We start from the raw sequence: 55058 nt of genomic DNA on the forward strand, positions 1-55058 counted from the left end.
GCGCCTCGCGCACCTCCCCAACAGATTTGAGTCACAGGGTGCCAGCGGCTGACTAATCCCCCCACCCCCACGGGTGGTGGGTTTTCGCCCCCCGCGGGGGGCCACACACCCCTCTGCGCGTTTTCGTCACACCTGCTCCTGCTCCTGCTCCGCGGGCGGCAGCGGGGGAGTGGAGGTGGGCGGCGCCGCCGGACCGATCTCGCACCAGACGGCCTTGCCTTCGCCGCGAGGCTCGATACCCCAACGGGCGGCGACGGCATCCAGGAGCAGCAGACCTCGCCCCGATGTCGCGGTCTCTCCCGGGCTGCGACGTCTCGGCCACACGCTTGAACGGTCCTGAACCGACAGCCGGACCCGCCGGACGGGCTCAGGCAGCACCTCCAGAGTGAGTACCGCGCCACCTTCCGTGTGCAGAAGTACATTCACCAGCAGTTCCCCGGTCACCAGCTCGGCGTCGTCGGCGAATTCGGCCATGTCCCAGTCGGTCAGGGCCTGGCGCACGATGGTGCGGGCGTCGGACAGTCCCTCCGGGTCCGCCTGGTGGACGTACTGATGCAGCCGCGGAGCCCGAGGCGACCCAGGGTCCGGGCTGCGCCGCAGCACCAGCAGGGCGACATCGTCCCCCGAACCCCAACGCTCCCACAGCCGGTCCGACAGATGATCGGCCAGCGCCTGAGCGCCCGCGGGCCCCGCGCTGACCTCGTTGATCAGAGCCTGCACGCCGGTGTCGACATCGACCCCCGGCTCTTCCACGAGTCCATCGGTGTACAGGACAAGGGTTTCGCCCGGCACCAGGTCGAGACGGGTCTCCGGAAACTCCTCGTCCTCGAAGTCGGTCGAAATGCCCAGGGGCAGACCGCCCCGCACCTGCGGGCTGCTGACCCGGCCGTCCATGTGCCGGATCAGCGGTCCGAAGTGGCCGGCGCGCACCACACGCACGGTCCCCGAGGCGAGATCGACCTGGGCGTACGTACACGTCGCGAAGCGTTCCGTGTCCAGTTCGGCGAGGAAGCGCGAGGCCCGGGCCAGCACCGTCGACGGATGGTGTCCCTCGCCGGCGTACGCGCGAAGGGCGATACGCAACTGGCCCATGATTGCGGCGGCATGCGTGTCATGGCCCTGCACGTCACCCACGACGATGCCGAAGCGGTTCATCGGCAGCGCGATCACGTCGTACCAGTCACCGCCGACCTGGCGTCCGCTCCAGGCCGCGTGATAGCGCACGGCTATCTCGCCGCCCTCGATCTCCTGGACCCGCCGCGGAAGCATGGTCGACTGGAGGCCGGTGGCGAATTCGCGCTCCTCGTCGAAGAGCTTCGCCCGCTGCAGGGACTGGGCCACGATGGCAGCCAGCCCCAGACACAGATTGCGCTCATCAGCGGTGAAACTCGTGTTTTCGTGGTAGAAGAGCGCCAGGGTGCCGAGGGAACGCGCCTGGGCGACGAGCGGCAGATAGGCGGCCGCGCGGAATTCCAGCCGTCCTGCGTAGGGGGTCAGCACGGGATAGCGGTGCATGAGTCCCGAGACCGAGGTCAGGAACCGCGGGCGGCCGCTGAGAATGGTGTCGGCCAGGGGGTACCTCCGGTCCAGACCCGTGGATCCAAGCTCGTCGATCGCCTCCAGTGGGTCGCCGCTCAGGGCGATGACGTTCAGTGCGGTGTTCTCGACCAGACCGAGTGCGAGGCCGTCCGCGCCGAGCCGGTCCAGCCCGCCCGGTCCGGTGAGCGCGGCGGTCACGTCATCCACGGTCACCGCATGTGACAACGCGCTCGTCGTGCGTTCAACAATGCTGGTCTGGCGCTGCCGCCGCTTTTCCAGGTCCCGCACGAAGGCCGAATGGGTTACCTCCGCCGTCGCGTCCCGTACCACCCCGACAACTCGGTGCGCCCGGCCGTCGTCGCTGCGCAGTATCCGCGCCTGGATATGGGTCCACTGGTCCCTGCCGCCGTCGAGCGGTACCCGGAAGTGAACGCTGTACGAGCTGCGCCCACCCTTGATCGCCTCGTCGATGGCCGCATTGAGTCTGGTCCGTTCCGGACGTTCGAGCCGTTCCACCAGGGACTCGGGCCGTGAGTCGAAGGTCAGTGGGTCCAGCCCGAAGACCAGCAGGCCCGCTTCGTCGATGTCGAGCGTGTGGGCATCCAGGTCCCACTCGAAACTACCCGTCCGATTCATGGCAAGCCGCTGCGCCGTCGCGGTCTCGCCGTTGTGCGTCTTCTCGATCAGCAGGCGGGGCGGGACGGATGTGCTCGGTTGCCGGTCGTGATCGGTCATTCCTGCTCCGGAGGTCTTCCGGCGGGGCAGCCGGGCGGCACGGCCCGTACGGGGTGTCTTAATTGTCGAACCGGTTCCGGCAGGCTGCCACAGCGGACACCCGGCCAAAACCGGGCTGAGGGCTGTTCCAGGCGGCCTCCGCACCCCCGCTGCCCGAGCCCGGGACCCGCCCCGCAGAATGGCAGCGGAAGATCGTCCGCGACCGGCGGGCGATACGGCACAGGGGCTGACCGGAGCGCATTCATGAACCACGACGATCCCGTCCTGCTGCACACCGAAGGGCGCGTCCGGCACATCACCCTCAACCGCCCGCGCGCCCTCAACGCGCTGAACCACACCATGGTGCTGCGGATCGACGGAGCACTCGCCGAGGCCGAGCGCGACGACACCGTCACCGCGGTCCTGATCACCGGGGCGGGGGAGCGCGGCCTCTGCGCCGGCGGCGACATCCGCTCGATCCACGAGGACGCCCGCGCGGGCGGCGGCTCATCGATGGACTTCTGGCGTGACGAGTACCGGCTCAATGCCCGTATCGCCCGATTCCCCAAGCCGTATGTCGCGATCATGGACGGCATCGTGATGGGCGGCGGCGTCGGTGTCTCGGCCCACGGCGACGTCCGGATCGTCACCGAGCGCTCGCGCATCGCCATGCCCGAGACCGGCATCGGCTTCGTCCCTGATGTGGGCGGGACGTACTTGCTCGGTGCCGCGCCCGGTGAGCTCGGCACCCATCTGGCGCTCACCGCGGATGCGGTCGGCGCGGGTGATGCGCTGCTGTGCGGGCTCGCCGACCACTTCGTACCGTCGCAGCGCCTCACCGAGCTCACCAGGGCCCTCGCCGACTGCGGTACGGCTGCCGAGATCGAGGTGACGGTGCGGCGGTTCGCCTCGCCCGCGCCGGGCGGCGAACTGGCGGCGCACCGCGAGTGGATCGATTCGTGCTACCGGGCCGACTCCGTCGAGGAGATCCTCGACCGTCTTGACAACAGCGGTGTCCCCGCCGCCAAGCAGGCCGCCGAGACGATCCTGGCCAAGTCGCCCACCGCGCTCAAGGTGACACTCTCCGCCCTGCGCAGGGCCCGCAGGCTCGACAGCCTGGAGGCGGTGCTCGACCAGGAGTACCGGACTTCGTGCACCGCCTTCACCAGGCCCGACCTGGTGGAAGGCGTGCGTGCCCAGATCATTGACAAGGACCGCAATCCCCGGTGGAGCCCGGCGGATCTGGCCGAGGTCTCCGAGGCCGACGTGGCGCTCTTCTTCGCCACGCTGGGCGAACGGGAACTCGGCCTGGACTCCGACTCCCGGGCGACGGACTGATCTGACGAGTACGGACTGAGGCAGGCCGGGGCGGACGAAGACGGAATTGAGACGGACCGGGGACTGCGGAGGCCGGTTCAGAGCTCGTTGGGGCCGGTGACGGTGCGGAACGGGATGCCGAGCAGGTCTGCCGCGGCCTTCAGGTCCTTGGCGCGGTGGCCGGTGCAGAGAGTCCAGTGATGGCCGATGCCGGTTGAGGACCATGCGTCGGTCCATTCGCCGGGGTCGAAGCCGAAGTCGACGCGGGAGGTGGTGTTGCCGATCTCCAGCAGGGGTCCCGGGACGACTTCGCCCTCGGAGGCGATGAACGCAAAGGTGCCGTCCGCCTCCTGACCGATACCGAACGTGGTGACCGGACCGTGTTTGACGTCGAACTCGACGCTGACGCCCCACCCGCGTTTGCCGTGGTACACGCCCAGCCCGCGCAGCAGCGGATCCTTGGCGCTGATCGCGAGGTGGGCGGGGCCGTCGTGGCCCATCTCGACGACCCGGTCGCGGAAGTTGAGGGCCTGGAGCTCGGTGAAGGAGCCGCCGGCGCCGATGGTGTCGGCGATGAGCATGGCGAGGCTGGTGCGCAGCTCGTACTCACCGGCCATCGGGACGCCTCGGGCGGTCAGCAGCGACGCGCCGAGGATCATGCCCGCGCCGAGCCGCTCGTGGATCTCGCCCTCGAGTCCGCGGTGGTAGTAGGCGAGGCTGTCGAGCTCGAAGTCCTCGACGAGCCGGTCGAGTCCGACCGACACCCGGGCGGCCCAGGCGAGATCGTCCTCGTCGACGGAGTCGTCGAGGGTGAAGACCGTACGCGCGAGCGCAACGCGTTCGGCGGCCTCCTCGTCCGTCACGGCGGCGACCCGGACCCGCAGGTCGTCGAATTCGAGGACTTCGACGTGTCCGCCGAACTGGGTGGAGACCAGCGTCATGTCGGTGGAGACATCGAGCATCCCGGGGTAGAGGTGGCCCATCAGCCCGTGCCGGCCGTGACGCATCGTGCCGCGCACCTGCGCGGCCGAGGTCCAGCGGCGGATCCGGTTCCAGGCGTTCTCGTCGTGCAGATGGCCGGAGACGGAGCGGAAGCGGATACCGCTTCGCCGGAACACATTGGCGACTTCCGGAAGCGGGCACTGTCCGCAGTACGCCAGCCACTTGCCCGTGTCGGTGTTCGGGTGGTCCATCGCCTCGGTCGGCTGGAGGTCGATGACCAGTAGAGGAGTGTGGGTGCGCTGAGCGATCGGCAGGACCATCGAGGCCGTGAGATATGTCGTCAGGAACATCACGACGATGTCGCAGTCGGCCCTGCGCAGCTGTTCCGCTGCTTTGGCGGCCTCCTGCGGGTCGGAGATGAAGCCGGCGTCGGCGACCTCGCAGCCCATCTCCTCGAACCGCCCGGTCACGAAGCGCGCCGATTCCTGCAGCTGGTCGAGGAGACCGGGGAACTGCGGCCAGTACGCGCCGAGTCCACCCGAGACCAGACCGACACGGGTACGGCGACGCGTGGTGCGGGCGAGCACGCCGTCGAGCACGGCGGCAGATACATCAGTCATGGGTTTCCTTCCTTCGTCTTCCATCGAGTACCCGGGTTCCCACGGAGAGGGGCCCGGGCTCCCGGTCGAGGTGTCCAGGACTCAGGCCGGCTCCAGCCTTGCGGCAGCCCGGTCCCAGGCCCGTTGATCTCCCTGGGGGGTGTAGTGGCGCAATTCCTGCGTCTGCACGACGAGTCGTCGCATGTCCATGAGGTCGCCGACCAGGCCATGGGCGCGTGCCTGGAGCAGTACGTTGCCGATCGCGGTCGCCTCGGCGGGACCGGCCGTGACCGGGAGGCCGGTGGCATCCGCGGTCCACTGGCACAACAGCTCGTTGCGTGAACCCCCGCCGACGAGATGGATACAGGTCAGCTCCCGCCCCGCAAGACCGGCGGCCTGCCGCAGCGTCCTGCGATGCGCCAGCGCCAGGCTCTCCAGCACACACCGCACATACCCGCCGGGAGTGTCGGGCGGATGCTGTCCGGTTCGTACGAGACGGGTGTCGATGCGCGACGGCATGTCACCCGGAGCGAGGAACATCTCGTCGTCCGGGTCGATCAACGCGGCGAACGGCCGGGCACGGGCCGCCTCTGCCAGCAGTTCGGCCAGGCCCGGAGCCGTACCCCGCCGGCCCCAGGCACGGCGGCACTCCTCCAGCAGCCACATGCCCATGATGTTGCGGAGATAGCGGATGGTGCCGTCCACCCCGCGCTCATTGGTGAAATTCGCCGCCCGGGACTCCTCCGTCAGCACCGGAGCCGCCAGTTCCAGACCTGCCAACGACCAGGTGCCACAGGACACATACGCGAATCCGGGCTCGACCGCGGGCACCGAGGCGACCGCCGACGCCGTGTCGTGCGAAGCGACGGTCGTCACCGGTGTACCGGCCGGCAGCCCGGTGTACTCGGCAACATGCGGCAACAGTGTCCCCGCCGGGTCACCCGGCTCACGCAGGGGCGGAAACCAGGAACGCTCCAGACCCAGTCGGCCGATCAGCGCATCGGACCACGTCCCGGCAGATGCATCGAACAGGCCGGTCGTCGACGCGTTGGTGATTTCCGCGCCCACCGTTCCGGTCAGCCAGTGCACCAGCAGATCGGGGATCAACAGCATCCTCCGTGCCGCACCCCAGTGGGAACTCGCATGATGCGCGGCGAGCTGGAACACCGTATTGAACGGCAGATGCTGCAAGCCGCTGACGGAGTACAGCTCCTGCGCCCCGCATTCGGCCAGCACTTGTTCGGCTACCTGGCCATTACGGCTGTCGCGGTAGTGGAACGGCAGCCCGAGCAGTGCCCCGTCGGCATCGAGAAGGCCGTAGTCGACCGCCCAGGTATCGATGCCGACCGAGGCGATCGGACCGCTGCGCGCAGCGGTCCGCAGACCGTCCAGCATCCCTTGGTACAGGGCGAGCACATCCCACCGCAGCCCGTCCGGCAGCCGGACCGGGGTATTGGGGAAGCGGTGCGCTTCGGTCAGCACGAGCTTCCCGGGACCGGCCCGGCCGGTGATCACCCGGCCGCTGGTGGCACCGAGGTCCACGGCCGCGAAGACCGCGTCGCTGAGTGACGTCACAGACATGGGACTCTCATCCGGGTCATCGCAGGAACGCCGCCGCCACACCGGCGTCGACGGGAATGTGAAGACCGGTGGTGTGCGTGAGGTCCCCGCCGGTCAGTGCGAAGACGGCGTTCGCGACGTGCTCGGGGAGCACCTCGCGCTTGAGGAGGGTCCGCTGGGCGTAGAACTCGCCGAGCTTCTCCTCCTCGATGCCGTACGTCGCCGCACGCTGGGCACCCCAGCCGGCCGCGAAGATCCCCGAACCGCGTACCACACCGTCGGGGTTGATGCCGTTCACCCGGATCCCGTGCTCGCCCAACTCGGCCGCCAGCAGCCGCACCTGGTGAGCCTGATCGGCCTTGGTCGCCGAGTAGGCGATGTTGTTCGGGCCCGCGAACACCGCGTTCTTCGACGCGATGTAGACGATGTCGCCGCCGAGGTTCTGCGCCCGCATCACCCTGGCGGCCTCACGCGAGACCAGGAACGAGCCGCGCGCCATGATGTCGTGCTGAAGATCCCAGTCCCGGGCCGTGGTTTCGAGCAGCGGCTTCGAGATCGAGATCCCGGCATTGTTCACGACGAGATCCACACCACCGAAGGCGAGCACCGCCGCCTTGAGTGCCCCGGCGATCTGCTCCTCACTGGTCACGTCGACCGTCACCGCGACAGCCTTGTCGGGTCCGCCGAGCTCCTGCGCCACCGAGGAGGCGCTCTCCGCATCCAGGTCCGCGACGACGACGCACGCCCCCTCCGCGACCAGCCGGTGCGCGATGGCCTTGCCGATACCGGACCCCGCACCCGTGACCAGCGCCACCCGGGTGGCCAGTGGCTTGGGCTTCGGCATCCGGCGCAGCTTGGCCTCCTCCAGTTCCCAGTACTCGATGCGGAACTTCTCGGACTCCTCGATCGGCGCGTACGAGGAGACGGCCTCGGCGCCGCGCATCACATTGATGGCATTGAGGTAGAACTCCCCGGCGACCCGGGCAGTCTGCTTGTCCTTGCCGAAGGAGAACATGCCGACTCCGGGCACCAGCACGATTGCCGGGTCCGCGCCGCGCATCGCGGGGGAGTCGGGGGTTGCGTGACGCTCGTAGTACGCGCGATACGCCTCCCGGTACTCCCTGTGCAGTTCCTTCAGGCGTGCCGCAGCCTCGTCCAGCGGTGAGTCCGCGGGCAGGTCGAGGACCAGTGGGCTGACCTTCGTACGGAGGAAATGGTCGGGGCACGAGGTACCGAGCGAGGCGAGCCGCGGGTGTTCGGTGCGGGAGAGGAAGTCCAGCACGGGCTGCGTGTCGGTGAAGTGACCCACCTGCGGACGGTCGGTTGAGGCCAGACCGCGGATCAGCGGGGCGAGCGCGGCGGCTCGCTCCCGGCGCCGCTCCTCCAAGAGGGCCTCCCGGCCGGCCCACACGGGGCCGAACGGCTCCGTCCTGCCCCGCTCCTGAAGGAATGCCTCAGCGGTGCGGATCATCCAGAGCGCGTTGTGCTCGCACTCCTCGGACGTCTCGCCCCAGGCCGTGATCCCATGGCCGCCGAGGATCACACCGACGGCCTGTGGGCTGGACTCCTTGACCGCGGCGATGTCCAGACCGAGCTGGAACCCGGGCCTGCGCCAGCCCACCCAGGCCACCTTGTCGCCGAAACACTCCGCCGTGAGCTTCTCACCGTCGGCAGAGCACGCCAGCGCGATCCCCGAGTCCGGATGCAGATGATCGACATGCGCGGCCTCGACCAGGGCGTGCATCGCCGTGTCGATGGACGGAGCGGCGCCGCCCTTGCCATGCAGGCAGTAGTCGAACGCCGACACCATCTCGTCCTCGCGCGCCATCCCGGGATACACGTTCTTGAGCGCGCGCACCCGGTCCAGGCGCAGCACGGCGAGACCGGCCTCGGTCAGCGTGCCGAGATCGCCACCGGACCCCTTGACCCACAGCAGCTCGGTCTCGCCGCCGGTGACCGGGTCGGTGGCGGTGGCCTTGACCGATGCATTGCCACCTGCGTAGTTGGTGTTTCGGGCGTCGGAGCCGATCCGGTGGGCGCGCTCCAGGAGCGCGGCGACTTCGGCGTGGGTCGCGGACGTCATGAGATTCCTTCGATGTCGGGTTCGGGCTGAATCGGTCGGACGGGCGTACGGGGGAGAGGGGGCGGGGCTCAGGCGCCCCAGCCGGCCTGTTCGCCACCGACCCGGGTGGCCGCGATCCGCTCCTGATTGCCCGAGGCCAGATATGCGGCGAACGGATCCCTGGCCAGCCCGATCTCATCACGCACCTCGGCGAGCAGCGGACGGACATCGGTGTTGTACGCGTCCATGAGGACACCGTTCGCGGCCAGCACATCGCCGGACTGCTGCGCGGCGCTCAGCGCGTCCATGTCGATCAGCAATGCCTTGGCGGTCGCTTCCTGCACATTGGCGACCGACCGGATCACGGCAGGGATCTTCGCCTCGATGTTGTGGCACTGGTCGAGCATGAAGTTGACGTTCGTCTCGGGCTTCATGCCGCCGTTCTTGACCACCTCGTGCATGATCCGGAACAACTGGAACGGGTCGGCGGCCCCGACCATCAGATCGTCGTCGGCGTAGAACCGGGAGTTGAAGTCGAACGCGCCGAGCTTTCCCGCACGCAACAGGAACGCCACGATGAACTCGATGTTGGTGCCTGGCGCGTGGTGCCCGGTGTCCACGACCACCTGAGCCTTCGGGCCGAGATTCAGACAGTGCGCGTACGCCGTACCCCAGTCCGGCACATCGGTCGTGTAGAACGCCGGCTCGAACAGCTTGTACTCCAGCAGCACCCGCTGGTCGTCGCCCAGCCGCTCGTACACCTCGGCCAGCGCCTCGGCGAGCCGGTCCTGACGGGCCACGATGTCATCCTGCCCGGGGTAGTTCGTGCCGTCGGAGAACCAGAGCTTGAGATCGGGGGACCCGGTCGCGTCCATGATGTCGACGCACTCCAGCAGATGGTCCGTGGCCTTGCGGCGCACCTTCGGGTCGGGGTGTGTGACCGATCCCAGCTTGAAGTCGTCGTCCTGGAAGACGTTGGAGTTGATCGCGCCGATCCGCAGCCCGAGATCCTCGGCATGCCGGGTCAGCGCTGAGTAGTCCTCGACCTTGTCCCACGGAATGTGCAGCGAAACCTTCGGTGCGACACCCGTGAACGCGTTCACCTGGGCCGCGTCCTCCAGCTTCTCGAACGGGTCGCGCGGCACTCCTGGCTGCGCGAACACCTTGAACCGCGTGCCGGAGTTCCCGTACCCCCACGACGGTGTCTCGATCACCTGCGACTTCAGAGCTGCCTTGACGGCCGACACATCAGACATGAACACCTCACAAGCGGAGTCATCCAGCGACCGACGGTCGGCAGGACAATATGAATCGTTTCATCTTGTCGTACGCTAGGATTTTCACTAGCTTCCAGTCAAGCGGCTAGTCGTGTTCTCTTCTCGACTTGAATCAATTCACCCCATAGGTGGGGGCGGCGCGCTCGCAGAGGGGGTTGACCACGGGACGAGCGATTGGGTTCGGGCCGACAGGAATCGAGTGGGCTCGGGGTGGTCCTGAGAACGCCCTGCACGCCGACTCGTTCAGAGCATGGTGGCGCATCCGAGCGACGAGGTGAAGAGCGACGGCGCGGCGACGGCTATGACCGCTGACCGCCGGACGGGGCGGGACCTTCCGGTCCGGCCGCCCGGCGATGGAGAACACCGCAACCGCGGGATCCTTCAGCGGATTCGTTCAGCGACCGCTGCCGGACATGCTCGGCTGAAGTGAGCGCACGAGATCGAAGAACCGGGACTCGTTGCCGCAGAGCCCCGCGCGCTCCAGCGCGCCATCGGCCTCCGCGATCGGCGAGGCGAGCAATGGCACGTACAAGGGGCCCTCGTCAGGTTCCGCGAGTGCGGCCCGAGTGGCCTCCAGCAGTCGGACATACGCCTGGGCCGCGGCGAGTTCGTCATCGCGCATCTCAGCATCTCCCGGTCAGAGGTGTCGGACCCACCAGCATCCCTCATGGGTCTGACAACGCACTCCCACAGCGGCGCGAGGCCGCCCACTAGTCGCCGTTCGGCCGTCGGACACCGGCCGGTGGTTCGACCTCCAGAAATCTTCTGCGCCGCGGTCCGCGGTACAGCAGCACCGTCCAGCCCAACTCCCGCAGCACAGCCGCGCACCGGGCAAGCTCGCCCTCCTCCGCGTGGGCGGCCCCGCTGCCGGGAGGACCGAGCCACTCGACCCTTACGCTGCCCGGCGCCTCTCCCTGCTCCAGGCGGTACCCGGTCGCCGTACGCAGGCCGGAGTCGTCAACCACCGAGGCGGCCAGACCCGACGCCTCCAGGGCCAGGGCGATGGCCCGTATCGGCCGGTTGGTCTCCCACTGTGCGGGTACGCCCTCCGGGCTCGTGTGCCCGGTGTTCGTCAGCCGCCGGATCTGCAGCATCCCCTCGAACGCCGTCCGTACCGAGGCGTCACGCCTTCCGTCCGGTGCGTGGTTCCTCGGGCCGTCCCCGGTGGCTGGTTCGAAGCCGGTCTCGTGCTCGGTGTCCATCAGCGTCCCCTTCGCCCGTGCCGTACTGCTGCCAGTGTGCGTCGCCCCACTGACAACGGCTCGGGCGCGAGGTGTCGAACGTCCTGACCGGGTCGCCGGCCCCACCACGCCCGACGCATCCTGACTACGCCCGCGGAACGTCCCCTTCACCGGACGGAGACGTCCCGGCCCCGCCGAGCACCTTGCCCGGACCGAGGCTGCCGTGCGGGTCCGGCGCCGCCTTCACCGCGTGATGCATGCCGAGCACCGCGGAGCCCAGCTCCGTGTTCATGCCGCGCATCTTCAGCAGTACCACCCCTTGCTCGCCCGTCACGGTGCCACCGAGCGCGATCGCATCGTCGAGGATGTCCTCGAAGGCCAACTGGGCACGGGATCGCGCGGATTCGTCTCCGGGCGGGGTGATGATCAGCGGGTGCAGGTTTCCGTCCCCGGCGGCGATGTTGGCCACCGGGATGTCGTGCCGGGCCGCTGTCTTCTCGATCCGGGCCGGCATCTCGGGAACCGCGGTCCGCGGCACACAGACGTCCTCGGTCAGACCGTCGTGGACATCGGTGACGCGGCTTCAGACGGGAGCGATCATGAAATCGGTGCGTACGGGTGACGGATCCCGATAGGGTCGACCGTCCGACAGCCCCGTACCCCAGAGGATCCACGCACTGTGCCCGAGAATGCCGAAGGCCCCGGTACCGATCGCACCGATCGTGCTTCGCTGCGCGCCGACTGTGCGAACTGTTTCGGGCTGTGCTGCGTCGCACTGACCCTGACCCGGTCTGCGGACTTCGCCATCAACAAGGATGCCGGTAAGCCCTGTCGCAATCTGCAGGCGGACTTCCGCTGCGGCATCCACACCGAACTACGGACCCAGGGCTTCCCCGGCTGCACCGTCTACGACTGCTTCGGAGCCGGCCAGAAGGTCTCCCACGAGACCTTCGACGGACGGGACTGGCGCCGGGCCCCGCAGACCGCCCAGCAGATGTTCGAGGTGTTCCCGGTCATGCGACAGCTCCATGAACTCCTCTGGTACCTGACGGAAGCGCTGTCCCTGGAACCGGCGCGCTCCCTGCACGGCGAGATCCGCCGCACCCTCGACGAAACGGAACGTCTCACCCATCTCCCGGCGGACGCGTTCACGGACCTGGATGTGGCCGCACACCGTGACGACGTGGCCGCCCTGCTGCTCCGTACCAGCGAACTCGTACGAGCCACGGTGCCCCGCAGCAAGAAGCGTGACCGCCGCGGCGCCGACCTCATCGGAGCCCGGCTCAAAGGCGCCGATCTGCAGGGCGCCGATCTGCGGGGTGCCTACCTCATCGCAGCTGACCTCAAGGGCGCCGATCTGCGTCTGGCCGATGTGATCGGGGCCGACTTCCGGGATGCCGACCTGGCCGGCGCCGATCTCACCGGAAGTCTCTTCCTCACCCAGGCTCAGCTCAATGCGGCCAGGGGCGACGCGACGACGAAAGTCCCGCCCTCGCTCAGCCGCCCCACGCACTGGCACCGGTGATTCCCGGCCCGGACCGCGATTCTGACGGCTCGGACACCGTCTCCGCCGGGCCGGAACGAATCGGCCGGTGCGGCGGGGCACGGCCGACGCCCGTGGTTCGTTGCACAGTGTGGCGTACCCGGAGCGCCTTCGACGACCGGACCGAGGAGTCCCGCACATGCCCAGCAGTACCGACCGCAGCCGCACCGAGCAGAGTCGCGCCGGCGGGAACCGCACCCGCCTGATCGAGCGGCTCATGGAGCAGTTCCCGCACGTGCCCCGGGAAGCCGTCATCAAGGAAGATCTGCTGCGCGGCGGCGTGGCGTTCGACGAGTCCGCCCTCAGCGACAACGAGGGCGGTGATGTCAAGCCGAAGTCGTACTTCATCTTCTCGTTCGACCACGGAACCCTCCCCGAGCTCGGCGCGGCCGCACTCCGCCGTCCGCCGGAGGAGATCGTGCTCACCGGAGGTCCGTACGAACTGCGCAGGACCGTGGTGTCGGTTCGGGTCAACCCGGCGTCCCCGTACCGCGTCGCGGCCGATGACGACGGTGTGCTCGGGCTGTACCTCGACGGCAGGCGGATCTCCGACGTCGGACTGCCGCCGATGCCGGACTACTACCGTCACACCCTTGAGAACGGAAAGTCCGTGATGGAGGTCGCGCCCACCATCCAGTGGGGCTACCTCGTCTATCTGACGGTCTTCCGGGTCTGCCAGTACTTCGGGGCGAAGGAGGAGTGCCAGTACTGCGACATCAACCACAACTGGCGCCAGCACAAGGCGGCGGGACGCCCGTACACCGGTGTGAAGCCGGTCGAGGAGGTCCTGGAGGCACTGGCCATCATCGACAAGTACGACACCGCGAAGACCTCCACCGCCTACACCCTCACCGGCGGTGCCATCACCTCTCACATCGGCGGCCGCGACGAGGCCGATTTCTACGGGCAGTACGCCAAGGCCATCGAGGAGCGCTTCCCCGGTCGTTGGATCGGCAAGGTTGTCGCCCAGGCCCTGCCCAAGGCCGATGTGCAGCGCTTCCACGACTACGGTGTCCAGATCTACCACCCCAACTACGAGGTGTGGGACCGTCGGCTGTTCGAGCTCTACTGCCCCGGCAAGGAACGCTACGTGGGCCGCGACGAGTGGCACCGCCGCATCCTGGACTCCGCCGAGGTCTTCGGTCCCCGCAATGTCATCCCCAACTTCGTGGCGGGCGTGGAGATGGCCGAGCCTTTCGGCTTCACCACGGTGAACGAGGCCATCGACTCGACCACCGAGGGCCTGCGGTTCTTCATGTCGCACGGCATCACTCCGCGATTCACCACCTGGTGCCCGGAGCCCACCACCCCGCTCGGAAAGACCAACCCGGACGGAGCGCCGCTGGAGTACCACATCCGCCTGCTGGACGCCTACCGCGCGACCATGGAGGAGTACGGGCTCAGCTCGCCCCCTGGCTACGGACCGCCCGGCCCGGGGCGCGCAGTCTTCTCCGTCAGCTCGTTCATGGACAGTCTTCCGGCCCGTCCGGACGACGTTCAGTAGTACCGGGCCGTTCGTCGGGCACCACCGGGGCGGCGGAAGCCAGTTCACGTACGACCCGGGCGAAACCCTGCACCAGGACGTTGTCCGTGCCGTCGACCCAGGCGAGCACGGTTCGCAGGGGCTCGACATCGGTCAGTGGCACCCACGAGAGATCGGGCCGGGCGTAGTACCGGGCCATGCTCAGTGGTGCGAAGCAGATGGCGGAGCCCTCCGCGACCTGCTCCAGCATCTCCTCGACGTTGTCGTTGGTCGGCCCCCACTTCGGACTCGATCCGTCCGGGCGGGGGTTGACGGCCCACCAGTCCACCCATTCGCGCGGTGCCCGCTCGGTCCACATCAGCGGCTCGTCACGCACGTCGAGTACGGATATCCCGTCGCGGCCCGCGAGCGCGTGCCCGGACGGGAGCCCAACGACCCGTGGCTCTGTGTGCACCACCTCGGTGCAGAGCCCGGTCAGGTCGTTGGGCAGCCAGACGAAGGCCAGGTCGACCAGCCCTTCACGCAGAGCCGCAGCCTCCTGACCCCAGTCGTACCGCTTCGGTGTCACACGGACTCCGGGGTGGCGCCGTGCGAACTCGGCCCGCGCGCGGGTGGTGAGTTCACCCGCACCGCTCGCCTCGAATCCCACCCGCAGCACACCAGTCTCCGCGCGCCGGTGCCGCTGGGCTGCGGCGGTCACCCGCTCGGACTGACGGACGGTGAGCCGGGCCTCGGCAATCACCTCGCGCCCGGCAGCGGTCGCGGACACACCACCGGCGTGCCGGTCGAAGAGCCGCACACCCAGCTCGGACTCAAGGCTCTTCAGGGCGTAGGACAGGGCCGGCTGACTGACGTACAGCCGTTGCGCGGCCCGTCCGAGGTTCTCCTCTTCGGCGATCACGGTGAGGTAGGTCAGCTGACGCAGCTCCATCCAGCGATCATAAATCGTCCTTATGGAGCGAGAGAGACTCTGTCTTGGACCACCCCGGATGCCGGCTGGCATAACTGAGCGAGGTCAACAACCCCTTTGAACAAGTAGAGTTACGGATGAACGCAGGGGCCGGCGCCGCTGACCGAGACAAGGTGAAAGGCCGCGTCTGGCTGATCACCGGAGCGTCTTCCGGCTTCGGCCGTTCGATCGCGGCCGCCGCTCTGGCCGCCGGGGACACCGTCGTGGCGACGGCCCGCAGGCCCGAAGCCCTCGACGATCTGGTCGCCGTGTACCCCGACCGGGCGGTCGCAGCCCAGCTGGACGTCACCGACACGGCACGCATCGCCGCGGTCGTCGCCGACACGGTGCTCTGGTACGGGCGGATCGATGTGGTCGTGAACAACGCGGGGCTGGGTCTGGTGGGGGCCGTCGAGGAGACCACCGACCGAGAGCTGCGGGATTTGATGGACCTGCACTTCTTCGGCCCCGCAGCGCTGGTCCGCGCGGTACTGCCCCACATGCGCCGTCAGCAGTCCGGCGCCATTGTGCAGATGAGCAGCCAGGGCGGGCGCTTCTCGTTCCCCGGTGTCGGCGCCTACTCGGCGACCAAGTTCGCCCTCGAAGGGCTGTCCGAGGCACTTGCGGCAGAGGTGGCCCCGCACGGAATCAAGGTGCTGATCGTCGAACCCGGGTCGTTCCGGACCGGGTTCGCCGGGGGAGGGGCACTCCGGCAGACCGCCGCGATCCCCGCGTACGAGGCGACTGTCGGCCCCGTCCGGACCGATCTCCCCAGCTCGGACGGCAAGCAGGAGGGCGACCCCGACAAGGCCGCCTCGGCCATACTCACCGCCCTCGCCGCCGAGCAGACGCCGCTCCGGCTGCTGCTCGGCAACGATGCGACCGATGCGGTCCACGCCCACCTCGATGCCGCCCGGGCCGAGACTCTTGAGTGGGAGACAGTCAGCCGCAGCACCGACTTCGGCGATTAGGGGCCGTGGGCGGCGGGACCGGGTTGTGGAGCGCATGGACTGGACCGTCGGGCTCTCGACGGTCCGGTGCATGCGGCGACCGCGCTGGGACGAACCCGTTGATTGCCGGCAATCCGTGCCGTCAGGCGCGCCACTCCGCCGTGCGCTCCGGGGATGCTTCGGCGAGCGCCTTGGCGACGGCTTCGGCATCGCCCTGATGGCCGTAGACCGGCGTGCCGGGCTGCTGCCGCCAGGACTCGTCGAGGCCGCCCGCGTCCACGGTGTCGAAGCCCAGTTCGTCGATGAGGTCGCGTACGACCTGCTTGGCTGCAGCGTCGTCACCGGCCACCGGCAGCGCCTGACGGCCGCGGCTGCCCTTCGGGAGGCCGTTGGCAAGGATGTCCTGCGCGTACGTCCCGTTGAATGCCTTGATCACCGGGTGGCCGATCTGTTCCTCGGTCCACCGGCTCTCCGCCAGACCGTCCTCGATCGCGGCGATGCGGCCGTCGCGTTGCTGCGGGTAGTAGTTGTTTGTGTCGATGACCACGACCCCCTCTGCGGCCTCGTCGAGGAACCCCGAGGGCAGAGCGGGGACGGCCTTGACAGGGACGGTGACGACAACGACCTGGGCTCCCCGAGCAGCTTCCGCGGCGGTGACCGGGGTGGCGCCGGTCTCCTCGGCGAGTGCGGTGAGCGTCTGCGGACCGCGCGAATTGGCGACGGAAACGTCATGGCCCAGCGCCGTGAGGCGCCGGGTGAGGTTACCGCCGATGTTGCCCGCTCCGATGATGCCGATCTTCATGGATCCGACCTTCCGATGGTGCCCGCGGTACTTGATGTGGTCTCGCCGGTTCACCAACTACCCACTGCGGGCCCATATTCCGGCCAGTGGCAAATTGATTCGCCCTTTCACCGGAAGGATGGGACCGGACGACTGCGGGCACGTACAGGAAGAGGAACGGAATCACCGAGCCCGCTTGGAGGCGGTGCCCATGCTGCATGGCGTCGACGTCAGCTCGTATCAGTCGTCCTTCGACACGGACGGACTGGACTTCGTCTTCATCAAGGCCACCGAGGGCCGTTCGTACGTCAATCCGCATCTGACCTCGCAGATCAAGCGTGCCAGGGACGCAGAATGCGTGGTCGGCTTCTACCACTTTCTCTGGCCGGGCAACATCACGGCGCAAGCGGAGTACTTCGTGAGCAAGGCTCCGGAGAATGCGGGTGATCTGCTCGCCGTGGACTGGGAGGAGAACGGCGAGGGCACGCGGGCGAGCAATTCCGAGAAGGACCGCTTCATCCGTGAGGTCAAGCGACTGAGGCCCCATCACAAGGTTCTGCTGTACTGCAACCGCTACTTCTGGCTGAATCACGACACCACGTCGTATGCGGGGGACGGCCTGTGGATAGCCGACTACGTGACCGCGGGGAAGCCCAGGATCAAGGCGTCCTGGCGCATTCATCAGTACACCGACCAGCCGCTCGACAAGGACGTAGCCGCGTTCTCCTCGCGGGCCGCCATGCGTGACTGGGCTCAGGGGTAGCCGCGCGCGGGCGTGCGGCCGGCGATCGGGCAGCGATGTGCGGGCACGCAGCACGTGGCACCGAACATCGGCAGGGGCACGGGAAAGTGAAATCCGGCCATCTGAAATACTCTGTTTCAAGGCTTCTGTCCCTCTCTGTGATGGTGGAGGGTGGCCGCTGAGCCGGACGTGCCCGATCGAAGCGGAGGAGTAATCCATGAAAGCCGCCGTTGTCCGCAGCTTCACCGAGCCGCTGGTGGTCGAGGAGAGGCCCGTGCCGACACCGGCCGGGCACCAGGTCCTGGTGCGGATGGAGACCTCCGGGCTGTGCCACACGGACATTCACGCGGCACGGGGCGACTGGCCGGTCAAGCCCAGCCCGCCGTTCGTGCCGGGTCACGAAGGCATCGGCATCGTGGAAGCGGCCGGTGTACAGGTCAAGCATCTTGCGGTGGGGGATCGAGTGGCCATCCCCTGGCTCGGAGAGGCGTGCGGACACTGCGACTACTGCATCTCCGGCTGGGAGACGCTCTGTCCGAAGCAGCAGAACAGCGGCTACTCCGTGGACGGCAGCCATGCCGAGTACGCGCTGGCGCACGGAACATACGTGGTGCCGGTACCCGTCGGCATCGACCCGCTGGACGCGGCACCGCTGACCTGCGCGGGCGTCACCACGTACAAGGCCGTGAAACTGTCCGGCGCACGCCCGGGCACGCGCGCCCTCGTCTCCGGTATCGGTGGTCTGGGCCACCTCGCCCTGCAGTACGCGCGGATCTTCGGCGCCGAGACGATCGCCGTCGATGTCACCGACGAGAAGCTGGCTCTCGCCCGCGAACTGGGCGCCGACCATGTCATCGATGCCCGGGTCCAGGATGTTGCCGAGGAGACCCACCGGCTCGGTGGAGCCGACGCGGCCATCTCGCTGGCCGTGAGCAACGCATCGTTCGGCGCCGCCTACGGCGCGCTGCGCCGGGGTGGCACGCTGGTCCTGGTGGCGCTCCCCGCCGAGGGCACGCTCGAACTGCCCGTCTTCGACACAGTACTGAACGGTACGAAGATCGTCGGCTCCATCGTCGGAACCCGTGAGGATCTCGCCGAAGTGTTCCAACTGCACAGGCTCGGCCGCACGCGCGTCGTCCGCGAGAGCCGAGGCCTTGAGGACATCAACGCGTCGATCGACGAAGTGCTGAAGGGCAAAGTGTCAGGTCGTCTCGTCTTCGACATGCGTTGAACCTGCGCTGAACCGCAGACGTACAGAGCCGTCGGCGGTGCTTGTCCGGGCTCTCGTCCGTGCCTTGTCCGTGCCTTGGCCGGGTGCGGACCGGCGCCGCCCCGGTCGCTCAGTACGACTGCAACTCGATGAGGTGGCCCTCGGGATCGCGCACATGGGCGGTGCGGAGCGTGGGGCCCCAGTCCGGACGGTCGCACGCACCGGCGACAGGGGAAGCACCGTGTTCCAGGCAGTGCGTCAGCCCGGCATCGACATCGGCGACCCGGCAGACGAACATCGAACGGTCCTGGGCGGGTGGTGCCTCGCTCGGCAGACCTGCGGTCCCGGTGACGGCCGCCATCGCACCGCGGTCGAAGAGCGCCAGTACCCCTTGACCGGTCGACGTCCCAGTGTGCGTACGGGCCGGACTCGCTGCCACTGGCCCGGGTCGCCCCGATCAGAGCGGGCAGCACCGCATCGTAGAAGCGGAGGCAATCCGTGAACCTGCTGACCAGCAGGCGCGGGTGCAAGGCATCCATGACGTGCTCCAATTAGTAGGTGAAGACCCATCATTGGTATAAGCCTAAGATATCGTCAATGAGCGAGACCCCGCCCAGCCTCCTGGGACTCACGACCTATTTGCTGTCCAAGACCGGCAAGACCGCGCGGAGCCGGCTGGCAGCGCGGCTGGCCGAGCGCGATCTGCGGCTCTGGCACATGGCTGTGCTGTCGGCGCTGGTCGATTTCGGCCCTCATGTGCAGCGGGAGCTGGCGTCACGGCTCGGGATCGACCGGAGCGACATGGTCAAGATCGTGGACGATCTGACGGTGGCAGGACTCGTGGACCGGGCTCGCGACACCACCGACCGCCGCCGGGTGACCGTCACGCCCACCCCGGCGGGCCGCGCGATGCTCGCGGATCTGCAGGCCGAGGCCCTGACTGTGCAGCGGGAACTGCTCGCCCCCCTGACCGGCCCCGAACAGGCGCAGCTGGCGGCCCTGTTGAGGCGAGTCCACGCCCATGTCCACGAAGGGCCCGAAGAACCGCGGTCAGGTCGCTGAGCGATTCCCCGAGCCCGGTGCGGCAGACTTTCCCGGGTGACCACAGCCGCGGCTCAGCCGCCTCGTGACCGTGCGCTCGGGCGCGGAATCTCCACCCTCATTCCGCAGGCCGCGACCGCAACCGCGGCCGAACACGCGGCGGCCGTACTGGCGGCCATGCAGAGCGTTCCGGTCCGGGTGGGAGTCCTCCAAGCCGCCGCGGTGCTCCTGGAGGAGCGGGTACGCGCGACGGATGACGGCGCGGAGCGCGCGGCGGCGGCGACGACGGTCGCCATGCTGCGCAGCGCGATCGGTCAGGCCCGCTGAACCAAGCAGCCCTGCCGGTTGCCGGCCAGGTGAAAGACCTGGGGAGCCGCTCATCGGCGCAGTACGTCGAGAGCCCGGACGCACGCGTCCGGATTCTCCCGCCAGTAGTGCCAGCTGTCCTCATGGGACAGAACAGTGGCGAGGGCGTCCTCCAGCCCGAGACTGCGAGACCCGGCGAGCTCCCGTACGACCACGACCGCTGCCGCCAGTCCGGCATCTCCCCCTTCGGTGAGGTACCCGAGGCCGGCTGCACGTCGCTCGGCGACCACCGTGCGCGAGGACTCCACCAGTGGTTTCAGCCACCGGGCCCACCGACTGTAGGAGTCCTCCCCCGGTCGCACCGCCATCTCCAACAGCGGTGCCAGCGCCCGAGCCAGACGTTCGCGATAGCTCGCGGCACTTTCTGTGACCCACGGGTGTTCGGTGATGAAGTGCCCCCAACCGGTCTCCACGTCCAACCGGTCGAGCCACCAGGTACCGGCGGGCCGCAGCCCCTCAGTACCTCCGAGGACGAAGGTGTCCCGCACCAGTTCGTACCGTGGTGGTCCGGCTTCCGCCAACAGGACGGCGTCGTACAGGTCCTTGCCCTGCGGGTAGGCGTCAGTGACCAGCCAGAGCAGCTTCCAGGCCAGTGACAGTTCGGGGGATGCGGCGAGTGCGCGACACCCGGGACCGTCCCCCAGGGGCTGAAGTTCAGTGACTGCTGCAGGGGCAGGCAGGGTTTCGTTGAACACCACATCGAGTTGTACGGTGCCGCCGGGCACCCCGGGCGCAGTCCAGGGCAGCAGCATACGGCGGCCCGGAACACGGTCATACGTCCAGATGTCCTCTGTCACCATGCCGGCGGCGTCGATACGGACAGAGCCACGGGCGGCGGCTGCCGCGTCCCGGGCGATCGTGTCGAACAGACCCGAGGTCCGGGGGTCGTCCATGGCCCATTCCTGAGGCACGACGAGGAAGTCCAGGTCGCCCGGTTCACGAGCGGCTTCGCCGAACCAGGTGGCCATCAACACGCTGCCACGCAGCACAAGATGCCTGCCCCACGGGCCATCCGCTACAGCCGCGAGCACCGTATCCAGAGCAGTGCGCCGCGCCCCGTGCCAGGCCCGGCCCAACTCTTCGTCCTCACTGTCGAATTCGGGCTCCCCTGCCCGGTAGGCGTTGGCGAACTGCTTCAGGGCGGGATCGAAGATCACCGGGTGATTCATGCCCGCAGGGGCGGGCAGCAGCGTCCCGGGGAGGTCGGAGCTGCGTCGTGTCTCGTCGTCGAGGGGCATATGCGGGATTCGTGGGGAGCCGTGCCAAAGCCCCGGCCAGGAAGAGGAGTTGTCGGCGGGGGGTGTCATGGCGGGGCTCCTGGGGGGAAGTTTGCTGCTTCTCGCGTGATTCGCGGCGGCGGTTTCTGCGCCGGACACGCGCGAGCGCCTGACAAGAGGATAGGTCCAGAAGCATCCATTGGCATGGACCTGATAGACGCTCTGAGTTACAGTCCGTTGCGGCACACTCTGAGAGCGCTCTCAGATGAAACCTCTCGGACGCCTGCTGTTCCTCCCCACGATGTCGGAACAACAGAAGGGCCATTCCCATGAGACGTATGACAGCCTTGCGCGCGAGCCTTGCCGCCACTCTGGTCGTCGGAGCCTGGGCGACCGTAGGTCTCGCCTCCGCCTCTGCCTCTGACTCTGCCGTGAACTCGCCGTCCGCTGCTCCCCGTACCGATACCGCCGAGGCGCCGGCGTCCGCCGGACTGATCTCCGCCATGCGGAGAGATCTCGGCCTGACGGAAAGCCAGGCCAGGGCACGTCTGGCTGCGGAGAAGACGGCAACAGCCGTGCAGGACAAGGCGCAACGGGCCGCCGGATCGTCGTACGCAGGCTCCTGGTTCGACCCGGCCACGGGCAAACTCGCCGTAGCCGTCACCGACGGCAAGAGGGTCGAGGCCGTAGGAGCGGCCGGTGCGAGCGTCCGGCTGGTGAGCCACAGTGCACGGCAGCTCGACGCGACGAAGGCGCAGCTCGACAGGCTCTCCGCGCCGGACGGCATCAGCAGCTGGCACGTCGACCCGAAGGCCAACCGGGTTGTCGTGAACGTCGTCGCATCGGCAGAAGGTGACAACGATGTCCGCGAGTTCGTCGAACAGGCCCGCAAGGCCGGCCCCGTCCAGGTGAAGCAGGTGCCCGAGGCTCCCAGGACCTTCTCTGCCGGGACGGTGGGCGGCGACCCGTACTACACGGGCAACGTCCGGTGCTCCATCGGCTTCTCCGTGTACGGCGGCTTCGTCACGGCGGGGCATTGCGGTCAGGCAGGCGCGGCGGTCAGCGGATGGGACGGCTCGGCCATCGGTAACTTCCAGGGATCGTCCTTCCCCGGTGACGACTACGCCTGGGTCGGCGTGGGCAACGGCTGGTGGACGGTCCCCGTGGTCCTCGGCTGGGGCACCGTCTCCGACCAACTGGTCCGGGGCTCCGCAGAGGCACCCATCGGTGCCTCCATCTGCCGCTCCGGCTCCACGTCCCACTGGCACTGCGGCAACGTGCTGGCCACGAACGAGACCGTGAACTACAGCCAAGGTGCCGTCTACCAGATGACCAAGACGAGCGTCTGCGCCGAGCCGGGTGACTCGGGCGGATCCTTTATCAGCGGGGACCAGGCCCAGGGGGTCACGTCGGGCGGCTGGGGCGACTGCAGCAGCGGTGGTGAAACCTGGCATCAGCCGATCAACGAGATCCTGAACCGGTACGGACTGACGCTGCACACGGCCTGACGGTACGCAGGCGGGCTGGATCGGTCTTCCCGTCGACTGTTCTTGAAAGGGCCTGTCGCGACAGGAGGTTCGTCACTCCAGCGCGACAGGCCTTTCGGGGCCGAGAGCGCCCGGATTCAGGACAGGACGGCGAGGGTGTCCCGGAAGGGCGGAGGTGGGCGATCGGGGTGTTCCGGCTGTCCTGAGCGCTGAAAAGCATGGGGCGAGGCGGTCGGCCAGGGAACTCGGGCCTCGATCATCTGGCCGTGGGCGGTCGGCGAGCGGACGTGGATGTGGGCCGACGTCGTCGTCTTCCCGTTTACCGTGCGGATTGCGTTTTCCGTCATCCTCGGCGATTGCACACCCGACGGTTCAACGGACTTCTGGAGCAGGGTCTGACAGTCGGCGGAGTGCGCTGAGCGCGTCCCAGCCGGCGTCGGGCGGAAACAGGTCGATGGCGGTGCTTCGGTCGGGGTCCAGGATCACGTAGTGCTCAGGGAGACAGGACAGGTCGCCCCAGGTCCCACGGGTATGGGCGCGCGTCAGCAAGTGACCGGATTCGGTGCACGCGATCCACGGGACCAGGAGGAGTTCAGGGGCGAGTCCGACCGTGGGTCCGGTCATGGGGGCGTCACCGTCGTGCTCCACCAGACGCAGGAGCGAATCGCATCCATCGCCCTGACACTGGACAATTCCCGGCCCCAGCGGCGAGGGCCACAGCCCCCAGGCTTCCGCCAACACGGCGAGTTCCGCTCTCATGGTCTCTTCGATGACGACTTGTTGTCGGACAAGCAAGGAAACGAGCTGGCTGAGGCCGCCCTCCTGCTCACCGATGTTCCCGGCGTCCATGACCTGCAGAGCATCGTCGCGAGGCAGGAGAGCAGCGAGGCGTTGCCATGTGGCGGCTTCGTCGATCACGTGCGAAAGGTTACCGATTGCCGCCACACCAGGGAACTGACACGGAGTCGAGTCAGGCGGTGGCGAGAGCCATGGACAGGCCGGTCGGTGGAGTGGGAGTCGTGCAGTCCGGGGCGGGGGTGTTGTGACTTCGATATCGACGCCGGACCTGGCCCGAATTTCTCCGTACCTGGCCGAGCACATCCGTCGGTTCGGCGAATACTCCACCACGAACTCGGCCTCCAGCCCGAGGTATACGACCCGGACCTGGATATCGGCTCAGCCCGCTTCGCGGCGACAGTCCGCCGGCCCCGGACGGCGATGCCCAGGCGGCCTGACCGCCAACTCACATGAAGATTTGGCCATGCCAGTGTCTCCGAGACGGAAAGCACCGCGCGGGGCGTCATGTCCGGTCGGTGAGTGTTCCGGGCATCTCTGCGCAGTTCAGGGTGACGGTGTCGGCGAAGGCGCGGGCCAGCGGGCTCAGGGAGTCCCAGCGGCGTGCGGCCCAGCCGACGGACAGGGCCGGCAGGTCCGGAAGCGGGATCATGCGGAGGCTGTTGTGGCCGGCGCCGTGGCGGCCGGACAGGGCGGGTACGACGGCGTGGCCGAGGCCGAGTTCCGCGAGGAGGATGGCGGTGTCCCAGTCGGCGACGCCGGTGTGGGCAGTCCACCGGATTCCCGCCTCCGCGAAGTGCGCGTCGAGATGGGCGCGGGAGGTCGAGTTCTCGGGCAGGCGGATCAGCTGCAGGTCGGCCAGGTCTGTGGGGTTGATATGGCTTCTGTCGGCCAGGGGGTCGTCGGCTTTGACGGCCAGTACCCAGGGCAGTTCGAGGACGGGGCGCTGTTCGATCCCGCGGACCGGGGCCCCGATGGTGATCCAGGCCAGGTCCAGGTCGTGCGCGGCGAGGGCGTCGAAACAGCTGCGGCTGGAGTTCTCAGTCTCGAATTCCAGGCTCACCCGGGGGTAGCGCCGGCGGAAATCGACGATGGCCTCGGCCATGAAGTGCCGTACGGTCGTTCCTCCCGTGGTGACACGCACCGAACCGCCGTCCCCGCGCACCAGGTCCTGCAGACGGCGTACGGCGAGGTCGATGCCGCCGATACCGTCGGCGGCGGCCGCCTGGAGGATTCGCCCTGCCTCAGTGGGCACGACACCCCGCGCATGCCGTTCGAGCAGGCTCACGTCAAGCTCCCGTTCCAGGCGCTTGACGTGCTGGCTCACCGCGGACTGAGTGCACGAAAGGTCGCGGGCCACGGCGCTCAGGCTTCCTGCTCTGCACACCGCAACGAAGACACGTAGATCATCAAGGGTCACGCGACTTAAGGTATCGCTTGGGTATCTCTAAGAAAACCTGAGGATTGACTTGGGTTTCTGTTGTGGCAGAAGATCCTTGCCGGGCCCAGGGCTGCAGCTTGTTCGGGGGCCGACCCGATCGGCTCGGAACGAAGACTGTCCGCTCATCCGAGCAACCTGCCCCTGTGCGCGTCTTCGGAAGGTGAGTTGTGCAAGCAATCGAGATGGTGGTCATCGGAGCCGCCGGCATCGCCGCCGGGGGGATCAACGCGGTGGTCGGGTCCGGGACGCTCATCACCTTCCCCACCCTGCTCGCCTTCGGATATCCGCCGGTGCTGGCCAATGTGTCCAACAACATCGGCCTGGTGCCGGGCGTGCTCAGTGCGGCGTACGGCTATCGCAGAGAACTCAAGGGCCAGTCCGGCCGGTTGATCCGATTCGGCATCGCTTCGCTCATCGGCGGGCTCGTCGGCGCGCTCCTCCTGCTGAAACTGCCCGCCGAGGCCTTCAAAGCGATAGCGCCCGTGCTGATCCTGACCGCCTGCGTTCTGGTCCTGCTGCAGCCCCGGCTCGGCCGATGGCTGCAACAGGACCGGAGCCGCAGGCAGGAAGAGGGAGGCGCCCCCCTTTGGTTCGGCGTACTTGGCGCCGGGATGTACGGCGGCTACTTCGGCGCCGCCCAAGGGGTCCTTCTCATGGGGCTCTTCGGCAGCTTCCTGCGCGACGATCTGCAGCGGCTGAACGCAGCGAAGAATGTCCTCGCCTCCATCGTGAACGGAATCGCGGCTGTCATCTTCATTGCGGTCGCCGACATCGACTGGACCGTCGCCGCAGTGATCGCCGTCGGCTCAACCCTCGGCGGGACGCTGGGCGCACGGGTGGGCCGCAAGCTGCCACCGACCGCACTGCGTGCTCTCATCATCACGGTCGGCGTCACCGCGGCCGGCGTCTTGATCGTGCAGTAGCCCCTGGCCAAGTGGCTGCTCTCATCGAACAGTTGAAAGGATCCGGTCGTGCCGGTGCCGGTGCCGCCGGCCGCGCGACCCGCTCGACCCGACGAAGGTAGGCACCCCCGGCCGACTACCGGCCGACACGGCTCCCGGCCTCATGGCTGCGTAGTCGCCGGGGCCGGGAGTCGGCGGACGTAACTGCTGCCACTGGGCTGCCGGCGCTTGGCCGTCCGGCACTTTTTGGCGTGGCAGGTGTGGGTATACGGGGCCGGGGTGTTCCGGCAAGGGGTGCGCAGACCGGAACCCCGGCCCGATTCCGGCGGGCCGGGGTTCTGCGTCATGCGGGTGTCTCGATCATCGGCCGTCGTATCCGCCGTCGTATCCGCTGTCGTAGTGGCGCGAGAGCACTCGGAAGCTGCCCACGACGCCGTCGTGGACGAAGACGCCGCCCCGGACGTGGCCGGGGAACACGCCGTCGCTGGAGCTGTGAGGTCCGACGGTGGCGATGGGGGCGCCGTTGTCGCAGGTGGCCCCGCGGAAGACCTCGATGGTCCTGCGGCTGTCGTTGCGGATGTTGAGACTGTTGGAGCCGAGGCCGCTGACCACGGTGATGCAGCCACCGGGGGCGTCGGCGTAGGTGCGCTCGTTGATTTGGATCCGACCCTCGTAGTGGTCCCGGTCGTCATAGCCCCGGTCGTCGTCATAACCCCGGTCGTCGCCGTAGCCCCGGTCGTCGTTGCCCTTGCCTCCGTTGCCCTTGCCGGCGTCGCCGCCGTCGAGGGCCGAACCGGGGGCGGTGGCCTGCTGGATGACAGGGGATGCGTAGGCCGGCTCGGCGGTGGCGGCCGAGGCGTAGGTGATGCCGGTGGCGGCCAGAGCCGCGGCGGCCGCGATGGCTGCGGTAAAGACAGTGGAACGGGTAACCATGTCACTTCTCCTGTCTCAGAGAGGTCGGCCGAGCAGCCGGCCTGTGATTGAACGTAGTGACGGTCCCCATAGCTGTCATATCGGACACATTCAAGGGTTGGCGCCGGGGCGCCGATCGGGGTACAGGAGACACCCATATGCTATTTAAAGATAATCGGATGAGTTGTCAATTAGGCTTGCAGTGTGGGCTAGTTGATGCATCGTTAGTCTTTCCGGGCGACTTTCTGACGCCCACTCACCCCCCGGTGACAGCGTGTCTTTATTGACACTGCCCAGGCGGGAAGTGCGCGCCGTCGTCTGAATGCCCGTCATTAATGGTCCCGCCTATTCTGACCTGCAGTGACGGCCCGCAGAGTCGTTGCCGGGGCTCGGTGCACGGCCGGTCCCTCGGAACCGATGCCGCAGTTGTGCCAGAACCGGAAATCGACGACAACCAGTTTCCGCGGAAGAGGGGGTGTTGCTCAGTGGCAGCCGCTCTCGTAACTCAGCGACAAAAGCGCATGGAAAACAGCTTCCGGGCATGCTTATGCCCTGGCGGCGAAGGCGCCCATGGAGGAGGGTTTCCGGACACCCGGGGGGACCAGTCGGTGTCGGGGGTTCGTGCGTGGCTTCTGCGGTCTGTTGCACGGGTATGGACGAGGGCGAAACCGTCCCTACACAGCTTTGCCCAGAAGCCCAGAAGCCCAGAAGCCCAGGAAGGGAAACACGTGTACACCCCGTCCCGCACCGAACCGCACCGTCGACCTGCCCACCGGCCGGATGCATCCGAGCATCCGCTCGTAGGCGCATGGTTGCTCAGCACCGTCGCCATCATGGACGTCTCCGGTGACACGCTCGAACACCCCCTGGGGCAAAGTCCGACAGGACTGATCACCTACACCGCGGACGGTCACATGTCCGTGAGCATGCTGAACCCGGATCCTCAAACCGGCGCGGCAGCGGAGGCTGGAACGGGCGAGCCGGTCGATACGGCGACCCTGTTCAGGACATCTTCGTACCTGGGGTACGCGGGTGCCTACGAGGTAATGGGCGATTTGGTCGTCCATCACCTGCACGTGGCGTCGTTACGTCCGTGGGTCGGTACCAAGCAGGAGCGCCGATGGAAGGTGGAGGGGGACCGATTGACCCTGCTTCCCCCGACGGAAGGGACCGGCGAGGCAGCGCGCACCCCGAGGCTTGTGTGGCACCGGCCGACCAGGGACGTCACGTGAGCGGCCAGGGGATCCAGGTTTACCGGCCTTCGGGCCGGTCGGCTCTACTGCGTGGCGTGGGATGCGGACCTTGAGGTCCGCCCCGCGCTGATCCTGCCCGCTGCACGGAATCTCGGGAGCCGTTGACCGGGGTTCGAGCGGGGGCGGCGCCGGCCGGGCGCCGGTCGGTTCGTACTGGCTGCGCGTGACGGCCGGCGGCACGCTCCTGGATTTCATACGCAGCATTTGGCCACGCTGCGGCCGGAGCGGTGCAACCGGGTACGAGGAGGGACCGTCCGGCAGCCGAGGGGCGGCCAGTTGAGGTGGATGCTGCGCCCGCACGGTCAGCACGACGGACTGAGCGGGCTTACTGCGGGGTGGCCGACTGGCAGGCCGCAGGCCCGGCGCAGCGGTGCCTTGGGGGCCCATCCAGTGAACCAGCCTTGTCGAGCCACCTGCTTGGCGCGGGCGTCGGGCCTTGTTGGGCGGAACAGCTCTGCCGCTGCCCGACCTCCGGTCAACTCTGCGGCGTCCTACCTGCAGCACGTATACTCGGCCCCTGCTTCCCCCACCGGAGGAAGGCTCCCGTACCCCCGACAGAAAGTTCAACATGAGTTCCGCAGACAGGTCCGAGGCACCGATCTACGCCAGGCTTGTGGAGGAGCACGGGGACGTTCCGGCCGAGACGCGCCGGGTGGCCGAGCAGACCTTGCGCGAGGCGGACCGCGCGGTCGACTTCAGCGGCGTACGCCCGCCGGTGGCATTCCGCTAGCTCGGCACGCGAGTCCCTCGGTCGACTTGAGGGCCACGATGGGCCCCGTGTACTTCGCCGGCCAAGTGCGACCCGGTTCACGGGTCCGACAGCGTTCCAGGACCACTGCCACGACCACGGTCCGATCCGCAGGTTGTTGTGCGGAGCCGCAACGGAAGCGAAGTCCTGTGGGTCCGTACACACTGCGGCGTGAAGCACCTGATGAACTGTCAGCGGGATGGGGAGGGATCGCCTGTAGCGGTCCAGGCTGGAGATGACGAGGGTGTAGCCCGAGTCGGGGAAGGCGTCGCGCGCCTTCAGTTCCGGCAGCAGTCTGTGAGACCCCGGCGAGCGATCTATCAGAGGGCATAGGCTTTTTGAAGGCGGCGGGTCGCCTGTCACGGACGCCAGCACAGCGAGGGGTCGGGGTGGTCGACGAAGCCGAGTGCACGGTAGAGCGGTTCGCCGTCGGAAGAGGCATACAGGTCCACTCGGGCGACCTCGCGTTCCCGGAACCAGTCGAGCAGGCTCTGCATGATCGTGCGGCTGTGCCCGCGCCGTCGATATGCCGGATCGGTGACCACGCCGATCACATGTCCGATCCGACCGTTGCGCAGGTGCGGGCCGGGCAGTCGTTGCTCGATGGTTCCGATGCCACAGGCGGCAAGGCCGTTGTCGCCGTCCACGACGAGGATCCGAACGGAGTCCGCTGTCAACTGTTCCTTCAGCACCGCAGCAAGAGTGTGCCGCCAGTCGGCGTCTGTTGATGAGGGGTTGAAGAAGTCGCCGCCGAGGGTCTCGAACAGCAATGCCCGCAGGCGTACGAGTTCCGCGACATCGTCCTCAACTGCTTGCCGTACACATGACATGTAATGACCCTATAGTTGTTCTGACGCTTACGGCAACCCGTTTCAAGGCGGCGCCGTCGGAGTGCGCCCCGGACTCTTCCCCCTGTTGACCAGTAGCACTGAGACCGCCCCCGCACCACCGGCAAGCGGCGCGGACCCGCTTTCGTGGCGACAGGAAGAAGCCGACACCACCCTCAGCTGCTCCGTCGCTGCATTGCACTCAGCCTAGATTTCACAGGTGAACGCGCTCAGCTTCTCCGCCGCCCTGATCACCTTCATCTCGGTCGTCGGGCCGCCCAAGGTCCTGCTCTCCTTCGCCCATCTCGCGCAACTCCACCCGACCCGTCAGCTGCGTACCATCGCCCTGATCTCCTGCGGCGCGGCGATTCTCATCGGCCTGTTGACCAGCTTCACCGCACCCTGGCTCCTGGACCTGTTCCACATCAGCACCTCCGCTCTCCTGCTCGCGGGCGGCATCATCTTCTTTCTCTACGCCGTCGGCCTCGTCCTGGGAATTCAGGCCGGAACTGACGGGCTCCACGAGGAAATCCCCAGCGTGACCAGCGCCGTGCGCGAACTCCTCGTGCCCTTCGTCGTCAGCCCCCTGGCCATGACAGCACTGCTCATCGAAGCAACAGCACGCTCCACCTGGACCTGGCGCTCCACCGTCGCCGGCGCGTACCTCGCTGTGATTGTGCTCGACCTCGTCTGCATCCTGCTCCTGGAGCGCGTACTCCGCGCCACACACCACGCGACGGTGGAGCTGCTCGGCCGACTTCTGGGGCTCCTGCTCGCAGCCGTCAGCATCGACCTCGTCCTCGACGGCCTGGAAGAACTTGGCGTCGAGGGACTCGCCCGCGGCCACTGAGAGCGGAACTCACTCGTACCTCCCAGTCGGGGGTTGCTGCCGTCCATGGCTGCTGTGGCTTGGCCACTCAGCACCCCGCGAAGACCCGGCCGCCGGGTCGGGAAGTGCGACCGAGGGCGCTGAGTGAGGTCATGTCGGCGCGGTTGTCTGCGGCAGGATCTGCACACACGATCGTCTGGAGCACGATGAACCTGATCTGCACGTCCGCCCTGGCCGACACCACCTCTGAGACGGTGCGGATGGCGGGCCGGGTACTGCAGCCGACACGGGTGTTCGACACCTACTGGCGCTTCGCCTCCGCCCGGCAGGCGGTCTATGAGGCTCGCCTGGCCGGCCTGGCCCAGCCGTGGACGGACGATCCGATTCTGTCTCAGCACCGCTTCACCAACTGCTACCGCGCCGCCGACCGCGTCAGCCAGACGCTGATCGGGGACGTGATCCACCAGGGTTCACAGGAGTGGAATGAAGTCTTCTTCCGGACCCTGTTGTTCAAGATCTTCAACAGGAGTCGACCTGGCAACTGCTGACCCACGAACTCGGCGAAGTGCGCTGGGACGCCTACGACTACCGGGTCTACGACCAGATTCTGTCGGCGGCGTTCACCGCAGGCCGGAGACTGTACTCGGCTGCCTACATCGTGCCCCCGCCGCAGCTGGGGGAGAGGCGCAAGCACCGCAATCACCTGCGGTTGCTGGAGATGATGATGACCACGGGCGCGCCCGGACGTGTCCTGGAGGCCGTAACGATGCGCGAGGCGTACGAGGTGCTCCTCGGCTACCCGGCAGTCGGTCCGTTCCTGGCCTACCAGTTCACGGTCGACCTCAACTACGCGTCACAGATGCCGTTCTCCGAGATGGACTTCGTCGTGCCAGGCCCCGGCGCGCGCGACGGGATCCGCAAGTGCTTCGGCCGCTCGGCCGACGGCATCGAAGCCGACGTCATCCGGTACATGGCCGACTCGCAACAGGAACACTTCGCCCGCCTCGATCTCCCCTTCCATGGACTGAAGGGACGGCCTCTCCAACTGATCGACTGTCAGAACCTGCTCTGTGAGGTTGACAAGTACGCCAGGGTCGCACACCCGGAGATCGCCGGAATCAGCGGCCGCCGCCGCATCAAGCAGTCGTACGGGCTCGATGCCGGGCCGCTGCGAGCGTGGTTCCCGCCCAAGTGGGGCCTGAACGACCGAGGACCGGCTGTGCCGGCGCCGGGGACGTCCGCTCCGGACCGCACGCAGGCGTGGCCGGGCGTGGCCGTTCGTTGAGGAGGCCCAGTGTCCGGCGTCCGGCAGGGGACGTCCGTGTGCTGTTCCCCAGCGGGTGCGGGCGTCCCGGAACGGGTGCCGAACTGCGCTGCTGTGTACCGGACGTCAAGCCGTGGGCCGGTCGTCCTGCACGGCGACGACCCGGCCTTCACGCTTCGCAGCCGCGGCCGGGTCACGCCGCCGCTCGGGAGCGGGTCTCGCCCTCCTCTTTCCCGTCCACGTCATGGTGAATGGGCGTCCTCGAACCGGTCAGCGGAACCCCCGTCCCGCCCCGGCGTGCCGCGACGATCTCCGCCGCGATGGACAGGGCGGTCTCCTCGGGGGTGCGGGCGCCGAGGTCGAGGCCGACCGGGGAGCGCAGGCGGGCCAACTCGCCGTTGCTGACGCCGACTTCGCGCAAGCGCCGGTTGCGGTCCTCGTGGGTGCGGCGCGAGCCCATCGCACCGACGAACGCGACCGGCAGCCGCAGGGCCGTCTCCAGCAGAGGAACGTCGAACTTGGCGTCGTGGGTGAGCACGCACAGGACGGTTCGTTCGTCGGTCTCGGTGCGCCGGAGGTAGCGGTGCGGCCAGTCGACCACGAGGTCGTCGGCTGCGGGGAAGCGGGCGCGGGTGGCGAAGACCGGCCGGGCGTCGCACACGGTCACGTGATAGCCGAGGAACTTGCCCGCCCGTACGAGCGCCGTCGCGAAGTCCACGGCGCCGAAGACGATCATCCGGGGTGGCGACACCCTCGACTCCACGAACAGCGTCACGCCGCCCGGGCAGCGTGACCCGTCCTCCGCGATCTCGACGGTGCCGGTGCGGCCGCTGTCCAGCATCGCGCGGGCCTCCTCCGCCGCTGTCCGGTCCAGTTCCGGATGTCCGTCGAGGCTGCCCTCGTACGATCCGTCGGGGTGAACGAGCAGCGCCCTGCCGAGCAGTTCGCCCTGGCCCCCGGTCACCCGGACGAGTGCCGCCGCCTCTCCTCGGGCCGCGGCCGACACCGCTGCCTGGAACACCGGCGCGTCCGCGCGCACCGGCGTGACCAGGACTTCGAGGACGCCGCCACAGGTGAGTCCCACTGCGAAGGCGTCTTCGTCGCTGTATCCGAACCGTTCGCGCACTCTCCGGCCGTCCCGGAGCGCCTGGACACACAGGTCGTACACCGCCCCTTCCACGCAACCGCCGGAGACGGAGCCGATGGCGGTGCCATGACTGTCGACGGCCAGGGCGGCGCCGGGCCCGCGCGGTGCGCTGCCGCCAACAGCCACGACGGTGGCGACGGCGAAATCCCGGCCCTCCTCGAACCAGTGGTTCAGCTCCTCGGCGATGTCAAGCACTCCGGGCTCCCTCCGCCGCCCGATGCCGCGCTTCGTCCGCCGCACGCAGGACGCGGTCCGGACGGATCGGCAGGTCCCGGTGGCGCACGCCGGTCGCGTGCCACACCGCGTTGGCGATCGCGGCGGCGACGCCCACGACGCCGATCTCGCCGATGCCCTTGATCCCGACCGGGTCGTCCGGGACGGGGTCGTCCACCCAGTCCGCCTCGATGAGCGGCACGTCGGCGTGCGCGGCGAAGTGATAGCCGGCGAGGTCGGCACCGACGTGGCCGCCGGAGGCCTGGTCCCTGATCGCCTCCTCGTGAAGGGCCATGGACAGTCCCCAGGTCATTCCGCCGATGAACTGGCTGCGGGCGGTGAGCGGGTTGACGATGGTGCCTGCGGCGTAGATGCCGAGCAGCCGTCGCACGCGCACCTCACCGGTGGCGATGTCCACCGCGACTTCGGCGAACTGCGCGCCGAAGGAGTGCCGTTCCTTCTTCGCGAGGGCACCGATGGCCTCGGCGGTGTTCGACCGGGCAGTGATCCCCTCCGGCGGAATGCCACCTCCCAGGGCCAGTCGCTCCCGCAGTTCGTCCGCCGCGACCGTCACCGCCCACGCCCAGGAGCGCGTGCCCATCGAGCCGCCGGCGATCATCGCCGGGCCGAGGTCGCTGTCCGCGATGCGCACACGGACGCGGTCCGGATCCACCTCCAGTGCGTCCGCCGCGACCAGGGTCATCGCGGTCCGTGCCCCGGTCCCGATGTCTGCCGCGTTGATCCGCACGGTGAAGGTTCCGTCCGATTCCGCGGTCACGGCCGCCGTGGACGGGCCGACTCCCGAGGGGTAGGTGGCCGCCGCCGTTCCGGTTCCGAGCAGCCAACGCCCCTCACGACGCAGGCCGGGACGCGGGTCCCGGTCCGCCCAGCCGAACCTGCGGGCGCCCTCCTCGAAACAGGCGAGCACATTGCGGCTGCTGAACGGCAGCCCGGACACGGGACCCGTCTCGGGTTCGTTGCGTGCGCGCAGCGCGATCGGGTCCATGCCGCACTTCTCGGCCAGTTCGTCGAGGGCGGATTCGAGGGCGAAGGATCCCGGTGCCTCGCCCGGTGCGCGCATCCAGGACGGGGTCGGCACGTCGAGCCGTACGAGCCGGTGAAGGGTGCGATGCGCGTCGGCGTCGTACATCACGCGCCCCAGCACGGCGCTCGACTCGATGAATTCATGCACGGTCGACGTAAGACTCTGCGCCTGGTGGTCGAACGCGCGCAACCGGCCGTCGGCGTCGGCGCCGAGCCTGATCCGCTGCGCCGTGGGGCTGCGGAAGCCGACGAGGGAGAACATCTGGCGACGGGTCAGTACGACGCGGACCGAGCGGTGGAGGATGGTCGTGGCCATCACGGCGGCCACTTGGTGCGGGCTCAGACCCTTCGATCCGAAGCCGCCGCCGACGTGTTCGGACCGTACCCGTACGGAGGCCGGATCGAGGGAGAAGAGCTGCGCGAGTTCGCTCGCCACCCAGGTGCTGCCCTGGTTGGAGTCGACGACGTCGAGCCGGCCGCCGTCCCAGCGAGCCGTCGCCGCATGCGGCTCCATCGGGTTGTGGTGTTCCTCCGGTGTGGTGTACTCCTCGTCCACGACGACGGCGGAGGCGTCGAGTTGGGCCTCCACGTCGCCCTTCTCCGTCTCGGCCTGGACCATCGGGTTGTCCTGCGGCGTGTATGCACCGGAGTGTCCGGCGAAGAACGCGACGTCGTGCGGTTCCTCGTCGTATCGGACCACCAGCGCCTCGGCGGCCTCCCTGGCCTGCTCGGACGTCTCGGCCACGACCAGCGCCACCGGCCAGCCGACGAAGGGCACACGGTCGTGCTGGAAGATCCCGACGACCGGGTTCGGCCGCCCCAGCATGCCCACATAGTCGGTTCTGACGCGCGGCGCGTTCCCGTGGTGCAGCACGGTGAGGACGCCGGGCATGGCCAGGACGGGGGCGTCCTCCACGGAGCGGATACGGCCACGGGCCACGGTCGACAACACCAGCCAGCCATGGGCGAGTTCGGCGAAGGGGATCTCTCCGGCGTAGCGGGCCGCCCCGGTGACCTTGTCGCGGCCCTCCACGCGGGTATGGGAGGAGCCGACGGCTCCCGTCACGGCGGCGATTTTGGTCGTCGTGGTCATCGGGCGGACTCCTCGGTGAGTTCGGTCAGCACGGCCACGACGAGGTTGCGCACCAGCGTCACCTTGTATCCGTTCTCGGGCAGCGCCTCGGCGGCCGCCAGTTCGGCGTCCGCCGCGGCGGCGAACGCCTCCGCGCTCGCCGGGCCGCCGATCAGCGCCTGCTCGGCCGCACGAGCCCGCCACGGTCGGGACGCGACCGCCCCGAACGCGAGGCGCACTTCGCGTACGACATCGTCCTGGACGTCGAGCGCCGCGGCGATCGAGCCGATCGCGAACGCGTACGAGGCGCGCTCGCGCACTTTCCGGTACCGCGAGTGGGCGGCGACCGGGGCCTGCGGCAGCGTGACGCCGGTGATCAGCGCACCCGTAGGAAGGGCGGTCTCGATGTGCGGGGTGTCGCCCACGGGTAGATAGAACTCGTTGATCGGCAACTCGCCCGGCCCGTCCGCCGTTTCGTACGAGATGACGGCGTCGAAGGCGGCGAGCGCGACCGCCATGTCCGAGGGATGGGTAGCGACGCAGTGTTCGGAGGTGCCGAGGATCGCGTGGTTGCGGTGCTCGCCCGTGAGGGCGGGGCAACCGCTGCCGGGGGCGCGCTTGTTGCAGGGTTTGCTCAGGTCGGTGAAGTAGCCGCAGCGGGTCCGCTGGAGCAGATTCCCGCCGACGGTGGCCATGTTGCGCAGCTGTCCCGAGGCGCCGGCCAGGACGGCCTGCGCCAACGCCGGGTAGTTTCGCCGTACTTCGGGGTGGGCTGCCAGATCGCTGTTGGTGACGGTCGCGCCGATGCGCAGCCTGCCGTCGTGAGTGAACTCGACTCCGTCGAGCGGAAGTTCGCGTACGTCGATGAGCAGAGCGGGCCTTTCCACGCCGGCCTTCATCAGGTCGACGAGGTTGGTGCCGCCGCCGAGGAAGCGGGCGTCGGGGTCGGCGCCGAGCAGGGCGACCGCTCCGGAGACGTCGAAGGCGCGTTCGTAGCCGAATTCCCTCATACTGCCGTCTCCTTGACATCATTTCCGGCCGCCTCTGCCGCCCGCGCGACCGCCTGCACGATCGACACGTAGGCGCCACAGCGGCACAGGTTGCCACTCATCCGCTCGCGGATCTCTTCGGCGGTGAGTGCAGGCACTCCCGCTTCGGGCCGGACATCGTCGGTCACGGCGCTCGGCCAGCCCGCCGCGTGCTCCTCGATCACGGCGAGGGCCGAACAGATCTGCCCCGGTGTGCAGTAACCGCACTGATAGCCGTCCAGGTCGAGGAAGGCCTGCTGCACCGGATGCAGCTGCTCACCATCGGCCACGCCTTCGATGGTGGTGATCGCGCGCCCCTCGGCCGCGACTGCGAGCTGGAGACAGGAAACGGCCCGGCGCCCATCGAGCAGCACCGTACAGGCGCCGCATTGGCCCTGGTCACAGCCCTTTTTGGTACCGGGGAGATCGAGATGCTCGCGCAGGGCGTCGAGCAGGGTGGTGCGATGGTCGACGGGCAGCGTGTACTTCTCGCCATTGATGTTCAGGGTGATGGCACTGGACGTCGATGGGGCCATGATCAGCCTTCTTTCGCATTGCTGATGCGCGTCGAACGAGACGATTCCGGCAGACGGTCCGGGAGGGAGAGCGGGATGCGCATGAATGGACCAGCGGCGATGGGCACTGGTCGGCCACGCTGGCCGGATCTGCCGCTATGGTGGAACTAAGCGGACAGCTGTCCGGTTGTCATCGAACCTAGCGGACAGCTGTCCGGTTAGCAAGGCCGGGCTTGGCTGTGATTCCGGAAGGAGGACGAGTGCAGGAAGAGAAGAGCGGGACTCTGCGCCCGGACGCGCAACGGAATCGCGAGCGCATCCTGGAAGTCGCGCTGGCCGAGCTGACGCGGGCTGCGGATGCTCCGCTGAGCGCGATCGCGAAGAAGGCGGGCGTCGGACAGGGGACGTTCTACCGCAACTTTCCCAACCGCGAGGCCCTCGTGCTGGAGGTCTACCGCTACGAGATGCAGCAGGTCGCCGACACCGCCGCCCAACTGCTCCAGACCCGCGCACCTGACCAGGCCCTGAGGGAGTGGATGGACCGCCTGGCCCAATACGCCATGGCCAAGGCCGGCCTGGCCGACGCGCTGCGCAAGGCCACCAGCACGTACGGCAGCCTGGCCCAGCTGGGGCACGGCCCGGTGACCCAGGCGGTCAGGCTCCTGCTGAACGCGAACGAGGAGGCCGGCACGATACGCCCGGGGCTGACCCCCGACGACTTCGTGCTCGCCATTGCCGGGCTCTGGCAGATAAACCCGCACAGCGATTGGCAGCCGCGTGCGACGCGACTGCTGGACCTTGTGATGGACGGGCTGCGGGCAGGGGCGTCCGGAGCGGGCGGCCCTGTGACGGATGAGCGTGAGGCGGACGGGGCCCAGGCGGATGGGCCGGGGGACGGACGGACCTGAGACGGGCTGAGCTGGGCCCCGGATGGACCTGGGCCGGGGATAGATAAGGCCCCGGCGCACCTGGGCCGGGCGGAATTCGGGGTGCCTCTGCGGGGTCTGCCGATGCGCCTGCCGTGGGACGCCGCCTGGGTGAAGGGGTACCGCTGTCAGGCCGTGTCCGATGGATTGTGGAATCGCGTGGGTTTCAACGAAGCGGTGCGGCAATGATGCCGGCCGGCCTGCGAGCGCGGTGTGTCGGCATCGAATGTTGTAGAAGGTCAGCCACGGCGCCAGCGCGTGGGCGCGTTCGGTGTTGCTGGTGAACCTGGTGGTAGGCCCATTCGTTTTGCAGGGTGCGGTCGAAGCGTTCGACCTTGCCGTTGGTCCAGGGGCAGTGGAGGCGGATGAAGCGCTGTTCGCTGCCCCCAGGTCGGCCACGGCCCGGCGGAAGGCGACGCTCTTGCGGCAGGTCAGGCATTGTCGGTGATGACCCGGTCGATGGGGTCGGATCTACTCGTCGTGCAGTCCGGCTCGGACGCAGTGTGAGGGCTGGAAGGCGTAGTGGTCAAGGAACGCCGGGAGGTTCGACCAGGCAGGGGCCGCCGTTGTTTGACCCAGTTGGGCAACAGAAGCTGTGCCCGCCAGGGCTACGGTGGCGGTTTGTCTGAATAGGTGACGACCGCGCACGCCGCGCTGCTGTCCGCGCTCGCGCACCTTGCCCCGGCCATCGGTATCGACCAGCTGGCGGTCGCCGGCCGGCTCGCCCAGGCCGCCCCGCACGCCACCGCCCAGCTCGCCGAGTTCCTCGCCCAGGCCGTCGCCACCGGCGCCGGAGCAAGCCGGGTGTGAAGCTGGGAGGTTCACGTTGTGTAACCTCCCAGCTCCCTTGATGGTCTGGGAGGTGCCTGGGGGTCTGGGGGCGAGACGTTCTATCTGTCTGGGATGCCTGGGAGGTTGCCCCCTGTTCTCCTTCGTGGGCGCGGTCCTGGGAAGCGAGCTGGGAGACAGATCCCCGGATCATCACAGCCCGTCACTCTCTTCCGGCACGGGCGTTGTGCCGGGCATGGACTGGACGCAGCTGCTCAAGGAGCCTACGGGCGCGGTGGAGGCGCGGAATCGGTCGGTCACAGCGGTGCGCGTCGCCGAACCAACGTCACGGAGGTCGCTGCGCAGGCGTTCGCAGCCGGAGCTCAGGAGCGGCGATCGCCCGGATCCTGGCACGCCTGGAGCCTCTCCTCCCACCGAGCCGCCCACCGGTCTGCGCGCCAGTTCAGCCCCTGACCCCGTGTCGGCCAGATGATCGCGAGCCTATCTACCGTGGTTTCCCTTGTCCTTGCCCTTGCCCTTGCTACCACCGTGGTTGCCCTTGCCCTTGCCCTTGCCCTTGCCCTTGCCCTTGCCCTTGCCCTTGCCCTTGTCCTTGTCCTTGTCTTTGTCCTTGCCCTTGCCACCGTGGTCACCCTTGCCACCGTGGTCACCCTTGCCACCGCCGTGGTCACCCTTGCCACCACCGCTGCCGCCCGTCGGGCCAGTAGGTCCGGTGCTGCCCGTCGGGCCAGCAGGTCCGGTGCTGCCCGTCGGGCCAGTAGGTCCGGCACCGCCCGTCGGTCCGGTGCTGCCCGTCGGGCCAGTAGGTCCGGCACCGCCCGTCGGTCCGGTGCTGCCCGTCGGGCCAGTAGGTCCGGCACCGCCCGTCGGACCAGTGCTGCCCGTCGGGCCAGTAGGTCCGGCACCGCCCGTCGGACCAGTGGGCCCGGTCGGCCCGGGCGCCCCGACGCAGGACGGCACGGTGATGACGTTGTTGTCCAGGGTGACCGCGCTAGTACGCGCCAGGGCCCGGCCCTGGATCTCCGTGCCGTTCTGTACCGTGATGGACTCCGAGGCCAGGATGCTGCCCTTGAAATTGGAGAACGTCCCGATCGTGGCGGAGCTGCCCACCTGCCAGAACACGTTGCAGGCCTGAGCCCCATTGACAAGTCTGACGCTGCTCGCCGAGCTTGTGATCAAGGTCGATGCCGCCTGGAAGATGAAGACGGCGCCGGAGTTCCCCTCTCCGTTGAGGGTGACGGTCCCAGTGAGGGCCATTGAGCTTGTGGAGTTGTAGACGCCAGTCGTAAACGTCTGTCCTCCGAGGTCGACGCCCGTCACGTCCCCTGTCGGAGTCCGAATTGCCGCGTCGTTGTAGGCGATGCCCAGGTCGTTCTTCGCCGTGAGAGCCGGACCGTTGGCTACGTTCTGAGCGCCGAAGACGAGACCGGGCGGGAAGTTCGTCACAGAACTCCCCGGGCTGAGCCCGAGGTCTCCGTTGAGAACGGTGGTGGTGACCGTGTTGGTGACCGTTGAGCCGGCCAGCACGGCGTAACTGATGCCGGTCCCCAGTCCCACCGGAGCCTCCGCTGCATACGCGGCGGTGGTGAAGAACGTGGTCGTGCTCAGCAGAGTCACACCGGACAGCACGGCGAAGGACGCCCTGCGCCAGACACGCCTGCGTCGGACTCGCTTGCGCCCGTCTTCCGAGAAGGCAGACGGAGTGGTAGCCACAGCCATTGAAGGTGGTCCTTCCTGTTTCGGGGTGGATTGCGTCTGCCGACCCGTAGCCGCTGCCCATCAGGTGACGAACGCCCACCTGAGCACCGAGTCCGCTGGAGCGGGAGACGGCAGAACACGCAGCGAACACACAGTGACGAATCGTCACGCAGGGTTCACCAAGTGTGGACCCATGCGAACATAAGACGGCGATAAAGCCAGGAGGCGCGAGGGTGAGTTCCCATCACCTGTCGTGCCGTCACGCCACCAGCGGTCGCGCGTAACACCTCCGGCCCAGCGACCCGGCCGACCGCCTCAGCCCCTTCGACGAGGCGAATACCGCGAGTGCGGCCCGCCGTCCGGCCCGTGCTGCTGGCCCCGTGCCGGTTCCGGGGCAGGGCGCGCATGTCGAAAGGCTGGGGCGACGAACCGCGCTACACACTGGATGCGGCCTGGAAGCGCAAGCTCATCCCGTGGCCTGCGGCCACCGCGCGCAAGTACATGCGCGAGCGTTCGCCCGGCGAGGCATCCCCGTTCCGGAAGGTGTGAGAAGCGGAAGAGCCAAGCACTGTCCAGCGTGGAGGCTGCGGTCGGTCTTCCACGGCCCGGCGCTGGCGTGGTCAGCGGCGCCCTGTCAGCGGATGCGTGGTATCGCCTTGTCCGGATGCACGGTGTTGACGTACTTGACAGCAACACCGGGGTGGATGCCGAAGAGCCGGACGAGGTGAACCGGGTCGGCGGTGTCCCGAGCCTCGTACAGGATCCGGTCGGCCCACACTTGACGGGGTAACAGCCCCACCTGATCGAATGCAGCTCGCACAGCGCAGTAGCTGAGCTGCGGAGACGATGGATGCCGGTAGGTATGGCAGGTGATGAGCAGATGCGAATTCGTGGCTTCGGGCCGACGGCGGCGGCGCTCCCGCAGCCAATCCGCCACGAGGTGAGTGCTCAGATCATCGAGATAGAAGGTGTGGGTGTGCTCCCCTCGGCGCACCGCCAGTGTCCGGCAGGCCAGGTCGAGGTCGCCCAGGTCGAGCCGGGCGACCTCTGCGGCGCGCACGGCATGGATGGCGACCAAGCCGACGATGAGCCGTGAGGCGGGTCCGTCGAGCCGGTTCAGGGATCCGGCCAGGCAGGCGGTCGCTGGACAGCGGCCGTGGCAGGCGCACTCCAGCGGGCTGCCGAAGCCCGGCCGTTGGGTTGTGGAAGATCAGCCGCTCCTTCTTGAGGGCCCGGAAGACGCTGCGCAGCACGGTGAGCAGCCCGCGGGCCACGTTGCCCTGGTGGCGGGCGAGCTCGCTCTTGATGTGATCGGTGGTGACTTGGCGCAGATCCAGACCGGCCGCCGCCCATGTGGTCAGGGCAGGCCAGGCGGTACGCAGTAACGGCGGATGCGCCGGAAGCCGGCCCGAGGATGCCGGTATCGGCCGCAGCCACGCAGGACTCGCACCCAGGTGCTCAGCTGGCTGGCCATTGGGGCGGGAAGCTGCGTGATCCGCGCGCGCAGGGCCTCCTCGTCGCGCCGCTCCTGGCTCAAGTCGGGGATGTGCGGGCGTACCTGGTGCTGGACGTCGGTGAGCAGCTGGGCTGGTGTCTCGGAGAGTTCGTCCGCGTCCAGCAGAGCCTGCGCGTGAAGGAAGGAAATCACGCGGCGTGTGGCAGCGGTACCGGCCGCAACGGTCCCGGCCAGGTAACGTACGTCCGCTCGGGGATGGGGGCGTGCGCTCCCATCCGGGCCAGCAGAGTATGCAGGACCACGGCCGCACTGCCCGGCACGTTGCGTTTGCCGGCGACCCAGGTCCGCGGGTAGCCGGCGATGAAGGAATCCAGTAACTCTTGCGCCGGGTCCGGTGGAGGGGAGAACGTGGGGAGGGATGCGTGCCGCTCGCGCCGCCAGGTCCGCGGCATCGAGAACAGGGCCAGCTGCCCCGGTCGACCGGCTCCGGAAGTGCCTTGCCGTCCGGGACGGCCGTCGCTCGGGCTCGGGCGCGTGAGCGCATGACAGGGCCCGACCGGTTGTGTACGACGAAGCCCAGCTCTCCGGCGCGCCGCTTGAGTTGATGCGCGAGCGGACCGGCGAAGGTGGGCTGCGTGAAGGAGGCCGCCGCCGTCTCAGCGCCGATCTCGCGCACGTAGGCCAGGCAGCCGCGGCACAAACACTCCTCCGCGTGCAGCGGCAGACTGTCCCGTTGACATCGCGGGCACCGGTCCACCCGGTAGCGCGCAGAGCTGTGTCGCCACTCGCTACATCTGCAGCACCGGGCTGCCGTGACGCCCCAGCTGCTCCAGCCAGCCCCGACAGCTCCAGCACAGGCCGTCACGCAGATGGGGCACACCCCAGTCCAGGCAAAGTCCACATTGCCGCACCACCGTCACGGCTCCCGGTCAGTGCGGCGGCCGCAGCCGACGCGGACCCTCTCGGCGCGGCACCGGCCGCACCGGCCCCGACTCCCCGCCGACCACCCGCTCCGGTTCCTCCTGGCCTCCTGCGGTGGCCACCGGCTCGGACTTCATCAGGTCCGCCACCGTGCACCCCAGTGCCGCACAGATCTTGTCCAGATCATCCAGCAAGAATGCCGCCTGCAGGTCGACCGGCCGCCAGATGTCACGCTTGGCCGCGATCTTGACGCCATGGTCAGTGGTTTGCACATGGCCCGCGAGATCGGAAGCGCCCCGGCCCTGGCCGGCTGGCGGGGCGAGGAAGTACTGCCGGGTCCCGACATCCGCGACGTTGAGCAACTGGCGGCGTACCTGTGCAAGAACCTCCGTACCTACAGCCACTACGCCGGAACCTGCCGGATCGGCATCGGTGGGACAGCCGTCGCCGACCCCGAGTTGCGCGTGCGCGGCGTCAGCGGCCTGCGCGTAGCCGACGCTTCCGTGATGCCTGCCATCGTCTCCGCCAACACCAACACCAACGCCACCGTCTACGCGATCGCCGAACGAGCGGCAGACCTCCTGCGAGCCCATTCATAGGAGCCCCGCACACTCCTCGGTGTCTCCCCATGCACCCTCTGCAGCCACATCAATGACGGCACCGGGCTCGATGACGTGGGAGGAGATTCGGCGGGGCTTCGTGTGTTGATGGCATGGGCGTCCGACGACCTGCCACCAGCGTCGGCGAATGACAGAAAGTCGGGTACCGCACCGGCTTGTGGCTCGGCGAGTTGACCCACTTCTGCGACGTTGCCGAACAGGCCGCGTTCGAGCTGACGGTCGGCCGGCCTCAAACCTGTCATCCGCCGCGCGCTGCTCGTGTCCTGCGTCGACGACTGATGGCGAAAGCCGAAGGCCTCACGCGTCGATCTGCCCGGATTACGGGGTCACTGCGTGCGGTAGGCGTCGACGATGGTCTGGGTGAGGGTGTTGCCGCCGGTGTCGGTCAGCTCTGCGCGCAAGGAAACGCCGGTGCCCGCATGTGGATTGCGGATCGTCACGGCGCCGCGCTCGACCGGGACCCGGGTCCACGAGGCGCCACTGTCCACGGATACCGAGACTGCCAGCGAGCGTATGCGTCCGTCCCCGGCGGCGCCCTGCACGGTGACGGGGATGCGGAGCGTCGCGTTCGCCACTGCGGTGCCGGTCGGGCTGAGCGCGGGCGAGAATCGCACGGCGCTCACCGGCACCGGGGTCGGACCGGTCGTCGTGCCCGAGGTGAAGGTCCACGACGCGGTCACGCCGGTGGCGGTGCCGGGCGCACCGTTGCGGTTCACCGTGCTGGTGACCCGGTACGTCGCACGACCCGGCGGCACGGTGAACTCGGCTCGTCCGGGGGCGCCGGACTGCGTCCCGACGAGCATGCCGTTGCGGTGCAGAGTGGTCGAGGCCGCGTCGTACGACGGTGCCGACGGTACGTGGCCATCGCCGTCGGCGAGCAGCGGGACATCGACGGCGAGCCCGTCGCCGTCGCGCACGACGCCGGGACGGCCGGTGAGGTCGGGGCCGAAGACGGCGTTGTCGAAGGAGTACGTGGTCGTGGCCCCGGCGCGCACAGCGATGCCGTTGGCGCTGTAGCGGTTCGTTGCCGCGCCGGGCGCAGCCGGGGCCCAGTAGGTGATGTCCCAGGTGCCGCGTTCGGGTGTCACCAGGTACGTGGCGGTGCCGGGGGTGGTCAGTTTCTGCGTGACGCCGACGGTCACTCCGGTACTCGGTGTCAGGTCGATGGACGCGGTGCCCGCGGTGCCCGGCCGGGCCGCGCCGCGGATCTGCAGGGTGGCCAGGTCCTTCGGGGAGGGGCGCCGGGTGAGTCCGGTCAGGGCGCGGGTGCCGGTGAAGGTGTAGCCGAGCGCGTAGCCGGTGGTCTCTGTCGTCCAGTGCGCGTCGTACCACTGCTTCACCGAGCCGGATTCGGCGGCGGGGCCCAGGTGGGCGACGCGCAGGTTCGGAGTGGCGATGACCTGGTTGATGAAGCGGGTGGCGCCACCGTGTGTGACCTCGACGAACATGCCGCCGTGCAGGAAGCCCGCGGTGCGGTCGGGCGGACGTACGTCAACGGGGGCGGTGGTCCGCGCGTCGACGGTGACGGTGGTGTCGCGGTCGAGGTCGAGGCGCGGTTGGACGATCCAGTCCATCCCGTCCGCGCCATCGCCGGTGGTGAGGAAACTGTCCAGCAGGTACCGGCCCTTGGGCAGGCGCACGGTGGTCGTGCCGGAGGCGTCGTGCGGCTGGACGGACTCGCCGGCACCCGGGCCGGAGATTCCGGTGACGGTGGTGGCGTAGTCCGCTGTCCTGCTGCCGGTGCGGTCGAGGTGAGTGATGGTGAGGGCGTATGTCTCCGGCTCTGCGGCGAAGGCGGTGGTGTCCCATGCGGGCATCGCGCTGCCGACCAGGGAGACGGCGAGAGCCAGGGTCCGCAGGACGCTCCGGCGGGGTACGGAAGAATTGTTCATGACCTGCACTGCGCTGTCCGGCGTCCGCGTTCCCGTGAGCTGCGTCACACAGGGTGGGAGGTCGCGGCCCTGGCGGCATGTGTGGCGCACGTCACCGGAACCGGCGCAACGGACGCGGCAGAGCAGAGTGTGGAAACACTCATGAGGAATCGCCTCCGCCGCGGAGACCGCGACGCCCTGGGAGAGCTGTACGACGGGCACGCCCAGGTGCTGTACCGGTATGCCCTGCGAGTGACGGGCAATTGGGCGGAGGCCGAGGACGTCGTCTCGGCGACCTTTCTGGAGGCATGGCGCAGCCGGGAGAAACTGCACCCCGAGGGGGACAGCCTGCGCCCGTGGCTGCTGGGCATCGCCACCAACATCATGCGCCACAACGCACGCGCACGCCGACGCCGTGAGATCGCGCTCGCCCGCGTCCCGGAACGCGGCTCGATTCCGGACTTCGTCGACGATCTCGTCACGCATCTCGCGGATGCCGAGCAACTCCGCGCCGCGCACACCGCACTGGCCCGTCTGCGGCACCGGGACCGAGAGGTCTTCACCCTTGTGGTGTGGGCCGGCCTGGACTACGCGGCTGCGGCCGAGGCACTCGGTGTGCCGGTCGGCACCGTCCGGTCACGCCTGTCCCGCGCCCGTACCCGACTGCGCGAGCTCACCGATGCCGAAGCCCGCGCCACGCGCCCGCCGACTGCGCGGGCAGGAGCCGGACGGCCATCTGCGGCGGAAAGCACGGAACCCTCCGCCAGCCCCGACAAGCCAGTACTGGACCGCATCCCCGCGGCCCGGTCGTTGACGCAGGAGAACCACGGATGAACACCACCCCGCGGCGCCGTACGCACCACCGGGCCGAGGACACCGAATGCCTGGATCCGGCCGACCTGTTGCCCCCGCCATCGGTCCCCGGCCTGGGGCCCGACCGTGAACTGCTGCTGAAGGAAGCACTGCTGCGCAGGGCCGCCGACGCCGAATCGCCCGACCGCACCACCCCGGCCGCGCGCCGGCGCCGGCGTCTGGTCCGGTTCGTGGCGCCGGCTGTCGCCTGCACCTTGGCGGTCGGCGGCGTCGTGGCGGTGAATCTCGCGGACACCCCCGGGCGCGACACCACCGCAGTCACGGGAGGCGGCGCCACCAGCACACCCGAAGTGACACAGCTCCTCGACCGCATCGCGCTCGCCGCCGTCGGCGCGAAGCAGCCGACGGTCCGCGCCGACCAGTTCGTGTACATCGAGAGCAAGGTCGCCTACGCCGCGCAGAGCGCCGCAGGAGGCCCCGTGACCATGGCTCCCGCGCACAGGCGGCAGGTGTGGCTGTCTGCCGACGGCAGTCGCCCCGGCCTGCTGCGCGAGGAGGGCGAGCCCGACAGCCGGCTGGGCGACGACGCACCCGTCCACAACCTCGACGGCCCAGGGGCGACGCCCCGGCCGAGCATCCCGGGCAAGAGGGGCCCGTCGATCGGCAACCCGACCCACGAGTACGTCGCGTCGTTGCCCACCGACCCCGACGCCCTGCTGAAGCTGATCCGGGACGAGACCCGCGGAGAAGGCCAGGACCCGGACCGGCGGGCATTCACCGCGATCGGCGACCTGCTGGCCGAGACCTGGGCGCCACCGCGGGTCAGCGCCGCGCTCTACAAGGCCGCCGCGCAGATCCCCGGGGTCACGGTGATCCATGCGGCCGCCGACGCCACGGGACGCGAAGGCGTTGCCGTCGCCCGTACGGCAAACGGGCAGCAAACGCAGTGGGTCTTCGACCGGAGCACGTACGCATTCCTCGGTGAACGCACGGTCCTCACCGAAGCCGGCGACGCCGGCCCGGCCGGGACCGTTGTCGGCACCTCCGCGATCCTCACCAAGGCCGCAGTCGACCTCGTCGGCGAGACTCCCGTGCCGACGACGACGTAGCGCGGCAGCCAGGTACCTCGGCCGCCCCGGATCGCTGTCCCACGGGGGCCGGCCCACGCGCCGTGCACCTTCGTGAGCGTGGCGGGAGCGGAACGGGTGGTGAGGGGGACCAGCAGACACGGCCGTCCCACCGAGGCGATGGCAGTACCGGGCGCGAGCGTGTCCCGGGTGACGCCGAGGGCGGTGAGGACAGCCCCGCATTCGGTCTCCGTGGGCTCCGTAGATCCACAGGGCCCGGTTCGAAGGCCGCATCCGCCTCTGTCCCGTGGCGTATGACCAGCCCCCGTAGACGCTGCTCGTCGAACATGAGCTCGCGCCGACCATGCACGAGCTCGTCAGGGCCTACCTGGCCGTTCGTCGCATGGTGAGGGCCAGGTGGACCTGCAGCGCGTGGTCGCCGTGGCGCCACTGCGGGCCGAGCAGCGCCGAGACCCGGTCGATGCGCTGATAGAGCGTGTTGACGTGGACGTAACAGGGCGGTGGTGATACGGCTCAGGTTGCCGTCGCAGGCGAAGTAGGTGAGTGCGGTGCGTACCAGGTCGCTGCCGCGCGTCTCGTCGTGCTCCACCAGCGGGCCGATCGTGCGGCGGACGAAGCGGTCCAGTTCGTCGCGGCCCGCCGGGCCCAGCAGTATTCCGTGGATGCCGAGGTCGCGGCAGGCACCCTCGCCGGCGCGGTCCAGCGCGATCAGTACGTCCAGGCAGCGGGCGGCGTCGCGGTGTGCCTCGACGACGGCCTTGGCGCCGGGTGCCGCGTGCTCCGCACCGACTGTGACGGGGTGTCCGATTCCGGCGGTCAGCACGTCGGCGAGGGCACGGGCGGCGCCGCCCGGGTCTTCGACGGCGGGCAGGACGACGACGGTGCTGCCGCCGTACTCGCCCGCGATCCCGCCGATCCGGGTGGCATGGCCGCCCGCCAGTTCCGTGATGCGGCGCCGCCTGCCGGGGTCCCCACCCCGGGCCACCAGCACCACATGGTCACGCTCCAGGTCCAGTCCGACCAGCGTGGCCCGGCGGCGCAGCCCTTCGGGGTCGCGGTGCGGGGCGCCCAACAGGTCTTCGAGGATCTCGCCGCGCAACGGGTGCTCGGCCTCCGCGACCGTACGTTCGCCGAGCAGCATGAGGGCGGCTGGTGATCCTCTACCCGCAGACCGACATCAGCCTGCTGCGTGGCAACCCGCAGGGCTGCTGGGACTGGTGGGGGTACACGGGCAGCGATTACGCGCAGAAGTCGGGACCGCAGATGCGCGCCATCCTGAGCGAGGTGCATGCGCTCGGCGGCTGACCGGATCGAGCGGGACACGGACGGAGCGGGTGGTGGGCTGACACGCAGCCACTGCCCTCTCAGTTCCTTCCGGCGCACGGATCGCATGCGGCAGGTGCTGCAAGAGGGGATGCGGTACGGCCCGGCCGGGCGGCGGGACCTGCCGCACGACTTCGCCCCGCCGGATACCCAGCGGGGCGAAGTTGCCAGGCCCGAATTGACCGGCAGCGTCGGTGGTCAGGCATGGCCCTCGCGACGGCGACGGATGCCATGAGGCGCGGGCCGGTGTGCAGGACGAGGCCAAGTCGTCATGCGTCGTCGACGGTTGTCACTGCTGCGACTTCCAGAACAGGGCATTGTCGGCCGCACGCACCGGGGGTGCTCCGTTCGCCGTGCGCCTCCAGGAAGTTACGGCGTGGCGTCGAGGTCGCGGGCGAGGAGTGCGGCCAGCTCCTCGACCGCGGCCTCCGCGCCGTCGCCCTCCGCGGCCAGCACCACTGAATCGCCGTGCTGGGCCGCGAGGCCGAGCACGGAGAGCAGGCTCCGGGCGTCGACCGCGCTCTGACCGTCCCGGCCTATGGTCACCTTGACCGGCTGCCGGGTGGCTGCCTGGACGAGCAAGGAGGCAGGGCGGGCGTGCAGACCGCTGCGGGAACCTACGGCGACAGTGCGCTGATGCATGGTGAACTCTCCTGTGTAGTGGTGGGGGAGCGGGGTGACGGGTCAGTGCGTCAGGCGGCGACGGAGATCCTGGGCTCTTCGGTTGCCGGGGCCGGCGCCTCCGTGGTCCTGCGCATCCCCTTGAGGAGGACGACCAGGGCGGTCGCGACCGCCGTACCGGCGGCGACGGCCAGGAGATAGAGGAACGGACCGCCGATGAGCGGCACCACGAAGATGCCACCGTGCGGGGCGCGCAGTGTGCAGCCGAATGCCATCGACAGCGCACCGGTGACCGCGCCGCCGGCCATCACCGACGGGATCACCCGGAGGGGGTCTGCCGCCGCGAACGGGATCGCGCCCTCGCTGATGAAGGACGCGCCCAGCACCCAGGCCGCCCTGCCGTTCTCCCGCTCGGCCTTGCTGAACAGCCTGCCGCGTACGGTGGTTGCGAGTGCCATGGCCAGCGGCGGCACCATGCCGGCCGCCATCACCGCGGCCATCACCTTGAGGCTGCCGGGCGTCGGGTCGGCAAGGCCGCCGACCGCGAAGGCGTACGCCACCTTGTTGAGCGGCCCGCCCATGTCGAAGCACATCATCAGGCCGAGGACGATGCCGAGAATGATCGCGTTCGAGCCGGAGAGCCCGTTGAGGCCGTCGGTCAGGGCTCGTTGGAGCGAGGCGATCGGCTTGCCGACAACGATGAACATCAGGAAACCGACGACCACCGAGGCGAGCAGAGGAATCACCAGCACCGGCATGATGCCGCGCAGCGTGGGATGGACCTTCACCCGTTGGATCGCCATCACCACCCCACCGGCGAGCAGACCCGCTGCGAGGCCGCCGAGGAAGCCCGCGTTGATGGTGAGTGCGATGGCACCGCCGACGAACCCGGGGACGAGCGCGGGCCGGTCCGCCATGCCGTACGCGATGTATCCGGCCAGCACCGGCACAAGGAAGGCGAATGCGGCGGTGCCGATCTGGTTCAGCAGAGCGGCCCAGCTGTCGGCCTCTCCCCAGACGAAGTGGTCCGCGACGGACTTGGCACCGGCGATCTCGTAGCCGCCGATGGCGAACGACAGTGCGATGAGGAGGCCGCCTGCGGCGACGAACGGCACCATGTAACTGACACCGGACATCAGGTAGGTGCGCAACCGGATCCCGAAGTGTGCGTGGTCACCGCCGGTGGCGGCTCCGTCGCCCTGCTGTGCGGCGCCGCCCGCGACGGTGCTGGTCTCGCCCTGCTCCGCCTTCCGCCTGGCTTCGGCGATCAGCGCGGCAGGTCGGTTGATCCCTGCCTTGACCCCGGTGTCGACGATGGGTTTGCCGTCGAACCGCGCCTTCTCGCGCACCTCGACGTCATGCGCCCAGATGACCGCGTCGGCAGTGGCGATGAGCGCCGGATCGAGCCTCTCGAACCCGGCTGAGCCCTGCGTCTCGACGTCGAGCACCACGCCCTCGGCGCGGGCCGCGGCTGCCAGCGACTCGGCGGCCATGTAGGTGTGTGCGATGCCGGTCGGACATGACGTGACGGCGACGATCCGGAAGGGTTCGTCGGCCGTTGCACCGCTGTCCGAGGCAGGGACGTCCGCTGTTGCACCGTCCGCGGGCGAGGTGTCCGGAGGCGGAACGGGCTCCTCGCCGCGGATCAGGGCCGCGGCCGCGCCCGGGTCACCCTCCGCTCGCAGTGCGCCCGTGAAGTCCGGGTCCATCAGCCGTCGTGCCAGGGCGGAGAGGATGGTGAGGTGGTCGTCGTCGGCCCCGGCAGGCGCCGCTATCAGGAAGATCAGATCGGCGGGGCCGTCCGCCGCGCCGAAGTCGATGCCGCCCTCGCTACGACCGAACGCGAGCGTGGGCGCGGTGACGTGCTCGCTGCGGCAGTGCGGGATGCCGATGCCGCCGTCCAGACCGGTCGGCATCTGTGCCTCACGGGCGGCCACGTCGGCGAGGAAGCCGTCGAGGTCGGTGACGCGGCCCTCGGTGACCATTCGCTTGGCCAGTGACCGGGCGGCGTCGTACTTCGTCTCGGCGGACAGATCGAGATCGACCAGTTCCGCGGTGATCAGTTCACTCATCGCGGGGCTCCTTGCTCGTGGACCGTCCTGTGGGCGGCTCGGGGGGACTCGGGGCGGTGCGTGCTGGGCCGCGAATGCACGGCAGTCATGAAGTCGGCTCCGTCAGGGGTCGGTCCAGGGGGATGTCGGTGGTCGTGGTGACCGCCGACAGGTCGAGTTCCGCGGGGGTCGGCATGACGCTGCCCGGCAACTGCACCGCCGCCGCGCCGTGGGCGACCGCCGCGGCGAGCGCGGCCGGGCCCTTTCCATCCGCGGCGAGGAAGCCCGCGAGGGAGGCGTCGCCCGCTCCGACGTTGCTGCGGACCGTGTCCACCCGGGCGGTGCCGAAGTAGGTACCCGAACCGTCGACCAGCAACTGGCCGTCGGCCCCGAGGCTGGCCAGAACGGATCGGGCACCGCGCTCGCGCAGTTCCTCAGCCGCCTTCACGGCGTCGCCCACCGTCGCCAGCGGGCGACCGACGGCCTCGGCGAGCTCCTCCGCGTTCGGCTTGACCACATCGGGGCGCTCCCGCAGCGCCGCGGTCAGTGCCGCGCCGGAGGTGTCGAGGGCGATCCGGGCCCCGGCGCGGTGGCTCCGGGCCACCAGCTCGGCGTACCACTGCGGAGGCAGCCCACGGGGCAGACTGCCGCAGCAGGCGATCCAGTCCGTGGTGGCAGACCGGCTCTGCACGGCATCCAGAAGGGCCTCCGCCTCGGCCACGGTGATCTCCGGGCCCACCGCGTTGACCTTGGTGAGCGTTCCGTCGGGTTCGACGAGCGTGACGTTGATACGGGTGCTGCCGGCGATCGGTACTCCGGCCGCCTCGATGCCGTGTTCGCCGAGCAGCCGGGCGAGCAGTGCGCCCTCAGGCCCGCCGAGCGGTGCGACAACGATCGTGCGGTGGCCGGCTGCCGCGACCGCGCGCGAGACGTTGATGCCTTTGCCGCCGGGGTCGACTCGGTCGTCCGTGGCCCGCAGCACGGCACCGCGGGTCAACCCGGGCAGCTCGTACGTACGGTCCAGGCTTGGATTGGGGGTGACGGTGAGGATCATGCGCGTACTACTTCCGTGCCCTGGCCTTCGATGGCGAGGGCGTCGTCGGAGCCGAGTCCGGTGTCGGTGATGAGCAGATCGACCTGCGCGAGGTCGCCGAAGCGGGCGAAGTGTTCCTGGCCGAATTTGGCGGAGTCGGCCAGGAGCACGACCCGCCGGGCGGCAGAGATCATCGCGCGCTTGACGGCGGCCTCGGCCAGGTCCGGCGTGGTCAGTCCGCCCTTCGGCGAGAAGCCGTTGGTGGCGAGGAAGACGACGTCGGCGTTGATCTCGCTGTAGGCGTTCAAAGCCCAGGCATCGACAGCGGCACGGGTACGGTGCCGGACCCGGCCGCCGACGAGATGCAGCGCGATGCCGGGGTGGTCGGCGAGCCGGGCGGCCACCGGCAGCGCGTGGGTGACCACGGTGAGGTGGGCGTCGAGCGGGATGGCCGCGGCCAGTCGGGCGGCCGTGCTGCCCGCGTCGATGATCACGCTGCCGTCGGTGGGGAGCTCGCCGAGCGCGGCGGCCGCGATGCGCTCCTTCTCATCGACGGCCACCGCATCGCGCTCGGCGAGCTCGGGCTCGAAGTCGAGCCGCCCGGCCGGGATCGCACCGCCATGGACGCGCCGCAGCAGCCCGGCCCGGTCGAGGGTCTTCAGATCACGCCGCACGGTCTCGGCGGTGACCTGGAACTCCTCGGCCAGGGACAGCACATCGACCCGGCCGCTCTCGCGGGCGAGGCGGAGGATTACTTGCTGCCGCTCCGGTGCATACATGTTGTTTTGAATCCGTTCCATGCCCGACTGTGTGGTTTCGCGGTCAGATTACGCTCACGGTTCGGCAATGTAAACAGACTCGGGCATGTGTGGGCCTGAACGGACACGTGGTGCCGGGACCGCCGCCGTCGGGTTCACCCTGCGCGTCACACGGTCGGCGACCACGGCGACGGGGCGGGAGGTCGTAGTGCAGTCGCCGGCCGGGCCCGATCTCACCGGGGTGGCCCGGCCCGGCGACGGAGGTGTGCTCATCGAGCGGAGCACGGGCCTGCCCGTACGAGAGGCGGACGAATGCGGCGTCCGGGCACGCATCGGGAGGACCGACGACCTACGAGGTGGACGGGGTCTCTCCCGAGGCGGCCATCGCAGTCGGGAAAACACCTGATGAAGCCGAGTTCTTCGCTGCCTACTTCGGTACTGAGCTTCCGCACGGGCCGTAACTGATCTTCGAGCCGGTGCGGACGTGGTCCATGGCAGTCCGAGCATGCCCGTCCAGTCGGCGAGGACGGGGTTGTGTCGCGCGTGGGTGCCGAGCATGGCGCGGTGAACGCTGTCGTCTTCGAGACCGGGGTCGCGGTCGATCTTCCAGGTCTTCATGCGGGCGAAGGTGTGCTCGGCGCGGGCCGGTACGCAGTGACCGGCAGCAGACGGTCATCCAGCGGCAGGTGCCATGGGCCACCCTGCCTGTGAACTGGCCTGTCCAGGGTTCCTCAGGACGGGAATCAGGGGCGTCGGCTCCCGGCGGGCGGTTCCTTGTCGAGTACGTACAGTTCCGGCAGGTTGATCACGATCGCCTCCTGTGTGCTGCGTGCGATGACCACGACCGCCTCTTCGTCGGGACTCGGATTCTCCTCGCGGTGCGGGACATAGGGCGGCACGAAGATGTAGTCGCCGGGGGCGGTCTGTAGGCGGATCTCCTCCGGGCTGCCGCTGGAGTCGTCGAGGAAGACGAACTCCGGGTGCCCCTTCACGACATGGATCGCCGTCTCCGATGCGCCGTGATGGTGATTGGAGGAAGCGGTGTCCGGGGCGACATGGGTCTGGCCCATCCAGATGCGCTCCGATCCGACGGAGCTCCCGCTGATTGCCGCGAACCGCCGCATGCCGCCGGTCTGCGCGGTGCCGTCGTCCAGCGCGTCGGCGCGGATGTGGTGCAGTCGGGCCCGCAGTGGCAGAGCTGTGACATTGCCGTGCCCGGGCAGGTCGGGATGGAAGGCGTCGTGCTCGGCGGCGGTGCGGGAAGCAGCAGCCGGCTCCGGATCGGGAGAGGCGGAAGGGTGCGGATGCGGGGCCATGGGATTCCTGCTCGTCGTGGGCGGGCTGTCGGCAGCTGTGTCTGGAACGCGGCGGCCGCTCGCCGGTGTTGGGGCCGGTGGCGGTGGTGGACCGTCGCAGCCGACGGCTCGCTCGATGCGGGGCATGCGCAAGATCCTGAGCCGACCGTAGAGAGACGGCCGAATGGATGTCAAGATGTGTCCATTGCCGCTGCGCTGGTCTTTCGGCCTTCCGATACGACTTCTTGGGTTGGTCTTCCCGGACGGCCTTTTGGTGCGGGTCATCCGGTCGGTGCGGTGGCGCGAGACGTGACCGACACTTTGGGAAGACGGTGCACATGCAGATCTCGGCGAAGGCGGACTACGCGGTGCGGGCGCTCGTCGAGCTCGCCGCGGACAGTGCGCGGCCCCTCACCTGCGAGGGCATTGCCTCTGCGCAGGAGATCCCGTTCCGATTCCTCAAGTCCGTCTTCCGTGATCTGCGTTCGGCCGGTCTGGTGCGCAGTCGGCGTGGATGCGAGGGAGGCTACTGGCTCGGGCGTGACGCGGACGCCATCACAGTCGCCGAGGTGATGACGGCGGTGGACGGCGAGTTCTTCACGGTGCGTGGCGAGCGGCCAAGGGCGCTGGAGTACCGCGGTGCAGGCCGTCGGGTGGCGGACCTGTGGCGCGACACCGAGTCGGCCGCGTATGCCCTCTTCGAGCGAGCCACCATCGGGGAACTCGCAAGGAGCGGCGAAGCGGTCAGTGGCGGCGAGGGCGGCAGGGCGCCCGAAGCGGCAGCGGGCGTGTCGGCGTGAACGGGCGATCGCCGCACGCTGCGCTCGGCGGGTCACCGGTCGTGC

General features: G+C 68.9%; 52 protein-coding genes and 6 pseudogenes. 23 read left to right on the forward strand and 35 right to left on the reverse strand.

Going from position 1 to position 55058, the window contains the following annotated elements; genetic code table 11:
- Positions 1–126: 126 nt before the first annotated feature.
- The gene (locus tag ACFVYE_RS18615; protein ID WP_383964870.1) at positions 127–2274 is read right to left on the reverse strand and encodes a SpoIIE family protein phosphatase; all 2148 of its coding nucleotides are present in this window, start codon (positions 2272–2274) and stop codon (positions 127–129) included.
- Positions 2275–2517: 243 nt separating this feature from the next.
- Here ACFVYE_RS18615 and ACFVYE_RS18620 point away from each other — a divergent pair, with 243 nt between their 5' ends.
- On the forward strand, positions 2518–3591 hold the full coding sequence (locus tag ACFVYE_RS18620; RefSeq protein WP_383964872.1) for an enoyl-CoA hydratase/isomerase family protein: 1074 nt from the start codon (positions 2518–2520) through the stop codon (positions 3589–3591).
- A gap of 77 nt (positions 3592–3668) precedes the next feature.
- On the opposite strand, the gene ACFVYE_RS18625 is transcribed toward ACFVYE_RS18620, so the two are convergent.
- The 7 genes and pseudogenes from ACFVYE_RS18625 to ACFVYE_RS18655 all read right to left on the reverse strand — a co-directional run.
- Complete coding sequence (locus ACFVYE_RS18625; protein WP_389606418.1) at positions 3669–5132, reverse strand: arabinose isomerase; 1464 nt, start codon at positions 5130–5132, stop codon at positions 3669–3671.
- Positions 5133–5213: 81 nt separating this feature from the next.
- Complete coding sequence (locus ACFVYE_RS18630) at positions 5214–6692, reverse strand: rhamnulokinase family protein (RefSeq protein ID WP_389606420.1); 1479 nt, start codon at positions 6690–6692, stop codon at positions 5214–5216.
- A 16-nt stretch (positions 6693–6708) separates the two neighbouring features.
- Positions 6709–8754, reverse strand: coding sequence for a bifunctional aldolase/short-chain dehydrogenase (locus ACFVYE_RS18635; RefSeq protein ID WP_383964880.1), 2046 nt, complete (start codon positions 8752–8754; stop codon positions 6709–6711).
- A gap of 68 nt (positions 8755–8822) precedes the next feature.
- Positions 8823–9989 (reverse strand): L-rhamnose isomerase, encoded by a 1167-nt coding sequence (rhaI, locus tag ACFVYE_RS18640; protein WP_383964883.1) that lies wholly within the window; start codon positions 9987–9989, stop codon positions 8823–8825.
- A gap of 415 nt (positions 9990–10404) precedes the next feature.
- The gene (locus ACFVYE_RS18645; RefSeq protein ID WP_383964886.1) at positions 10405–10632 is read right to left on the reverse strand and encodes a hypothetical protein; all 228 of its coding nucleotides are present in this window, start codon (positions 10630–10632) and stop codon (positions 10405–10407) included.
- An 88-nt stretch (positions 10633–10720) separates the two neighbouring features.
- Positions 10721–11212, reverse strand: coding sequence for a hypothetical protein (locus tag ACFVYE_RS18650; protein WP_383964889.1), 492 nt, complete (start codon positions 11210–11212; stop codon positions 10721–10723).
- Positions 11213–11336: 124 nt separating this feature from the next.
- A pseudogene (locus ACFVYE_RS18655) lies at positions 11337–11747 on the reverse strand (FAD-linked oxidase C-terminal domain-containing protein); the annotation flags it as partial.
- 123 nt (positions 11748–11870) lie between these two features.
- Between ACFVYE_RS18655 and ACFVYE_RS18660 the strand changes: the two are divergent.
- Together ACFVYE_RS18660 and ACFVYE_RS18665 are read left to right on the forward strand one after the other, a co-directional pair.
- The gene (locus tag ACFVYE_RS18660; protein ID WP_383964891.1) at positions 11871–12716 is read left to right on the forward strand and encodes a pentapeptide repeat-containing protein; all 846 of its coding nucleotides are present in this window, start codon (positions 11871–11873) and stop codon (positions 12714–12716) included.
- A 157-nt stretch (positions 12717–12873) separates the two neighbouring features.
- Positions 12874–14238, forward strand: a complete 1365-nt coding sequence (locus ACFVYE_RS18665) for a radical SAM protein (RefSeq protein ID WP_383964893.1) — start codon at positions 12874–12876, stop codon at positions 14236–14238.
- Here the strand turns inward: ACFVYE_RS18665 and ACFVYE_RS18670 are convergent.
- Positions 14198–15148 (reverse strand): LysR family transcriptional regulator, encoded by a 951-nt coding sequence (locus tag ACFVYE_RS18670; protein ID WP_383964896.1) that lies wholly within the window; start codon positions 15146–15148, stop codon positions 14198–14200. The two genes, ACFVYE_RS18665 and ACFVYE_RS18670, sit on opposite strands and share 41 nt — an antisense overlap.
- Positions 15149–15264: 116 nt before the next feature.
- Here ACFVYE_RS18670 and ACFVYE_RS18675 point away from each other — a divergent pair, with 116 nt between their 5' ends.
- Positions 15265–16137: an oxidoreductase gene (locus tag ACFVYE_RS18675; RefSeq protein ID WP_383964899.1), complete on the forward strand. Its 873-nt coding sequence runs from the start codon at positions 15265–15267 to the stop codon at positions 16135–16137.
- Between the two features lie 121 nt (positions 16138–16258).
- Here ACFVYE_RS18675 and ACFVYE_RS18680 read toward each other — a convergent pair whose 3' ends face one another.
- A complete protein-coding gene (locus ACFVYE_RS18680; RefSeq protein WP_383964994.1) occupies positions 16259–16954 on the reverse strand; it encodes an NADPH-dependent F420 reductase in 696 nt (231 codons plus the stop codon).
- A gap of 154 nt (positions 16955–17108) precedes the next feature.
- On the opposite strand from ACFVYE_RS18680, the gene ACFVYE_RS18685 reads away from it, so the two are divergent.
- Together ACFVYE_RS18685 and adhP are read left to right on the forward strand one after the other, a co-directional pair.
- The gene (locus ACFVYE_RS18685; RefSeq protein ID WP_383964902.1) at positions 17109–17660 is read left to right on the forward strand and encodes a glycoside hydrolase family 25 protein; all 552 of its coding nucleotides are present in this window, start codon (positions 17109–17111) and stop codon (positions 17658–17660) included.
- Between the two features lie 196 nt (positions 17661–17856).
- Positions 17857–18870 (forward strand): alcohol dehydrogenase AdhP, encoded by a 1014-nt coding sequence (gene adhP, locus ACFVYE_RS18690; RefSeq protein WP_383964905.1) that lies wholly within the window; start codon positions 17857–17859, stop codon positions 18868–18870.
- A 109-nt stretch (positions 18871–18979) separates the two neighbouring features.
- Here adhP and ACFVYE_RS18695 read toward each other — a convergent pair whose 3' ends face one another.
- Complete coding sequence (locus ACFVYE_RS18695; protein ID WP_383964908.1) at positions 18980–19288, reverse strand: VOC family protein; 309 nt, start codon at positions 19286–19288, stop codon at positions 18980–18982.
- A gap of 158 nt (positions 19289–19446) precedes the next feature.
- Here ACFVYE_RS18695 and ACFVYE_RS18700 point away from each other — a divergent pair, with 158 nt between their 5' ends.
- Together ACFVYE_RS18700 and ACFVYE_RS18705 are read left to right on the forward strand one after the other, a co-directional pair.
- Positions 19447–19911, forward strand: coding sequence for a MarR family winged helix-turn-helix transcriptional regulator (locus tag ACFVYE_RS18700; RefSeq protein ID WP_383964911.1), 465 nt, complete (start codon positions 19447–19449; stop codon positions 19909–19911).
- Positions 19912–19947: 36 nt separating this feature from the next.
- The gene (locus tag ACFVYE_RS18705) at positions 19948–20217 is read left to right on the forward strand and encodes a hypothetical protein (RefSeq protein ID WP_383964914.1); all 270 of its coding nucleotides are present in this window, start codon (positions 19948–19950) and stop codon (positions 20215–20217) included.
- 50 nt (positions 20218–20267) lie between these two features.
- On the opposite strand, the gene ACFVYE_RS18710 is transcribed toward ACFVYE_RS18705, so the two are convergent.
- Positions 20268–21563 carry a nucleotidyl transferase AbiEii/AbiGii toxin family protein gene (locus ACFVYE_RS18710; RefSeq protein ID WP_383964917.1) on the reverse strand — a complete coding sequence of 432 codons (1296 nt, stop codon included), beginning with the start codon at positions 21561–21563 and terminating at the stop codon, positions 20268–20270.
- A 239-nt stretch (positions 21564–21802) separates the two neighbouring features.
- Between ACFVYE_RS18710 and ACFVYE_RS18715 the strand changes: the two genes are divergently transcribed.
- Positions 21803–22981 (forward strand): S1 family peptidase, encoded by a 1179-nt coding sequence (locus tag ACFVYE_RS18715; RefSeq protein WP_383964920.1) that lies wholly within the window; start codon positions 21803–21805, stop codon positions 22979–22981.
- Positions 22982–23332: 351 nt separating this feature from the next.
- Here ACFVYE_RS18715 and ACFVYE_RS18720 read toward each other — a convergent pair whose 3' ends face one another.
- Entirely contained in the window at positions 23333–23878 is a 546-nt protein-coding gene (locus ACFVYE_RS18720) for a hypothetical protein (RefSeq protein ID WP_389606426.1), read from the reverse strand.
- A gap of 382 nt (positions 23879–24260) precedes the next feature.
- The gene (locus ACFVYE_RS18725; protein ID WP_383964925.1) at positions 24261–25175 is read right to left on the reverse strand and encodes a LysR family transcriptional regulator; all 915 of its coding nucleotides are present in this window, start codon (positions 25173–25175) and stop codon (positions 24261–24263) included.
- Between the two features lie 188 nt (positions 25176–25363).
- Between ACFVYE_RS18725 and ACFVYE_RS18730 the strand changes: the two genes are divergently transcribed.
- On the forward strand, positions 25364–26119 hold the full coding sequence (locus ACFVYE_RS18730; RefSeq protein ID WP_383964927.1) for a sulfite exporter TauE/SafE family protein: 756 nt from the start codon (positions 25364–25366) through the stop codon (positions 26117–26119).
- Positions 26120–26458: 339 nt separating this feature from the next.
- Here ACFVYE_RS18730 and ACFVYE_RS18735 read toward each other — a convergent pair whose 3' ends face one another.
- On the reverse strand, positions 26459–27031 hold the full coding sequence (locus ACFVYE_RS18735; RefSeq protein ID WP_383964930.1) for a hypothetical protein: 573 nt from the start codon (positions 27029–27031) through the stop codon (positions 26459–26461).
- A gap of 500 nt (positions 27032–27531) precedes the next feature.
- Here ACFVYE_RS18735 and ACFVYE_RS18740 point away from each other — a divergent pair, with 500 nt between their 5' ends.
- The gene (locus ACFVYE_RS18740; protein WP_383964933.1) at positions 27532–28242 is read left to right on the forward strand and encodes a lipocalin-like domain-containing protein; all 711 of its coding nucleotides are present in this window, start codon (positions 27532–27534) and stop codon (positions 28240–28242) included.
- 589 nt (positions 28243–28831) lie between these two features.
- The gene (locus ACFVYE_RS18745) at positions 28832–28993 is read left to right on the forward strand and encodes a hypothetical protein (protein ID WP_383964936.1); all 162 of its coding nucleotides are present in this window, start codon (positions 28832–28834) and stop codon (positions 28991–28993) included.
- Positions 28994–29370: 377 nt separating this feature from the next.
- On the opposite strand, the gene ACFVYE_RS18750 is transcribed toward ACFVYE_RS18745, so the two are convergent.
- Positions 29371–29841, reverse strand: coding sequence for a GNAT family N-acetyltransferase (locus tag ACFVYE_RS18750; RefSeq protein ID WP_383964939.1), 471 nt, complete (start codon positions 29839–29841; stop codon positions 29371–29373).
- A 217-nt stretch (positions 29842–30058) separates the two neighbouring features.
- Here ACFVYE_RS18750 and ACFVYE_RS18755 point away from each other — a divergent pair, with 217 nt between their 5' ends.
- The gene (locus tag ACFVYE_RS18755) at positions 30059–30688 is read left to right on the forward strand and encodes a MarC family protein (protein ID WP_383964942.1); all 630 of its coding nucleotides are present in this window, start codon (positions 30059–30061) and stop codon (positions 30686–30688) included.
- Positions 30689–30927: 239 nt separating this feature from the next.
- Positions 30928–31952: pseudogene (locus ACFVYE_RS18760) on the forward strand (nucleotide kinase domain-containing protein).
- Between the two features lie 172 nt (positions 31953–32124).
- Here ACFVYE_RS18760 and ACFVYE_RS18765 read toward each other — a convergent pair.
- The 4 genes from ACFVYE_RS18765 to ACFVYE_RS18780 are packed head-to-tail and all read right to left on the reverse strand — an operon-like array spanning position 32125 to position 36971.
- Complete coding sequence (locus ACFVYE_RS18765; protein WP_389606429.1) at positions 32125–33273, reverse strand: XdhC family protein; 1149 nt, start codon at positions 33271–33273, stop codon at positions 32125–32127.
- A complete protein-coding gene (locus ACFVYE_RS18770) occupies positions 33266–35428 on the reverse strand; it encodes a xanthine dehydrogenase family protein molybdopterin-binding subunit (protein ID WP_389606431.1) in 2163 nt (720 codons plus the stop codon). Before ACFVYE_RS18770 ends, ACFVYE_RS18765 begins: the two co-directional genes overlap by 8 nt.
- The gene (locus ACFVYE_RS18775; RefSeq protein WP_389606433.1) at positions 35425–36417 is read right to left on the reverse strand and encodes an FAD binding domain-containing protein; all 993 of its coding nucleotides are present in this window, start codon (positions 36415–36417) and stop codon (positions 35425–35427) included. The genes ACFVYE_RS18770 and ACFVYE_RS18775 overlap by 4 nt, the downstream gene beginning before the upstream one ends.
- Positions 36414–36971, reverse strand: coding sequence for a (2Fe-2S)-binding protein (locus ACFVYE_RS18780; protein ID WP_383964952.1), 558 nt, complete (start codon positions 36969–36971; stop codon positions 36414–36416). Before ACFVYE_RS18780 ends, ACFVYE_RS18775 begins: the two co-directional genes overlap by 4 nt.
- 239 nt (positions 36972–37210) lie before the next feature.
- Between ACFVYE_RS18780 and ACFVYE_RS18785 the strand changes: the two genes are divergently transcribed.
- Positions 37211–37858, forward strand: coding sequence for a TetR/AcrR family transcriptional regulator (locus ACFVYE_RS18785; protein ID WP_383964956.1), 648 nt, complete (start codon positions 37211–37213; stop codon positions 37856–37858).
- Positions 37859–38068: 210 nt separating this feature from the next.
- Here the strand turns inward: ACFVYE_RS18785 and ACFVYE_RS18790 are convergent.
- A pseudogene (locus ACFVYE_RS18790) lies at positions 38069–38261 on the reverse strand (integrase core domain-containing protein); the annotation flags it as partial.
- A gap of 248 nt (positions 38262–38509) precedes the next feature.
- Here ACFVYE_RS18790 and ACFVYE_RS18795 point away from each other — a divergent pair.
- A complete protein-coding gene (locus ACFVYE_RS18795; RefSeq protein WP_383964959.1) occupies positions 38510–38686 on the forward strand; it encodes a hypothetical protein in 177 nt (58 codons plus the stop codon).
- A gap of 459 nt (positions 38687–39145) precedes the next feature.
- On the opposite strand, the gene ACFVYE_RS18800 is transcribed toward ACFVYE_RS18795, so the two are convergent.
- Positions 39146–40282, reverse strand: a complete 1137-nt coding sequence (locus ACFVYE_RS18800) for an ice-binding family protein (protein WP_389606435.1) — start codon at positions 40280–40282, stop codon at positions 39146–39148.
- A 486-nt stretch (positions 40283–40768) separates the two neighbouring features.
- Between ACFVYE_RS18800 and ACFVYE_RS18805 the strand changes: the two genes are divergently transcribed.
- Entirely contained in the window at positions 40769–40912 is a 144-nt protein-coding gene (locus ACFVYE_RS18805) for a hypothetical protein (RefSeq protein WP_383964965.1), read from the forward strand.
- A gap of 85 nt (positions 40913–40997) precedes the next feature.
- Here the strand turns inward: ACFVYE_RS18805 and ACFVYE_RS18810 are convergent, their stop codons facing one another.
- From ACFVYE_RS18810 to ACFVYE_RS18820, 3 genes are all read right to left on the reverse strand, one after another.
- Positions 40998–41423 carry a hypothetical protein gene (locus ACFVYE_RS18810; protein WP_389606437.1) on the reverse strand — a complete coding sequence of 142 codons (426 nt, stop codon included), beginning with the start codon at positions 41421–41423 and terminating at the stop codon, positions 40998–41000.
- A 297-nt stretch (positions 41424–41720) separates the two neighbouring features.
- Positions 41721–42011 (reverse strand): hypothetical protein, encoded by a 291-nt coding sequence (locus tag ACFVYE_RS18815; protein WP_389606439.1) that lies wholly within the window; start codon positions 42009–42011, stop codon positions 41721–41723.
- 737 nt (positions 42012–42748) lie between these two features.
- Positions 42749–43012, reverse strand: coding sequence for a helix-turn-helix domain-containing protein (locus ACFVYE_RS18820; protein WP_389606441.1), 264 nt, complete (start codon positions 43010–43012; stop codon positions 42749–42751).
- Here ACFVYE_RS18820 and ACFVYE_RS18825 point away from each other — a divergent pair, their 5' ends adjacent.
- On the forward strand, positions 43013–43339 hold the full coding sequence (locus ACFVYE_RS18825) for a GMC oxidoreductase (protein WP_389606443.1): 327 nt from the start codon (positions 43013–43015) through the stop codon (positions 43337–43339).
- Between the two features lie 347 nt (positions 43340–43686).
- On the opposite strand, the gene ACFVYE_RS18830 is transcribed toward ACFVYE_RS18825, so the two are convergent.
- Complete coding sequence (locus ACFVYE_RS18830) at positions 43687–45252, reverse strand: serine protease (protein WP_389606445.1); 1566 nt, start codon at positions 45250–45252, stop codon at positions 43687–43689.
- A gap of 141 nt (positions 45253–45393) precedes the next feature.
- Here ACFVYE_RS18830 and ACFVYE_RS18835 point away from each other — a divergent pair, with 141 nt between their 5' ends.
- Both ACFVYE_RS18835 and ACFVYE_RS18840 read left to right on the forward strand, forming a co-directional pair.
- Complete coding sequence (locus ACFVYE_RS18835) at positions 45394–46065, forward strand: RNA polymerase sigma factor (RefSeq protein ID WP_389606447.1); 672 nt, start codon at positions 45394–45396, stop codon at positions 46063–46065.
- A complete protein-coding gene (locus ACFVYE_RS18840; RefSeq protein ID WP_383964979.1) occupies positions 46062–47153 on the forward strand; it encodes a CU044_5270 family protein in 1092 nt (363 codons plus the stop codon). The genes ACFVYE_RS18835 and ACFVYE_RS18840 overlap by 4 nt, the downstream gene beginning before the upstream one ends.
- A 342-nt stretch (positions 47154–47495) precedes the next feature.
- Here ACFVYE_RS18840 and ACFVYE_RS18845 read toward each other — a convergent pair whose 3' ends face one another.
- Positions 47496–47594, reverse strand: a complete 99-nt coding sequence (locus ACFVYE_RS18845; RefSeq protein ID WP_383965003.1) for a hypothetical protein — start codon at positions 47592–47594, stop codon at positions 47496–47498.
- A 310-nt stretch (positions 47595–47904) separates the two neighbouring features.
- A pseudogene (locus ACFVYE_RS18850) lies at positions 47905–48273 on the reverse strand (hypothetical protein); the annotation flags it as partial.
- An 11-nt stretch (positions 48274–48284) separates the two neighbouring features.
- On the opposite strand from ACFVYE_RS18850, the gene ACFVYE_RS18855 reads away from it, so the two are divergent.
- On the forward strand, positions 48285–48437 hold the full coding sequence (locus ACFVYE_RS18855) for a hypothetical protein (RefSeq protein WP_383964981.1): 153 nt from the start codon (positions 48285–48287) through the stop codon (positions 48435–48437).
- Positions 48438–48824: 387 nt separating this feature from the next.
- On the opposite strand, the gene ACFVYE_RS18860 is transcribed toward ACFVYE_RS18855, so the two are convergent.
- The 5 genes and pseudogenes from ACFVYE_RS18860 to ACFVYE_RS18880 form a co-directional block, all read right to left on the reverse strand.
- A complete protein-coding gene (locus ACFVYE_RS18860; protein ID WP_383964984.1) occupies positions 48825–49097 on the reverse strand; it encodes an HPr family phosphocarrier protein in 273 nt (90 codons plus the stop codon).
- A 50-nt stretch (positions 49098–49147) separates the two neighbouring features.
- Complete coding sequence (locus tag ACFVYE_RS18865) at positions 49148–51148, reverse strand: fructose-specific PTS transporter subunit EIIC (protein ID WP_389606451.1); 2001 nt, start codon at positions 51146–51148, stop codon at positions 49148–49150.
- A gap of 85 nt (positions 51149–51233) precedes the next feature.
- Complete coding sequence (pfkB, locus tag ACFVYE_RS18870; protein ID WP_383964989.1) at positions 51234–52181, reverse strand: 1-phosphofructokinase; 948 nt, start codon at positions 52179–52181, stop codon at positions 51234–51236.
- Positions 52178–52939, reverse strand: a complete 762-nt coding sequence (locus tag ACFVYE_RS18875) for a DeoR/GlpR family DNA-binding transcription regulator (RefSeq protein ID WP_389606474.1) — start codon at positions 52937–52939, stop codon at positions 52178–52180. The genes pfkB and ACFVYE_RS18875 overlap by 4 nt, the downstream gene beginning before the upstream one ends.
- A 223-nt stretch (positions 52940–53162) precedes the next feature.
- Positions 53163–53267: pseudogene (locus ACFVYE_RS18880) on the reverse strand (site-specific integrase); the annotation flags it as partial.
- A 7-nt stretch (positions 53268–53274) separates the two neighbouring features.
- Between ACFVYE_RS18880 and ACFVYE_RS18885 the strand changes: the two are divergent.
- The gene (locus ACFVYE_RS18885; RefSeq protein WP_389606453.1) at positions 53275–53379 is read left to right on the forward strand and encodes a hypothetical protein; all 105 of its coding nucleotides are present in this window, start codon (positions 53275–53277) and stop codon (positions 53377–53379) included.
- 58 nt (positions 53380–53437) lie between these two features.
- Here the strand turns inward: ACFVYE_RS18885 and ACFVYE_RS18890 are convergent.
- Together ACFVYE_RS18890 and ACFVYE_RS18895 are read right to left on the reverse strand one after the other, a co-directional pair.
- Positions 53438–53569 (reverse strand): annotated as a pseudogene (locus ACFVYE_RS18890) (IS5/IS1182 family transposase); the annotation flags it as partial.
- A gap of 92 nt (positions 53570–53661) precedes the next feature.
- Positions 53662–54234, reverse strand: coding sequence for a cupin domain-containing protein (locus ACFVYE_RS18895; protein WP_383975973.1), 573 nt, complete (start codon positions 54232–54234; stop codon positions 53662–53664).
- A 317-nt stretch (positions 54235–54551) separates the two neighbouring features.
- On the opposite strand from ACFVYE_RS18895, the gene ACFVYE_RS18900 reads away from it, so the two are divergent.
- On the forward strand, positions 54552–55013 hold the full coding sequence (locus tag ACFVYE_RS18900) for an RrF2 family transcriptional regulator (RefSeq protein WP_383975974.1): 462 nt from the start codon (positions 54552–54554) through the stop codon (positions 55011–55013).
- The last annotated feature ends 45 nt before the right edge of the window (positions 55014–55058 follow it).

Origin of the sequence: Streptomyces sp. NPDC058239, assembly GCF_042882185.1 — a bacterium.
GTDB lineage: Bacteria > Actinomycetota > Actinomycetes > Streptomycetales > Streptomycetaceae > Streptomyces.

Excerpts from the sequence above, each read along its gene's own strand:
- pfkB (WP_383964989.1), bottom strand. The coding sequence starts at position 52,181 with ATGATCCTCACCGTCACCCCCAATCCAAGCCTGGACCGTACGTACGAG.
- ACFVYE_RS18830 (WP_389606445.1), bottom strand. The coding sequence starts at position 45,252 with ATGAACAATTCTTCCGTACCCCGCCGGAGCGTCCTGCGGACCCTGGCT.
- ACFVYE_RS18780 (WP_383964952.1), bottom strand. The coding sequence starts at position 36,971 with ATGGCCCCATCGACGTCCAGTGCCATCACCCTGAACATCAATGGCGAG.
- ACFVYE_RS18650 (WP_383964889.1), bottom strand. The coding sequence starts at position 11,212 with ATGGACACCGAGCACGAGACCGGCTTCGAACCAGCCACCGGGGACGGC.
- ACFVYE_RS18775 (WP_389606433.1), bottom strand. The coding sequence starts at position 36,417 with ATGAGGGAATTCGGCTACGAACGCGCCTTCGACGTCTCCGGAGCGGTC.
- ACFVYE_RS18645 (WP_383964886.1), bottom strand. The coding sequence starts at position 10,632 with ATGCGCGATGACGAACTCGCCGCGGCCCAGGCGTATGTCCGACTGCTG.
- ACFVYE_RS18895 (WP_383975973.1), bottom strand. The coding sequence starts at position 54,234 with ATGGCCCCGCATCCGCACCCTTCCGCCTCTCCCGATCCGGAGCCGGCT.
- rhaI (WP_383964883.1), bottom strand. The coding sequence starts at position 9,989 with ATGTCTGATGTGTCGGCCGTCAAGGCAGCTCTGAAGTCGCAGGTGATC.
- ACFVYE_RS18840 (WP_383964979.1), top strand. The coding sequence starts at position 46,062 with ATGAACACCACCCCGCGGCGCCGTACGCACCACCGGGCCGAGGACACC.
- ACFVYE_RS18685 (WP_383964902.1), top strand. The coding sequence starts at position 17,109 with ATGCTGCATGGCGTCGACGTCAGCTCGTATCAGTCGTCCTTCGACACG.
- ACFVYE_RS18630 (WP_389606420.1), bottom strand. The coding sequence starts at position 6,692 with ATGTCTGTGACGTCACTCAGCGACGCGGTCTTCGCGGCCGTGGACCTC.
- ACFVYE_RS18620 (WP_383964872.1), top strand. The coding sequence starts at position 2,518 with ATGAACCACGACGATCCCGTCCTGCTGCACACCGAAGGGCGCGTCCGG.
- ACFVYE_RS18740 (WP_383964933.1), top strand. The coding sequence starts at position 27,532 with ATGGAAAACAGCTTCCGGGCATGCTTATGCCCTGGCGGCGAAGGCGCC.
- ACFVYE_RS18750 (WP_383964939.1), bottom strand. The coding sequence starts at position 29,841 with ATGTCATGTGTACGGCAAGCAGTTGAGGACGATGTCGCGGAACTCGTA.
- ACFVYE_RS18670 (WP_383964896.1), bottom strand. The coding sequence starts at position 15,148 with ATGGAGCTGCGTCAGCTGACCTACCTCACCGTGATCGCCGAAGAGGAG.
- ACFVYE_RS18865 (WP_389606451.1), bottom strand. The coding sequence starts at position 51,148 with ATGAGTGAACTGATCACCGCGGAACTGGTCGATCTCGATCTGTCCGCC.
- ACFVYE_RS18635 (WP_383964880.1), bottom strand. The coding sequence starts at position 8,754 with ATGACGTCCGCGACCCACGCCGAAGTCGCCGCGCTCCTGGAGCGCGCC.
- ACFVYE_RS18665 (WP_383964893.1), top strand. The coding sequence starts at position 12,874 with ATGCCCAGCAGTACCGACCGCAGCCGCACCGAGCAGAGTCGCGCCGGC.
- ACFVYE_RS18625 (WP_389606418.1), bottom strand. The coding sequence starts at position 5,132 with ATGACTGATGTATCTGCCGCCGTGCTCGACGGCGTGCTCGCCCGCACC.
- ACFVYE_RS18615 (WP_383964870.1), bottom strand. The coding sequence starts at position 2,274 with ATGACCGATCACGACCGGCAACCGAGCACATCCGTCCCGCCCCGCCTG.
- ACFVYE_RS18900 (WP_383975974.1), top strand. The coding sequence starts at position 54,552 with ATGCAGATCTCGGCGAAGGCGGACTACGCGGTGCGGGCGCTCGTCGAG.
- ACFVYE_RS18770 (WP_389606431.1), bottom strand. The coding sequence starts at position 35,428 with ATGACCACGACGACCAAAATCGCCGCCGTGACGGGAGCCGTCGGCTCC.
- ACFVYE_RS18745 (WP_383964936.1), top strand. The coding sequence starts at position 28,832 with ATGAGTTCCGCAGACAGGTCCGAGGCACCGATCTACGCCAGGCTTGTG.
- ACFVYE_RS18825 (WP_389606443.1), top strand. The coding sequence starts at position 43,013 with ATGGCCCGCGAGATCGGAAGCGCCCCGGCCCTGGCCGGCTGGCGGGGC.
- ACFVYE_RS18715 (WP_383964920.1), top strand. The coding sequence starts at position 21,803 with ATGAGACGTATGACAGCCTTGCGCGCGAGCCTTGCCGCCACTCTGGTC.
- ACFVYE_RS18835 (WP_389606447.1), top strand. The coding sequence starts at position 45,394 with ATGAGGAATCGCCTCCGCCGCGGAGACCGCGACGCCCTGGGAGAGCTG.
- ACFVYE_RS18710 (WP_383964917.1), bottom strand. The coding sequence starts at position 21,563 with ATGACACCCCCCGCCGACAACTCCTCTTCCTGGCCGGGGCTTTGGCAC.
- ACFVYE_RS18735 (WP_383964930.1), bottom strand. The coding sequence starts at position 27,031 with ATGGTTACCCGTTCCACTGTCTTTACCGCAGCCATCGCGGCCGCCGCG.
- ACFVYE_RS18875 (WP_389606474.1), bottom strand. The coding sequence starts at position 52,939 with ATGTATGCACCGGAGCGGCAGCAAGTAATCCTCCGCCTCGCCCGCGAG.
- ACFVYE_RS18860 (WP_383964984.1), bottom strand. The coding sequence starts at position 49,097 with ATGCATCAGCGCACTGTCGCCGTAGGTTCCCGCAGCGGTCTGCACGCC.
- adhP (WP_383964905.1), top strand. The coding sequence starts at position 17,857 with ATGAAAGCCGCCGTTGTCCGCAGCTTCACCGAGCCGCTGGTGGTCGAG.
- ACFVYE_RS18700 (WP_383964911.1), top strand. The coding sequence starts at position 19,447 with ATGAGCGAGACCCCGCCCAGCCTCCTGGGACTCACGACCTATTTGCTG.
- ACFVYE_RS18805 (WP_383964965.1), top strand. The coding sequence starts at position 40,769 with ATGTCGAAAGGCTGGGGCGACGAACCGCGCTACACACTGGATGCGGCC.
- ACFVYE_RS18675 (WP_383964899.1), top strand. The coding sequence starts at position 15,265 with ATGAACGCAGGGGCCGGCGCCGCTGACCGAGACAAGGTGAAAGGCCGC.